The sequence below is a fragment of the Actinomadura sp. NPDC048955 genome, from assembly GCF_040649435.1.
In the GTDB taxonomy this organism is placed as follows: Bacteria; Actinomycetota; Actinomycetes; order Streptosporangiales; family Streptosporangiaceae; genus Spirillospora; species Spirillospora luteofluorescens.
On sequence record NZ_JBEZJI010000024.1, the window covers coordinates 54,869 to 111,079 of the forward strand.

At 73.0% G+C, this 56,211-nt stretch carries 56 protein-coding genes (2 of these 56 only partly in view); 40 read left to right on the plus strand and 16 right to left on the minus strand.

The genetic code is table 11. The features are described 5' to 3' along the window. The 3 genes from AB0C84_RS22915 to AB0C84_RS22925 all read left to right on the plus strand — a co-directional run. A protein-coding gene (locus AB0C84_RS22915) for an amidohydrolase family protein (protein WP_361069685.1) crosses the window boundary here: on the plus strand, positions 1-391 show its 3' end. 656 nt of this gene lie to the left of the window's left edge; only the last 391 of its 1,047 coding nucleotides appear in the window; its start codon lies off the left edge, out of view; the stop codon is at positions 389-391. Beyond that, complete coding sequence (gene kynU / locus AB0C84_RS22920) at positions 388-1,638, plus strand: kynureninase (RefSeq protein WP_361069688.1); 1,251 nt, start codon at positions 388-390, stop codon at positions 1,636-1,638. The genes AB0C84_RS22915 and kynU overlap by 4 nt, the downstream gene beginning before the upstream one ends. Positions 1,639-1,831: 193 nt before the next feature. Beyond that, positions 1,832-2,035, plus strand: a complete 204-nt coding sequence (locus tag AB0C84_RS22925; protein WP_067639228.1) for a cold-shock protein — start codon at positions 1,832-1,834, stop codon at positions 2,033-2,035. Between the two features lie 115 nt (positions 2,036-2,150). On the opposite strand, the gene AB0C84_RS22930 is transcribed toward AB0C84_RS22925, so the two are convergent. Then, positions 2,151-3,338 carry an MFS transporter gene (locus tag AB0C84_RS22930; protein WP_361069691.1) on the minus strand — a complete coding sequence of 396 codons (1,188 nt, stop codon included), beginning with the start codon at positions 3,336-3,338 and terminating at the stop codon, positions 2,151-2,153. A 76-nt stretch (positions 3,339-3,414) separates the two neighbouring features. On the opposite strand from AB0C84_RS22930, the gene AB0C84_RS22935 reads away from it, so the two are divergent. Beyond that, entirely contained in the window at positions 3,415-4,434 is a 1,020-nt protein-coding gene (locus AB0C84_RS22935; RefSeq protein WP_361069694.1) for an ROK family transcriptional regulator, read from the plus strand. Positions 4,435-4,471: 37 nt separating this feature from the next. On the opposite strand, the gene AB0C84_RS22940 is transcribed toward AB0C84_RS22935, so the two are convergent. Together AB0C84_RS22940 and AB0C84_RS22945 are read right to left on the minus strand one after the other, a co-directional pair. Then, positions 4,472-5,137, minus strand: a complete 666-nt coding sequence (locus tag AB0C84_RS22940) for a TetR/AcrR family transcriptional regulator (RefSeq protein ID WP_361069697.1) — start codon at positions 5,135-5,137, stop codon at positions 4,472-4,474. Next, positions 5,134-6,357 (minus strand): acyl-CoA dehydrogenase family protein, encoded by a 1,224-nt coding sequence (locus AB0C84_RS22945; protein WP_361069700.1) that lies wholly within the window; start codon positions 6,355-6,357, stop codon positions 5,134-5,136. Before AB0C84_RS22945 ends, AB0C84_RS22940 begins: the two co-directional genes overlap by 4 nt. 46 nt (positions 6,358-6,403) lie before the next feature. On the opposite strand from AB0C84_RS22945, the gene AB0C84_RS22950 reads away from it, so the two are divergent. Both AB0C84_RS22950 and AB0C84_RS22955 read left to right on the plus strand, forming a co-directional pair. Further along, a complete protein-coding gene (locus tag AB0C84_RS22950; RefSeq protein WP_179848459.1) occupies positions 6,404-7,150 on the plus strand; it encodes an SDR family NAD(P)-dependent oxidoreductase in 747 nt (248 codons plus the stop codon). A gap of 26 nt (positions 7,151-7,176) precedes the next feature. Beyond that, positions 7,177-8,133, plus strand: a complete 957-nt coding sequence (locus AB0C84_RS22955) for an NADPH:quinone oxidoreductase family protein (protein ID WP_179848460.1) — start codon at positions 7,177-7,179, stop codon at positions 8,131-8,133. A 15-nt stretch (positions 8,134-8,148) separates the two neighbouring features. On the opposite strand, the gene AB0C84_RS22960 is transcribed toward AB0C84_RS22955, so the two are convergent. Together AB0C84_RS22960 and AB0C84_RS22965 are read right to left on the minus strand one after the other, a co-directional pair. Further along, positions 8,149-8,823 (minus strand): response regulator transcription factor, encoded by a 675-nt coding sequence (locus tag AB0C84_RS22960; RefSeq protein ID WP_179848461.1) that lies wholly within the window; start codon positions 8,821-8,823, stop codon positions 8,149-8,151. Positions 8,824-8,862: 39 nt separating this feature from the next. After that, complete coding sequence (locus AB0C84_RS22965) at positions 8,863-10,116, minus strand: sensor histidine kinase (RefSeq protein ID WP_361069705.1); 1,254 nt, start codon at positions 10,114-10,116, stop codon at positions 8,863-8,865. A 168-nt stretch (positions 10,117-10,284) separates the two neighbouring features. Here AB0C84_RS22965 and AB0C84_RS22970 point away from each other — a divergent pair, with 168 nt between their 5' ends. The 6 genes from AB0C84_RS22970 to AB0C84_RS22995 all read left to right on the plus strand — a co-directional run bounded on the left by AB0C84_RS22970 (position 10,285) and on the right by AB0C84_RS22995 (position 16,105). Continuing rightward, positions 10,285-10,401: a putative leader peptide gene (locus AB0C84_RS22970; protein ID WP_361069708.1), complete on the plus strand. Its 117-nt coding sequence runs from the start codon at positions 10,285-10,287 to the stop codon at positions 10,399-10,401. A gap of 12 nt (positions 10,402-10,413) precedes the next feature. After that, entirely contained in the window at positions 10,414-10,917 is a 504-nt protein-coding gene (locus AB0C84_RS22975; RefSeq protein ID WP_361069711.1) for a cysteine dioxygenase family protein, read from the plus strand. 61 nt (positions 10,918-10,978) lie between these two features. Continuing rightward, a complete protein-coding gene (locus tag AB0C84_RS22980; RefSeq protein ID WP_361069714.1) occupies positions 10,979-11,611 on the plus strand; it encodes a class I SAM-dependent methyltransferase in 633 nt (210 codons plus the stop codon). 48 nt (positions 11,612-11,659) lie between these two features. Next, entirely contained in the window at positions 11,660-13,123 is a 1,464-nt protein-coding gene (locus AB0C84_RS22985; RefSeq protein ID WP_361069717.1) for a sugar porter family MFS transporter, read from the plus strand. Between the two features lie 284 nt (positions 13,124-13,407). Further along, a complete protein-coding gene (gene thrS, locus AB0C84_RS22990) occupies positions 13,408-15,393 on the plus strand; it encodes a threonine--tRNA ligase (RefSeq protein WP_361069720.1) in 1,986 nt (661 codons plus the stop codon). Positions 15,394-15,499: 106 nt separating this feature from the next. Then, positions 15,500-16,105 carry a hypothetical protein gene (locus tag AB0C84_RS22995; RefSeq protein ID WP_361069723.1) on the plus strand — a complete coding sequence of 202 codons (606 nt, stop codon included), beginning with the start codon at positions 15,500-15,502 and terminating at the stop codon, positions 16,103-16,105. Here the strand turns inward: AB0C84_RS22995 and AB0C84_RS23000 are convergent. Beyond that, positions 16,087-16,770, minus strand: coding sequence for an Asp23/Gls24 family envelope stress response protein (locus AB0C84_RS23000; protein WP_361069726.1), 684 nt, complete (start codon positions 16,768-16,770; stop codon positions 16,087-16,089). The two genes, AB0C84_RS22995 and AB0C84_RS23000, sit on opposite strands and share 19 nt — an antisense overlap. Before the next feature lie 189 nt (positions 16,771-16,959). Here AB0C84_RS23000 and AB0C84_RS23005 point away from each other — a divergent pair, with 189 nt between their 5' ends. After that, positions 16,960-17,589 (plus strand): HIT domain-containing protein, encoded by a 630-nt coding sequence (locus AB0C84_RS23005; protein ID WP_258943313.1) that lies wholly within the window; start codon positions 16,960-16,962, stop codon positions 17,587-17,589. A 48-nt stretch (positions 17,590-17,637) separates the two neighbouring features. Here the strand turns inward: AB0C84_RS23005 and AB0C84_RS23010 are convergent, their stop codons facing one another. Together AB0C84_RS23010 and AB0C84_RS23015 are read right to left on the minus strand one after the other, a co-directional pair. Beyond that, positions 17,638-18,495: a polysaccharide deacetylase family protein gene (locus tag AB0C84_RS23010; RefSeq protein WP_361069730.1), complete on the minus strand. Its 858-nt coding sequence runs from the start codon at positions 18,493-18,495 to the stop codon at positions 17,638-17,640. A 188-nt stretch (positions 18,496-18,683) separates the two neighbouring features. Then, complete coding sequence (locus AB0C84_RS23015; protein ID WP_361069733.1) at positions 18,684-20,849, minus strand: elongation factor G-like protein EF-G2; 2,166 nt, start codon at positions 20,847-20,849, stop codon at positions 18,684-18,686. Positions 20,850-21,201: 352 nt separating this feature from the next. Between AB0C84_RS23015 and pgsA the strand changes: the two genes are divergently transcribed. From pgsA to AB0C84_RS23105, 18 genes are all read left to right on the plus strand, one after another. Beyond that, a complete protein-coding gene (pgsA, locus tag AB0C84_RS23020; protein ID WP_179848471.1) occupies positions 21,202-21,864 on the plus strand; it encodes a phosphatidylinositol phosphate synthase in 663 nt (220 codons plus the stop codon). Further along, complete coding sequence (locus tag AB0C84_RS23025; protein WP_179848472.1) at positions 21,861-22,790, plus strand: phosphatidylinositol mannoside acyltransferase; 930 nt, start codon at positions 21,861-21,863, stop codon at positions 22,788-22,790. Before pgsA ends, AB0C84_RS23025 begins: the two co-directional genes overlap by 4 nt. Positions 22,791-22,800: 10 nt before the next feature. Further along, positions 22,801-23,961 carry a glycosyltransferase family 4 protein gene (locus AB0C84_RS23030; protein WP_361069738.1) on the plus strand — a complete coding sequence of 387 codons (1,161 nt, stop codon included), beginning with the start codon at positions 22,801-22,803 and terminating at the stop codon, positions 23,959-23,961. Between the two features lie 8 nt (positions 23,962-23,969). Further along, a complete protein-coding gene (locus tag AB0C84_RS23035; protein WP_258943317.1) occupies positions 23,970-24,512 on the plus strand; it encodes a hypothetical protein in 543 nt (180 codons plus the stop codon). A gap of 124 nt (positions 24,513-24,636) precedes the next feature. Next, positions 24,637-25,674 carry a DUF3048 domain-containing protein gene (locus AB0C84_RS23040; RefSeq protein WP_361069742.1) on the plus strand — a complete coding sequence of 346 codons (1,038 nt, stop codon included), beginning with the start codon at positions 24,637-24,639 and terminating at the stop codon, positions 25,672-25,674. Between the two features lie 132 nt (positions 25,675-25,806). Continuing rightward, positions 25,807-26,730, plus strand: a complete 924-nt coding sequence (gene pdxS, locus AB0C84_RS23045) for a pyridoxal 5'-phosphate synthase lyase subunit PdxS (protein WP_258943319.1) — start codon at positions 25,807-25,809, stop codon at positions 26,728-26,730. A 140-nt stretch (positions 26,731-26,870) separates the two neighbouring features. Next, entirely contained in the window at positions 26,871-27,485 is a 615-nt protein-coding gene (locus AB0C84_RS23050) for a hypothetical protein (protein ID WP_258943320.1), read from the plus strand. A gap of 104 nt (positions 27,486-27,589) precedes the next feature. Then, positions 27,590-28,207 carry a pyridoxal 5'-phosphate synthase glutaminase subunit PdxT gene (gene pdxT / locus AB0C84_RS23055; protein ID WP_308206527.1) on the plus strand — a complete coding sequence of 206 codons (618 nt, stop codon included), beginning with the start codon at positions 27,590-27,592 and terminating at the stop codon, positions 28,205-28,207. A gap of 3 nt (positions 28,208-28,210) precedes the next feature. Further along, positions 28,211-28,966, plus strand: a complete 756-nt coding sequence (locus tag AB0C84_RS23060) for a YebC/PmpR family DNA-binding transcriptional regulator (protein ID WP_179848477.1) — start codon at positions 28,211-28,213, stop codon at positions 28,964-28,966. An 82-nt stretch (positions 28,967-29,048) separates the two neighbouring features. Beyond that, a complete protein-coding gene (locus AB0C84_RS23065) occupies positions 29,049-30,203 on the plus strand; it encodes a GNAT family N-acetyltransferase (protein ID WP_361069748.1) in 1,155 nt (384 codons plus the stop codon). A 55-nt stretch (positions 30,204-30,258) separates the two neighbouring features. Next, entirely contained in the window at positions 30,259-30,834 is a 576-nt protein-coding gene (gene ruvC / locus AB0C84_RS23070) for a crossover junction endodeoxyribonuclease RuvC (protein ID WP_179848479.1), read from the plus strand. Next, positions 30,831-31,439, plus strand: coding sequence for a Holliday junction branch migration protein RuvA (gene ruvA, locus AB0C84_RS23075; protein ID WP_361069752.1), 609 nt, complete (start codon positions 30,831-30,833; stop codon positions 31,437-31,439). Before ruvC ends, ruvA begins: the two co-directional genes overlap by 4 nt. A 29-nt stretch (positions 31,440-31,468) precedes the next feature. Beyond that, the gene (ruvB, locus tag AB0C84_RS23080; protein WP_361069756.1) at positions 31,469-32,545 is read left to right on the plus strand and encodes a Holliday junction branch migration DNA helicase RuvB; all 1,077 of its coding nucleotides are present in this window, start codon (positions 31,469-31,471) and stop codon (positions 32,543-32,545) included. 175 nt (positions 32,546-32,720) lie between these two features. Then, entirely contained in the window at positions 32,721-33,230 is a 510-nt protein-coding gene (gene yajC / locus AB0C84_RS23085) for a preprotein translocase subunit YajC (RefSeq protein WP_258943325.1), read from the plus strand. Positions 33,231-33,271: 41 nt separating this feature from the next. After that, on the plus strand, positions 33,272-35,080 hold the full coding sequence (gene secD, locus AB0C84_RS23090) for a protein translocase subunit SecD (RefSeq protein WP_361069760.1): 1,809 nt from the start codon (positions 33,272-33,274) through the stop codon (positions 35,078-35,080). A gap of 2 nt (positions 35,081-35,082) precedes the next feature. After that, positions 35,083-36,252, plus strand: a complete 1,170-nt coding sequence (gene secF / locus AB0C84_RS23095; protein ID WP_258943326.1) for a protein translocase subunit SecF — start codon at positions 35,083-35,085, stop codon at positions 36,250-36,252. A 12-nt stretch (positions 36,253-36,264) separates the two neighbouring features. Next, positions 36,265-36,789, plus strand: coding sequence for an adenine phosphoribosyltransferase (locus AB0C84_RS23100; protein WP_089316298.1), 525 nt, complete (start codon positions 36,265-36,267; stop codon positions 36,787-36,789). Positions 36,790-37,201: 412 nt separating this feature from the next. Continuing rightward, on the plus strand, positions 37,202-39,376 hold the full coding sequence (locus tag AB0C84_RS23105; RefSeq protein WP_361069822.1) for a bifunctional (p)ppGpp synthetase/guanosine-3',5'-bis(diphosphate) 3'-pyrophosphohydrolase: 2,175 nt from the start codon (positions 37,202-37,204) through the stop codon (positions 39,374-39,376). 56 nt (positions 39,377-39,432) lie between these two features. Here AB0C84_RS23105 and aspS read toward each other — a convergent pair whose 3' ends face one another. Genes aspS through AB0C84_RS23120 form a run of 3 tightly spaced genes read right to left on the minus strand, consistent with a single transcriptional unit; the run spans position 39,433 to position 43,177 of the window. After that, positions 39,433-41,193, minus strand: a complete 1,761-nt coding sequence (aspS, locus tag AB0C84_RS23110) for an aspartate--tRNA ligase (protein ID WP_361069765.1) — start codon at positions 41,191-41,193, stop codon at positions 39,433-39,435. Then, complete coding sequence (hisS, locus tag AB0C84_RS23115; RefSeq protein WP_258943328.1) at positions 41,190-42,470, minus strand: histidine--tRNA ligase; 1,281 nt, start codon at positions 42,468-42,470, stop codon at positions 41,190-41,192. The genes aspS and hisS overlap by 4 nt, the downstream gene beginning before the upstream one ends. Before the next feature lie 11 nt (positions 42,471-42,481). Then, positions 42,482-43,177 (minus strand): MBL fold metallo-hydrolase, encoded by a 696-nt coding sequence (locus tag AB0C84_RS23120; protein ID WP_361069769.1) that lies wholly within the window; start codon positions 43,175-43,177, stop codon positions 42,482-42,484. Between the two features lie 222 nt (positions 43,178-43,399). On the opposite strand from AB0C84_RS23120, the gene AB0C84_RS23125 reads away from it, so the two are divergent. Then, on the plus strand, positions 43,400-44,149 hold the full coding sequence (locus tag AB0C84_RS23125; RefSeq protein ID WP_179848488.1) for a peptidylprolyl isomerase: 750 nt from the start codon (positions 43,400-43,402) through the stop codon (positions 44,147-44,149). A 73-nt stretch (positions 44,150-44,222) separates the two neighbouring features. After that, positions 44,223-45,458, plus strand: a complete 1,236-nt coding sequence (locus AB0C84_RS23130; protein ID WP_258943329.1) for a DUF349 domain-containing protein — start codon at positions 44,223-44,225, stop codon at positions 45,456-45,458. A 16-nt stretch (positions 45,459-45,474) separates the two neighbouring features. On the opposite strand, the gene AB0C84_RS23135 is transcribed toward AB0C84_RS23130, so the two are convergent. From AB0C84_RS23135 to AB0C84_RS23150, 4 genes are all read right to left on the minus strand, one after another. Beyond that, positions 45,475-46,038: a TIGR03086 family metal-binding protein gene (locus AB0C84_RS23135; protein WP_361069774.1), complete on the minus strand. Its 564-nt coding sequence runs from the start codon at positions 46,036-46,038 to the stop codon at positions 45,475-45,477. A gap of 65 nt (positions 46,039-46,103) precedes the next feature. After that, positions 46,104-46,730, minus strand: a complete 627-nt coding sequence (locus AB0C84_RS23140) for a DUF305 domain-containing protein (RefSeq protein WP_361069777.1) — start codon at positions 46,728-46,730, stop codon at positions 46,104-46,106. Next, positions 46,727-47,362, minus strand: a complete 636-nt coding sequence (locus AB0C84_RS23145) for a DUF3105 domain-containing protein (protein WP_361069780.1) — start codon at positions 47,360-47,362, stop codon at positions 46,727-46,729. Before AB0C84_RS23145 ends, AB0C84_RS23140 begins: the two co-directional genes overlap by 4 nt. Before the next feature lie 102 nt (positions 47,363-47,464). Next, a complete protein-coding gene (locus tag AB0C84_RS23150; protein WP_361069783.1) occupies positions 47,465-47,914 on the minus strand; it encodes a hypothetical protein in 450 nt (149 codons plus the stop codon). A gap of 248 nt (positions 47,915-48,162) precedes the next feature. On the opposite strand from AB0C84_RS23150, the gene AB0C84_RS23155 reads away from it, so the two are divergent. The 7 genes from AB0C84_RS23155 (at position 48,163) to AB0C84_RS23185 (ending at position 55,478) form a co-directional block, all read left to right on the plus strand. Continuing rightward, the gene (locus AB0C84_RS23155; RefSeq protein WP_361069825.1) at positions 48,163-49,470 is read left to right on the plus strand and encodes a replication-associated recombination protein A; all 1,308 of its coding nucleotides are present in this window, start codon (positions 48,163-48,165) and stop codon (positions 49,468-49,470) included. A 105-nt stretch (positions 49,471-49,575) separates the two neighbouring features. Continuing rightward, positions 49,576-49,992, plus strand: coding sequence for a DUF948 domain-containing protein (locus tag AB0C84_RS23160; RefSeq protein WP_179848494.1), 417 nt, complete (start codon positions 49,576-49,578; stop codon positions 49,990-49,992). Beyond that, positions 49,989-50,306 carry a hypothetical protein gene (locus AB0C84_RS23165; protein WP_258943333.1) on the plus strand — a complete coding sequence of 106 codons (318 nt, stop codon included), beginning with the start codon at positions 49,989-49,991 and terminating at the stop codon, positions 50,304-50,306. Before AB0C84_RS23160 ends, AB0C84_RS23165 begins: the two co-directional genes overlap by 4 nt. Position 50,307: 1 nt before the next feature. Beyond that, on the plus strand, positions 50,308-52,977 hold the full coding sequence (alaS, locus tag AB0C84_RS23170; protein ID WP_361069788.1) for an alanine--tRNA ligase: 2,670 nt from the start codon (positions 50,308-50,310) through the stop codon (positions 52,975-52,977). Between the two features lie 55 nt (positions 52,978-53,032). After that, positions 53,033-53,491: a Holliday junction resolvase RuvX gene (gene ruvX / locus AB0C84_RS23175; RefSeq protein ID WP_258943335.1), complete on the plus strand. Its 459-nt coding sequence runs from the start codon at positions 53,033-53,035 to the stop codon at positions 53,489-53,491. After that, positions 53,488-54,648, plus strand: coding sequence for an endolytic transglycosylase MltG (mltG, locus tag AB0C84_RS23180; protein ID WP_179848498.1), 1,161 nt, complete (start codon positions 53,488-53,490; stop codon positions 54,646-54,648). Before ruvX ends, mltG begins: the two co-directional genes overlap by 4 nt. Continuing rightward, positions 54,645-55,478, plus strand: coding sequence for a shikimate dehydrogenase (locus AB0C84_RS23185; protein ID WP_361069792.1), 834 nt, complete (start codon positions 54,645-54,647; stop codon positions 55,476-55,478). The genes mltG and AB0C84_RS23185 overlap by 4 nt, the downstream gene beginning before the upstream one ends. Positions 55,479-55,485: 7 nt before the next feature. Here the strand turns inward: AB0C84_RS23185 and AB0C84_RS23190 are convergent, their stop codons facing one another. Further along, on the minus strand, positions 55,486-56,211 hold the 3' portion of the coding sequence (locus tag AB0C84_RS23190) for a prenyltransferase/squalene oxidase repeat-containing protein (RefSeq protein ID WP_361069795.1). Its footprint extends 663 nt past the window's final position; 726 of the gene's 1,389 nt are visible here — the last part of the coding sequence; its start codon lies beyond the right edge, outside the window — the gene reads right to left on this strand; its stop codon occupies positions 55,486-55,488.

Genomic DNA, 56,211 nt, shown 5'->3' on the forward strand with positions numbered 1-56,211 from the left:
GCGCCTCCCCGAGTCCCTGCGGCTGTGCTTCTGCCACGGCGGAGGCAGCTTCGCCTTCCTGCTCGGGCGGGCCGACAACGCCTGGCACCGCCGCGACATCGTGCGCGCCGACTCGCCGCGCCCCCCGTCGGAGTACGTCGGCCGGTTCCACGTCGACTCGGCCGTGTTCGACCCGCGCGCGCTGCGGCTGCTCGTGGACGTGATGGGTCCCGGACGCGTCATGCTCGGCACCGACTACCCGTTCCCGCTCGGCGAGAAGGACCCGGGGGCGACGATCCGTGCGTGCCCCGGCCTGGACGGCGCCGAGCGCGCCCTGCTGCTCGGCGGCAACGCGGAGGCGTTCTTCGCGCCCGCCCACGACCTGGTGACCACCGAAGGAATGACGCAGTGACCCTGGAGGACGAGGCGCGGCGCCTCGACGAGACCGATCCGCTGCCCACGCTGCGCGGGGAGTTCCTCGTCCCGCCCGCGCCCGGCGGGCCCTACGCGGAGGCCGCGTACTTCGCGGGCAACTCCCTAGGGCTCCAGCCGAGGAGCGTGGCGGGGCGGCTCCGCGAGGAGCTGGACGACTGGGCGCGGCTCGCCGTCGAGGCCCACACGCAGGGGCGCCGCCCCTGGGTGGACTACCACGAGCTGCTGCGCGGGCCCGCCGCCCGCCTCGTGGGCGCGCTGCCGCACGAGGTCGTCGCGATGAACTCGCTGACGGTGAACCTGCACCTGATGATGGCGAGCTTCTACCGGCCCGCCGGTACGCGGACCCGCATCGTCATCGAGGACGCGGCGTTCCCGTCCGACTCCTACGCGGTGGCGAGCCAGGCCGTCCATCACGGCCTCGACCCGGCCGGGACGGTCGTGCGGCTCAGGCCCCGCGACGGCGAGGACGTCCTGCGCACCGAGGACGTCCTCGCGTACCTCGACCGGGAGGGCGGCACGGTCGCGCTGGTCCTGCTCGGCGGGGTCAACTATCTGACCGGGCAGCTCATGGACATGGCGGCGATCACCAAGGCGGGCCGGGCCGCGGGCGCGGTCGTCGGGTGGGACCTCGCCCACGCCGCCGGGAACGTCCCCCTGCGGCTGCACGACTGGGACGTGGACTTCGCCGCCTGGTGCACCTACAAGTACCTCAACGGCGGTCCTGGCGCCGTCGCGGGATGCTTCGTCCACGAGCGGCACGTCCGGGACGCCTCCGTGCCGAAGCTGGCGGGCTGGTGGGGCACCGACCCGGCCGTCCGGTTCCGGATGGACCCCGACATCGCGCCGCCCGCCTCCGCCGACGCCTGGCAGCTGTCCAACCCGCCGATCATGGCGCTCGCCCCGGTGCTGGCCTCCCTGGAGATCTTCGACCGGGTGGGGATGGACGCGCTGCGCGCCAGGAGCGAGCGCCTGACCGGCTACCTGGCGGACCGGCTCGCCGGAACCGGCGTCGAGGTCGTCACGCCGTCCGACCCGGCGGCCCGCGGCGCGCAGCTGTCGGTGCGGGTGCCGGACGCGGTCGGGCTCGTCCGGCGGCTCGCCGAGGCGCACGGTGTCGTCGCCGACGCGCGCGATCCCGATGTCGTCCGTTTCGCGCCCGTCCCGCTGTACTGCACCTTCCACGACTGCCACCGCGCCGCGGCGGCCCTCGCGGATCTTCTTTAGGTGTGTCGGTGCATGGGTCCGCCCGGCATCGGGTAAGTTCGTCTGCGTTGCACGATGGTGTCGGCCCGGCCGGCCGGCGCCAAGCAGTCTCGAAGCGTTTTCTCCGGGTGACCGGCGGGCGTGAGTGAGTCCGCTTGCAGCCCGGCCCCGCCGACCGGCGGGCCGGAGACGTTTTACCCGGAAGGGAAAGACCATGGCCGAAGGCACCGTGAAGTGGTTCAACGCTGAGAAGGGCTTCGGGTTCATCGCGCCCGACGGCGGCGGCCCCGACGTGTTCGTCCACTACTCGGCGATCACGACCAACGGCTACCGCAGCCTCGACGAGAACCAGCGCGTCGGGTTCGAGATCACCCAGGGCCAGAAGGGCCCGCAGGCCGAGGGCGTCTACCCGCTCTAAGGTCCTGCCGGATCTCAGCTGAGGCCGGGGGCGCTCGCGCGTTCCCGGCCTTTCGCATGTCCATCGGCCGGCTCACGCGTTCGCTCGCTCGACCGAGGCCACTTCCATACAGGCCCTAGGGCACGGCCCGCTCGGTGCGGCCGGCGGGCTCGGCCGCCGGCGCCGCGGTCGCGCCGCCGCCGTGCGTGTTCAGCGCCCCGGCCGTCACGGTCATCACCGCGACCACGCACGTGATGAGCGCGAACGCGGCCGGGTAGGACAGCGCTCCGGCCGTCCAGCCGGTGATGGCGGGCGCGGTCAGGCCCGACAGGTAGGTGATCGTCGCGACGCCCGCCACGCCCTCGCCCGGGGTGGCGCCGGCGGCGCCCGCCGCCGCGAACACCAGCGGCACGACCGTCGCCACGCCGACGCCGAGCAGCGCGAACCCGGCGATGGCGGGCCAGGGCGCGCGGGACGCCACGACCAGCGCGCCGCCGAGGACCGCCACCACGCCCCCGCACCGGACCACCCGGGCCGGGCCGAGCCGCCGCACCAGCCGGTCGCCGAGCAGCCGCGTCCCGGCCATGCAGGACATGAAGACCGTGTAGGCGGCGGCCGCCAGGCCGGGGCCCGCGTCCGCGACCTCGGTCAGGTAGACGGCCGTCCAGTCGGCGCTGGCGCCCTCGGCGAACGTGGCGCAGAACCCGACGACGCCGATGGCCAGAACGGCCCGGGTCGGCAGTGCGAAGCGGCGCGGCGCCGGGGCGCCGGGGGACGGCCGGACGTGCAGCAGGCCGCGCCCGGCCGGCGCGCCCACCGCCAGCAGCACGGCGGCGACCAGGCCGAGGTGCAGCCGGGCGTCGATCCCCGCGTGCGCGGCCAGGATGCCGGTGCCGCCCGCGATGAGGCTGCCGACGCACCACAGGCCGTGCAGCCCGGACATGACGGGCTTCCCCAGGTGCCGCTCCACCGACACCGCGTGCGCGTTCATCACCACGTCGGACATGCCGGCGGTGGCCCCGAACAGCAGCATCGCCGCGAACAGGAAGGCGGGGGCGGGGGCCAGCGCGGGCAGCGCCCCGGCGGCGCACCAGGCCGCGATCAGCAGGCGGGTCGCCCGGCGCTCGCCGATCCGGTGCGCGATGCGGCTCGCGGTCGGCATGCCGATGAACGCGCCGATGGACGGGCAGAGCAGCGCCGCGCCGAGCATGGCGGGCGACAGGTCGAGCCGGTCCTGGATCCAGGGGATGCGGGTGGCGAGGGTGCCGGCGACGGCGCCGTGCAGAGCGAACACGACCGCGATGGCGCGGTGGGGGGAGTTCATGGTCCTAGAAACTAACAGGCAGCCTTCCTGATGAAAAGCGCATCATGCAGGTTCCCTGCCTACTACGATGGGCGGCGTGAAGACCGCCGACCCGACGATGGCCCGCGCGATCAACGACCGGCTGGCCCTCGACCTGCTGCTGGAGCGCGGGCCGCTGACCGCGCCGCAGCTGCGGACGCTGACCGGGCTGTCGCGGCCGACGGTGTCCGACCTGATCGAGCGGCTGCGGGCCGGCGGGCTGATCGAGGCGGCGGGGGAGACCGGCGCCGACCGGCGCGGGCCGAACGCGCGCCTCTACGGCCTGGTCGCGGACCGCGCCCACGTCGCCGGGGTGGACCTGCGCCGCGACGCCGTGCACGTCAGCGTCGCCGACATCGCGGGGAACCCGGCGGGATCGGCGTCCCGGCCGCTGCCCCCGGCGCCCGACCTGTGCGCCGTCGTCGCCGACGCGGTGACCGAGGCGGCGGGCGGACGCACCCTGCACACGCTGGTGCTCGGCACCCCCGGGCTGATCGACCCGCGCACCGGGCGCGCGACCGACAGCGGCGTCCCCGGCGGCCGGCCCGACCTCGGCTCGGCCCTGCGCGACCGGCTGGGCGCGCCGGTGCGGGTGGAGAACGAGGTCAACCTCGGCGCCATCGCCGAGCACCGCGAGGGCGCGGCGGAGGGCCGCGACGACTTCGCGCTCCTCTGGCTGGACGACGGCGTCGGCGGGGCGCTCGTCCTGGACGGCCGGCTGCGGCGCGGCGCCTCCGGCGGCGCGGGCGAGGTGGGCCTGCTGAAGGTCGGCGGGACGGACTTCTGCGCCCTCCTCGACGGGACGGCCGTCGCGGGCCTGGGCGACGAGGCGATCGCCGGGCGCATCGCCGAGGCGGTGTTCGTGCTCGTCGCCGTCCTCGACCCCGGGCTCGTCGTGCTCGGCGGGGCGCTCGGCCGCGCGGGCGGCGACCGGCTCGCCGGCCTGGTCGCCGCGAAGCTCGCTCTGCTCAGCCCGGCCGCCACCGAGGTGCGGCCGAGCCTCGTCGAGGGCGACGCCGTGCTGCGCGGCGCGGTGCTGACCGCCCTCGACGTGGTCCGCGACGACGTCTTCGGCTAGAGGCGCCCCGGCCGGCGGCCGCCCGGCCGCGCGTCCCTCACGCCTTCGGCAGGCGCTCGCCCGCCCGGAGCCGGTCCAGGCCGAGCCAGATGAACTCCACGGCCATCTGCTCGGCGCGCTCGCGCGGCGTGTCGGGATGCTCCAGCCACCACGACACCATCGACAGCATCGACCCGTACATCAGCGGGACGAGCAGCCGCGCCCGCCGCTCGTTCACCGCGAGCGCCGCCGGCGACAGCGCCGGGTCGGCCCTGCGGCGGCGCAGCAGCAGGTCGGCGAACGCGGTCCCGAGCCGGTCGCGCAGCTCCCGCAGCTCCAGGCCCACCTCGGGCTTGTCGAGATGCCGGACCACGAGGGCCCACGCGTCGGGCTCCTCGGTGGCGTAGTCGAACAGCACCCGGATCATCGCCCGGATGCCGTCGGCCGAGCCGTGCGCGGCGAGCACGGCCCGGTTCAGCCTGCCGGTGAGCTCGGCGACGATGGCCTCGGTGACCTCGGCGAACAGCTCCTCCTTGGAGGTGAAGTGCTGGTACAGCAGCGCCTTGGACACCTGCGCCCCCGACGCCACGTGCTCCATCTGGGTCAGGTGGTAGCCGCGGCGGCCGAACTCCGCCAGCGCCGTCTGGAGCAGCTGCTCGCGCCGCCGGGCGTGCGGCATGCGCCGCCGCGCGCCCGGCGACGCCTCCCCCGTGCCGCCGGTCATGTGCCGAGGTACCCGCCGAGCTCGGCGCGGGCCACGCTCCGCACGTGGACCTCGTCCGGGCCGTCCGCGAGGCGCAGCGTGCGCAGCCCGGCCCACATCGCGGCGAGCGGGGTGTCGTCGCTGACGCCGGCGCCGCCGTGCACCTGGATCGCCCGGTCGACCACCTCCAGCGCGACCCGCGGGGCGATCACCTTGATCGCCGCGACCTCGGACCGGGCCGCCTGCACGCCCTGCTTGTCGATCAGCCAGGCGGTCTTGAGGGTGAGCAGCCGGGCCTGCTCGATCGCCATCCGCGACTCGGCGATCTGCTGGCGCACCACGCCCTGCCTGGCCAGCGGCCCGCCGAAGGCGACCCGCGACACCGCGCGCTCGCACATCAGCTCCAGCGCCCGCTCGGCCATCCCGATCGCGCGCATGCAGTGGTGGATGCGGCCGGGGCCGAGGCGGGCCTGCGCGATGGCGAAGCCGCCGCCCTCCTCGCCGACCAGGTTCTCCACGGGGACGCGGACGTCGGTGAAGGTGATCTCGCAGTGGCCGTGCTGGTCCTGGTAGCCGAACACGGGCAGCGGCCGGACGACCTCCACCCCCGGGGCGTCGAGCGGCACGAGCACCATCGACTGCTGCCGGTAGGGGTGCCCCTCGGGGTCCGTCTTGCCCATCACGATCATGATCTTGCAGCGCGGGTCGGCGGAGCCGCTGATCCACCACTTGCGGCCGTTGACGACGTAGTGGTCGCCGTCGCGCACGATGCTGGTGGAGATGTTGGTGGCGTCCGAGCTCGCCACGTCCGGCTCGGTCATCGCGAACGCGCTGCGGATCTCGCCGTTCAGCAGCGGCGCGAGCCAGCGCTCCTTCTGCTCGGGCGTGCCGAACAGGTGCAGCACCTCCATGTTGCCGGTGTCGGGCGCCGCGCAGTTGATGGCCTCCGGCGCCAGGGCGGGGGAGCGGCCCGTGACCTCGGCGAGGGAGGCGTAGTCGGTGACCGAGAGGCCGTGTGCGGGGTCCTCGCAGTCGGGAAGGAACAGGTTCCACAGGCCGCGTCCGCGCGCCTCCACCTTGAGGTCCTCCACGACCTGGGGGACGTGGTGCTCACGGCCCGCCGCGCGCAGCTCGGCCCGCTGGGCCGCGTAGACCGGCTCGGCCGGGTAGACGTGGGAGGCCATGAAGTCCTGGAGGCGGCCGAGGTGGTCCCGGGCCCGCTCGCTCAAACCGAAGTCCATTCCGCTAGAGTAACTGACGAGTCAGTTACTTCGGGAGGAGTCCCCCATGGCACCCTTCGACGGCACCGGCAAGGTCGCACTGATCACGGGCGGGTCCAACGGCATCGGGGCCGCGGTGGCGCGCCGCCTGGCCCGCGAGGGCGCGCGCGTGGTGCTCGCCGACGTCGACGCGGAGGCCGGGGACGCGCTCGCGAGGGAGCTGGACGGCGCGTTCGTCCGCTGCGACGTGCGCGAACCGGCCGACAGCGAGGCCGCGGTCGCGGCCGCTGTCGACCGCTTCGGGGGCCTTGACGTGGCGTTCCTCAACGCCGGGGTTGCGGGCGGCGGGGGCGTCGGCGACGACTTCGACCTCGCCGCGTACCGGCGGGCCATGGGGATCAACCTCGACGGCGTCGTGTTCGGCGCGCACGCCGCGCTGCCCGCGCTGCGCGCCCGGGGCGGCGGCGACATCGTCGCCACCGCGAGCATGGCCGCGCTCACCGCGACGCCGTTCGATCCGGTCTACGGCGCCAACAAGGCGGCCGTGGTCGGGCTCGTCCGCGCCCTCGGCCCCACGTTCGCCGGGGAGGGCGTCCGCGTGAACGCTCTGTGCCCCTCTTTCGCCGACACCGACATCCTCACCCCCCTCAAGGGGCACCTCCAGGAGACCGGCTTCCCGATTCTGGAGGTGGGGGACGTGGTCGAGGCGTTCATGCGGATCCTGGACGCCGGCGGCGCGGGCGAGGCCTGGTACGTGGTGCCCGGCCGCACGCCCGAGCCGTTCCGCTTCCGCGGCGTGCCCGGACCCCGCTGAGCATCCGAGAGCTTCCTAGGAGAGTCATGCGCGCCATACAGATCACCGAGTTCGGCGGGCCCGAGGTCCTGACCGTCACCGAACTTCCCGAGCCGGCCGCCGGGCCGGGGCACCTGCTCATCGACGTCTCGCGGGCCGGCATCAACTACGCCGACACCCACCAGGCCGAGAACAGCTACCTCTCGGAGTCCACGCTGCCAATGGTGCCGGGCGGCGAGGTCGTGGGCACCACGCCCGACGGCCGCCGCGTCGTCGCGCTCGTCGGCACCGGCGGCTACGCGGAGAAGGCCGTCGCCCCCGAGGCTCTGGCCTGGGACGTCCCGGAAGGGATCGACGACGTCACCGCCCTCGGCATGATCGTCCAGGGCGCGTCGGCGTGGGTGCTGCTGCGCCGCAGCGTCCACCTGGAGCCCGGCGAGTCGGTCGTCGTGCACGCCGCCGCGGGCGGGGTCGGGACGATCGCCGTGCAGCTCGCCAAGGCCTGGGGCGCCGGGCGGGTCATCGCCACCGCCTCCTCCGAGAGCAAGCGGCGGCTCGCCCTCGACCTCGGGGCCGACGTCGCGATCGACGCGGGCGTGCCCGACCTCACCCAGGCGCTCATCGACGCCAACGGGGGCAGGCGCGTCGACACCGTCCTGGAGATGACCGGCGGCACGGTGACCGACCAGAGCCTGCGCGCCCTGGCCCCGTTCGGCCGCCTCGCCTTCTACGGCATGGCGTCGCGCACGGAGCCCTCGCCGGTCCGGCCCGCCACGCTCATGTCGCACTCCACCACGATCTCCGGCATGTGGCTGGCGCACGTCTTCCAGCTCCCGGGCAACGTGATGCGCCAGGCGCTGGACGAGCTGTTCACCCTCGCGGCGGACGGCGGGATCCGCGTCGTCGCCGGCGGCGAGTACGGGCTCAGCGAGGTGCGAAGCGCCCACGAGGACCTGCGCGCCCGCCGCACCACCGGCAAGCTCGTCCTCGACCCGTCGCGCTGAGCCGCCGCCGGCCGGCTAGCCGACGAGGCCGTTCTCGTAGGCGTAGACGACGGCCTGGGTGCGGTCGCGCAGCCCGAGCTTGGTCAGCACGTGCCCGACGTGCGTCTTGACCGTCTGCTCGGCCAGCACCAGCTCGGCGGCGACCTCGGCGTTGGACAGGCCGCGCGCCATGAGCCGCAGCACGTCCAGCTCGCGCGGCGTCAGGCCCGCGGTCGCCTTCGGGCTCGGCCGCTGGTGCCGGCGGCGGCGCGCGAAGTCGCCGATCAGCCGGCGGGTGATGGACGGGGCGAGCAGCGCGTCGCCCGCCGCCACGACCCGCACGCCGTTCACCAGGTCCGCGGCCGAGGCGTCCTTCAGCAGGAACCCGCTGGCCCCCGAGCCGAGCGCCTCGTAGACGTACTCGTCGAGGTCGAAGGTGGTCAGGACGAGCACCTTGGGCCGGGCGTCGGCCGGGTCCGCGTCCGGGTCGGGGGAGCCGGCCAGCTCGGCGGTGGCGGCCAGGCCGTCCATCTCCGGCATCCGGATGTCCATGACGACCACGTCCGGGTCCAGCCGGCGGGCCATCTCCACGGCCTCGCGGCCGTTGCCCGCCTGCCCGATCACCTCGATCCCCGGGTCGGAGGACAGCAGCGCCGCGAGCCCGTCGCGGATCATCACCTGGTCGTCGGCGATCAGCACCCGAATCGTCACGGCACAACCCTAAGGGCAGGCTGATCGGCTCGCCCCGGACTAGTCCGGATCACCGTAGGGCAGTGCGGCGACGACCGCCCAGCCGGCGCCCTCGCGCGGGCCGGCCTCGAGGCTGCCGTCGAGCATCGCGACCCGCTCGCGCATGCCGACCAGGCCGTGGCCGCCGCCGTGCGACTCCTCCGGCGTGCTGCGGGCGCCGTCGTCGGTGACCGACACCGTCAGCTCCTCGGCGCCGTACCGCACCTCGACGTGCACGCGGGAGCCCGGCGCGTACCGGGCGGCGTTGCTCAGCGACTCCTGCACGATCCGGTACGCCGACAGGTCGACCCCGGCGTGCAGGGGGCGCGGCATCCCGACGACGGCGCTCGCGACCGACAGCCCGGCGCGCCGGGCCGCGCCGACCAGGTCGTCCAGCCGCTCCAGGCCGGGCTGCGGGGCGCGCTCGGCGCCCTCGTCGTCGGCGCGCAGCAGCCCGACGACCCGCCGCGTCTCGGTGAGGGCCTCGCGGGCCGCGTCCCGGACGACCTCGAACGTCTGCCGTGCCGCGTCCGGCAGCTCGGGGATCTTGTAGGGGGCGGCCTCCGCCTGCATCGCGATCACCGACATGTGGTGGGCGACGACGTCGTGCAGTTCGCGGGCGATGCGGGCCCGCTCCTCCAGCACCGCCTGCCGGGCGAGGTCGCGCTGGTGCTGCTCCTCGCGCCACCGCAGCTCCTCCACGGCCGAATGGCGCCCGCCGACCGCGTCGCCGAAGGTCAGCGCGACCGCCGCGAGCCCGGCCAGGATCATGCCGAACCAGCCGGGCATCCCGTACAGCACGGCGGGGACCAGGACCCCGGCGATGGTCACCGCGCCGACGCCGACGGTGGTCTGCCGGGCCGCGCCGACGCCGACGAAGAACAGGATGACGATCAGCGCGAGGATCGCCGTCACGGGCCACGGCATGAAGCCCTCGCCGTGCCGGACGACGACCGTCAGCAGCAGCCCGGCCGCCGCGAACCGCCAGGCGGCCAGGGGCCAGCGGGCGGCGAACAGCAGCGGCATCGCCTGCAGCGCGCCGAGGGGCCAGGCCAGCTGGGCGTTGAGCCGGTACTGCGTGACGGAGATGGCGATGGCCCCGGCCGTGAAGCCGAGGGCCATGACCGTCAGGACGAGCAGGATCGGGATGCGCAGCGCGGGATGGGCGGGCAGCAGGGTGACGGCCGGCTCGTCACGGCCGGGCAGGAGGGCGGCGCGGACCCCCGCGGCCAGCCGGGTGCGGCCCGCGGTCGCGGGGCGGTCTGGATCGTTCATTTGGCTGCGAGCCTAGAACGCCCGGCGCCCCGGCGGCCTGACCCCGGGGAGGGAGATCCGATCCAGCCCCTGGGTATCAGCCCTGGGCAGCGCCCGTCCCGGTGCGGAGGGCCGGTAAACAGCTATTTCCGATTGACTTTATAGGGAATCTGGGCCACGCTGGTCCCCGTGCCGATCTCCGGACTTCGCCACGAGCGCCTCCACGTCGACCTGCGCCGCCAGGCCAGCGCGCTGTGTCGCCGCCCGTCCCGCCGAGCGCGACGAGGAATGGCAGCACACCGCTAGGAGAGCGACCGCATGACCGTCACCACGACCGGCCTCACCGTGCCCGCGCCCGAAGGCGCCCCGTTCACCCCCCGGCGCCTCGCCGAGCGGGCGCGCGGGCTCGCCGCCGACCCGGGGGAGTGGCTGCTCCGGGTCCGGCTCGACCCGCGCGGACGCTGGTACGAGCGCGTCCACCAGGACGCCGACCACGAGATCTGGCTGATCAGCTGGCTGCCCGGCCAGTCCACCGGCTTCCACGACCACGGCGACTCCGCGGGCGCGTTCGCGGTCGCCCTCGGGACCCTGGAGGAGCAGCGCGCCAACGCCGCGCACCGGATCGGGACCGCGCGCGGCGTCGGCGCCGGGCAGGCGCACTGCTTCGGGCCCGGGTACGTCCACGACGTGCGCAACACCTCGGAGGCGCCCGCCGTGAGCGTCCACGTCTACTCGCCGCCGCTCAGCGCGATGCGCCGGTACGACGTGGACGCGGGCGGCGGCCTGGTCCGGCTCGCCGACGAGTCCGCCGCCGACTGGTGAGGACCCGCCGCCCCGGGGCGCCGATCTTGCGGTGATCGCCGGGGCGGCGGACACTGCGGGAATGACCGACCTGAGCCATCCGATCTTCGCCCGCCTCTATCCGCGGCTGGACGCCGGCTGCGCCAAGGTGGGCGGCGACGCGTACCGCGCGGAACTGCTGGCCGGGGCGTCCGGCCGCGTGGTGGAGGTGGGCGCCGGCTACGGGGCCAACTTCCCGCACTACCCGCCCGAGGTCACCGAGGTCGTCGCCGTCGAACCCGAGCCGCGGCTGCGCGCCAAGGCCGCCCACGCCGCGAGCCGCGCGCCGGTCCCGATCACGGTGCGCCCCGGCCTCGCCGAGGACCTCGACCTCGACGACGCGTCGTTCGACGTGGCGGTGGCCTCGCTCGTGCTCTGCTCGGTCCGCGACCCCATCCGGGCGCTGGCCGAGCTGCGGCGCGTCCTCAAGCCGGGCGGCGAGCTGCGCTACTACGAGCACGTGCGGGGCAGCACCCCCGGGAAGGTGCGGTTCCAGCGCTACGCCGACCTGCTGTGGCCGTTCTTCGCCGCGGGCTGCCACCTCACCCGCCCGACGAGCGAGTACATCGCCGGCAGCGGCTTCACCGTGCGCGGCGAGCGGCGGTTCGAGTTCCCCGAACCGAGCCGGACCAACCCGGCCTCGCCGCACGTGCTCGGAACCGCCGTCCGCGACTGACCGGACGGCGCCCGCATAAGGTCCGGCTCGCGGGGAAGATCGGGCTCCATGACGGCAGCGGGCAGCGGACCGAGGCAGGCGGACGAGCGCCGCGAGGACGGGGCGCCGCACTCGGCGGTGGTGGCGGCGCTGCTGGCGGGGGCCGCGGCCCTCGGCGGCTTCCTGTTCGGCTACGACTCCTCGGTGATCAACGGGACGGTCGACGCGCTCAAGCAGGAGTTCGGCCTCGGCGGCTTCGCGGTCGGCTTCGTGGTCTCCGCCGCGCTGCTCGGCTGCGCCGCCGGCGCCTGGTTCGCGGGTCCGCTCGGCGACCGGATCGGCCGGGTGCGGGTGATGCTCATCGCCGCCGGGCTGTTCGTGGTCAGCTCGCTCGGCTCCGCGCTCGCCTTCAACGCGGTCGACCTCACCGTCTGGCGGCTGGTCGGCGGCCTCGCCATCGGCGCCGCGTCGGTGATCGCGCCCGCCTACATCGCCGAGATCGCCCCGGCCGAGCTGCGCGGCAGGCTGGGCTCGCTGCAGCAGATGGCGATCGTGCTCGGCATCTTCGCCGCCCTCGTGGTCGACTACGTCATCGCGCGGGTGTCCGACGGCGGCGCGACCGGGACGTTCCCCTGGGGCGGCGGCGCGTGGCGCTGGATGTTCGCCAGCGCCGTCGTCCCGGCCGTGCTGTACGGCGTGATCGCCACCATGATCCCCGAGTCGCCCCGCTACCTGGTCAAGAAGCACGAGACGGCCCGCGCGCGGCAGGTGCTGCGGCGCGTGATGGGCGGCGGCGACGTGGACGTGAAGATCGACGAGATCACCCGGTCCATCGCCGCGGACCGGCCCGTCCGGCTCGGGGACCTGCGCGGCGACCGGTTCGGCCTGATGCCGATCGTGTGGGCCGGGATCCTGCTGTCGGTGTTCCAGCAGTTCGTCGGCATCAACGTGATCTTCTACTACTCCTCCTCGCTGTGGCAGGCCGTCGGGTTCTCCGAGAACGACGCGATGCTCACCTCGGTGATCAACTCGGTCGTCAACGTCGCGTTCACGCTGGTCGCGATCGCGCTCGTCGACAGGATCGGCCGCCGCCCGCTGCTGCTGGCCGGAGCCGCCGGCATGGCGGTCTCCCTCGGCACCCTCACGATCTGCTTCGCGACCGCCCCCGTGGTCGACGGCGCGCCCGACCTCGGCGGCGTCGCCGGTCCCGTGGCGCTCGTCGCGGCCAACGTGTTCGTCGCCTCCTTCGCCGCGACGTGGGGGCCGGTCGTGTGGGTGATGCTCGGCGAGATGTTCAACAACTTCATCCGGGCGTCCGCGCTGGCCGTCGCCGCCGCGGCGCAGTGGCTCGCCAACTGGGTGATCACCACCACGTTCCCCGGCATCTCCGGCTTCTCCCTCGGCCTGGCCTACGGCCTCTACACGCTGTTCTCGATCCTGGCGTTCCTGTTCGTGCTGCGCGCCGTCCCCGAGACCAAGGGACGCGAACTGGAGGACATGGACGACCTCGCCGCCCCGCGGGCCCGCGCGTGAAAGGCCGGGCCGCGCGCCCGCCCATCGGTTACAGTGGAGCCATGCCGCACGCGTTCGCAGAGACGACGACGCCGGGTCACTCCCGGCGCGACGGCGGCATGTCCTGACATTGCACGCGGAAGGGCCCCGGGAGCGATCCCCGGGGCCCTTCCGCCGTCCGGGGACGCCGCGGGCCCTCCGCCGACCGAGAGGAGCGGCCGATGGAACCGGACGCGTCCGGGGGCCACCCCGAGTCGATAGCATCGATCCCCGTTGACCCCGACCCATCATCGCGAGGAGTACCCGTGTCCACCGTGTCCGAGCTGCGCATCACCCTCGACGGGAGCGAGCGGGCGGTGCCGGCGGGCACCACCGCGGGCCAGGCGCTGGAGGCCGACGGCCGCACCGTGGTCGCCGCCCGCGTCAACGGCGAGCTGCGCGACCTCGCCGGCGAACTGAGCGACGGCGACGCCGTCGAGCCGGTCGAGATCGGCTCGGACGACGGCCGGGCGATCATGCGGCACTCCACCGCGCACGTGATGGCGCAGGCCGTCCAGGAGCTGTTCCCCGAGGCCAGGCTCGGCATCGGCCCGCCGGTGGAGAACGGCTTCTACTACGACTTCGACGTCCCCGAGCCGTTCACCCCCGACGACCTCAAGCGCATCGAGAAGCGGATGCGCGAGATCGTCAAGCAGGGGCAGCGGTTCTCCCGGCGCCCCGTCTCCGAGGAGGACGCGCGCGCCGAGCTGTCCGCCGAGCCCTACAAGCTGGAGCTGATCGGCCTCAAGGGGACCGGCCCGGTCGCGGACGCGGCCGACGGCGCCGAGGTCGAGGTGGGCGGCGGCGAGCTGACCATCTACGACAACCTGGACGCCAAGTCCGGCGACCTGCGCTGGAAGGACCTGTGCCGCGGCCCGCACCTGCCGTCCACCCGGGTCATCCCCGCCTTCAAGCTGATGCGCTCGGGCGGCGCCTACTGGCGCGGCAGCGAGAAGAACCCGCAGCTCCAGCGGATCTACGGCACCGCCTGGGAGTCCCGCGAGAAGCAGGACGAGTACCTGAGGTTCCTGGAGGAGGCCGAGAAGCGCGACCACCGCCGCCTCGGCGCCGAGCTCGACCTGTTCTCCTTCCCGAACGAGATCGGCAGCGGCCTCGCCGTCTTCCACCCGAAGGGCGGCGCCGTCCGCAAGGTGATGGAGGACTACTCGCGCCGCCGGCACGAGGAGGAGGGGTACGAGTTCGTCAACACCCCGCACATCACCAAGGGCCACCTGTTCGAGACCTCCGGGCACCTCGGCTGGTACAAGGACGACATGTTCCCCGCCATGGAGGTCGACGGCGGCGACTACTACCTCAAGCCGATGAACTGCCCGATGCACAACCTGATCTTCCGGGCGCGCGGCCGGTCCTACCGGGAGCTGCCGCTGCGCCTGTTCGAGTTCGGGTCGGTGTACCGGTACGAGAAGTCGGGCGTCGTGCACGGCCTCACCCGCGTGCGGGGCATGACCCAGGACGACGCGCACATCTACTGCACCGAGGACCAGATGGGCGAGGAGATCAAGCGCCTCCTCGACTTCGTCCTCGGCCTGCTGCGCGACTACGGCCTGAACGAGTTCTACCTGGAGCTGTCCACCCGCGACGAGTCCGACAAGTTCATCGGCTCGGACGAGATGTGGGAGAAGGCCACCGCCGCCCTCCGCGGCGCCGCCGAGTCCACCGGGCTCGACCTCGTCCCCGACCCGGGCGGCGCGGCGTTCTACGGCCCCAAGATCTCCGTGCAGGCCAAGGACGCGATCGGTCGCACCTGGCAGCTGTCGACCATCCAGGTCGACCCCAACCAGCCCGAGCGCTTCGGCCTGGAGTACCAGGCGGCCGACGGCACCCGGCAGCGGCCCATGATGCTGCACCGGGCCCTGTTCGGGTCGATCGAGCGGTTCTTCGGCGTGCTGCTTGAGCACTACGCGGGCGCGATGCCGCCGTGGCTGGCGCCGGTGCAGGCGGTCGGCATCCCGATCGGCGACGGCCACGTCCCGCACCTGGAGAAGGTCGCCGCGCGGCTGCGCGAGCACGGCCTGCGCGTCGAGGTGGACGCCTCCTCCGACCGGATGCAGAAGAAGATCCGCAACGCGCAGAAGCAGAAGGTCCCGTACATGCTGCTCGCGGGCGACGACGACGTCGCCAAGGACGCGGTGTCGTTCCGGTACCGCAGCGGCGAGCAGAAGAACGGCGTCCCGATCGACGAGGCGGTCGAGGAGATCGTCGAGGCCGTGCTGACCCGCGTGCAGGTCTGAGCCCGGCCGGGTCGCGCCCGCCCCGGGCGAGCGCGGCCCGCCGGAGGCGCCCGCCCGGAGTTGGTAGCCTCATCGATCACGTGCGAGGACCGGGGAGACAGCGGAGATGAAGTCCAGGAGGCCGGGGCGGCGCAAGCGGTCGCTCTGGCTCCGGATCGCCGGCTACACCGGCACCCTGGGGCTCGTCGCGGCCGCCGTCATCGTGCTGCTCATGCCCCTGATGGACGACGGCACGAAGGGCGCCGCCGGCGCCCGGGGGCCGGCGAGCCCGTCCGCGCCGGACGGTCGGACGGACCTCCCCGGAGGGGGCGGCCTGCCCGTGACCCCGACCAATCCCGCCCCGCAGCAGAACGGGAGCGGCCAGCCCTACCCGGGCGGCGGGGGCGACGGGGCCGGCGGCCAGGGCGGCGGACCGCAGATCCCTCCCCAGAACGGCTCGAGCGGCGTCGGCGCCTGCCCGAAGGGGACGGCCTACTACCGGGCCACCCCCACGGGAGTGGACGTCGTCATCGCGGTCTCCGTCAGCGGCGCGATCCGGGCGGAGCTCTCACTGCGGGGGCGGGAGCCCACCGCCCAGCAGCGGACCGTGCGCAGCGGCGGGCCGCAGACGTTCCACTTCACCGGCGTCGCGCCGCAGCTGGTCGAGCGCGTCAAGGTCACCACCATCTCGGTGGGGGGCGGCATGCAGAACTGCTACGCCCGCGCCGCCTGACGGACGTCCTCGACCGACACGTTGACGGCGGCGACCCGCGTCCCCAGCATCAGGGCCGCCACCCGCGCCACGTTCGCCTTCACCTTCACCGCCACATCCTTGATCACCATGCCGTACTCGACGGCGATGGCGACGTCCAGCGTGACCTCGTCGTCGTTCCGCACGACGCGCACGCCCGTCGCGGCGGGCTCGTCCCGGACGGTGAGGCCGGCGACGCCCTCGACCTCCAGCGCGGCGAACGCCGCGATCTTCCCGATCACCGCGTCGCCGATCGTGATGCGGCCGTCCACCGGCGCGCTCAGGTCGCCCGACGAGCCGTGCATCGTCATCGGCACCGCGTTCGGCCCCGACGACAGCACGCCCCGCGGGGGAGGGACCGGCTGCTGCGCCGCGGGTGCGAGCGGCGCCGACAGCGGAGCCCCTTGCGGGGTTCCCTGCGGCATTCCCGGGAGCGGCGCACCCTGGGACGGCATGCTCGGGGACGGCATGCTCGGGGACGGGACGCTCGGGGACGGCATGCCAGGGGAGATCGGGCCCTGCGACGGGGCGGCGGGGGGAGGATCCGTCTCCGGGAGGCCGGCGGGCGCCCCGGGGAACCGCGGCCCGGGCCCGGCCCCCGGCCCCTGCTCGGCGTTCCCGGTCTGGCGCTTGTCGAGCCCGGTCATGATCGCTCCCTGCGGTTCGGTCGGGTGACCATGGTGTCGGAGCGACGCGCGGAACGTCACGCAGGCACCGGATCGCGGGCGCGTCCGAAGACGGCGCCGACGGGCCATGCTAGGGGATCCCGGCTACAGCCCCGAGGGCACCGCTCTCTATGCTGCTGGTCAGGCCGTGAACAAAAGGAGACCGCCGTCTTGACCGCAGAGCCGGAGGAGTCCGTGGTGCAGCAGGGGCGCGAGGACGCGCCCGGGGCCGGCGCCGGGAACGAGCGCACGCCCCGCTTCGAGGAGGAGAGGGGCGGCGCCGGCACGCCCGACAACTTCCAGCGGCTCTGGACTCCGCACCGGATGGCCTACATCAAGGGCGAGAACAAGCCCACGGGCGCGGGGTCGGGCGACGGCTGCCCGTTCTGCGAGATCCCGAAGATGACCGACGAGGAGGGGCTCATCGTGGCCCGCGGGTCGTCGGTGTTCGCGGTGCTGAACCTCTACCCCTACAACTCCGGGCACCTGATGGTCGTCCCGTACCGGCACGTCGCCGACTACGCCGACCTCGAAGAGCCGGAGTACGCGGAGCTGGCGACGTTCACGCAGCGGTCCCTGACGGCGTTGCGCAAGGCGAGCGGCGCGCAGGGCTTCAACGTCGGCATGAACCTCGGTCTCGTCGCCGGCGCGGGCATCGCGGCCCACCTGCACCAGCACGTCGTCCCGCGCTGGGGCGGCGACACGAACTTCATGCCGGTCGTCGGGCAGACCAAGGTGCTGCCGCAGCTGCTGCGCGACACCCGCCGGATGCTCGCCGACGCCTGGCCGCACGACGCCTGACTCTCCGGCGCCTGACCGTCCGCCGCCCGGCCGGGCGGGCCGCCGGCCCTAGGCGGGAGGCACGGCGCGCCGCAGGCCCCCGTCGCCCGGCGCGCGGGGCGGGGCCTGCGAGACGCTCATCAGCTCCGAGACCGTGACGAACTCGTAGCCCTTGGCGCGCAGGCCGCGGATCATCGGGACGAGGTTGCGCAGCGCGACCAGGCGGTCGTGGTGGCCGGTGTCATGGGCGAGCAGGATCGTGCCGGGCCCGGTGTTGCCGACGATGTAGTCCACCAGCGCCGGCGGGTCGTCCTCGTAGGTCTTCTCCAGCATCTTGATCGACCACAGCGCGATGTCGTACTCGAACCGGCACGCGGCGCTCAGCGTAGTCCCGCCCAGATGGCCGAACGGGGGCCGCAGGAACCGGGGCTCCTTGCCGACGATCCGCCCGATGGCGTTGTGGGCGCGCCGCAGCTGCTCCAGGGCCCGCTCGTCGGAGAGGCGCGACAGGTCCTGGTGCTGCCAGGTGTGGTTGCCGGCCTCGTGCCGGTCCATCCGCCCGTGCACGAGCCGGGCGTGCCGGACGAGCCGCTCCCCGACGAGGAAGAACGTGGCCTTGACCCGCTCGGCGTCCAGGATGTCGTGCACCATGGGCGTCCAGTTGGGCATCGGCCCGTCGTCGAAGGTGAGGGCGACGAGCTTCTGGGCGGTGTCGACGCCCCAGACCACGTCCACATGCGCGTTCCCGGGCCGCCACGGACCGGCGATGGGGACCGCCATCGCCGACGAGGGCGCGTTCCCCGAACCGACCACGGCGCCGACCGTCTCCGCCCCCGCGCCCAGCGTGACCGCTCCGGCGGCCGCCAGACCGAACCCCTTGATGAACGCCCGGCGTCCGGGGGCGGCCGGACGCCGGGGGTCGTCCACGTTTTCCATTGTGCGACCACGATGCCACCGCGGACCCGGCCTGATCATCGGCCCTGCGGCCGAATCGCGGGTCACCCTGCGGGATGAGCCCGGCTCCCCCCGAGGTCGCGTCCGCGGGCGCTCGGCGTCACCGCGGCGGAGGGGGCGGGGCCCGGCACGCGCCGGGCCCCGTCCGCGGGCGTGCGCGGTCAGCCGTCCCTGGAGTCGGCGGCGACCTTGTCGGCGAGATGCGAGGGGAGCGGCTCGTAGCGCAGGAAACCGCGGGTGAACGTGCCGGTGCCCTGCGACATCGACCTCAGGTCGATCGCGTACCGGACGATCTCCAACTGCGGCACCTCGGCCTTGATCATCGTGCGTCCGCCGGGCACCGCCTGGGAGCCGAGCACCCGGCCGCGCCGCGAGGTGAGGTCGGACATGATCTGGCCCACGTACTCGTCGGCGATCAGGACCTCCACCTCGTCGACGGGCTCCAGCAGCAGGATCGGCACCTGGCCCGCCGCGTCCTTCAGCGCGAGCGCGCCGGCGGTCTGGAACGCCATGTCGGAGGAGTCGACCGAGTGCGCCTTGCCGTCGTGCAGCGTGACCTTGACGTCGACCATCGGGTACCCGGCGGACACGCCCCGCTCCATCTGCTGCCGGACGCCCTTCTCGACCGACGGGATGAACTGGCGCGGGACGACCCCGCCGACGATCTTGTCGACGAACTCGAAGCCCTCGCCGGAGGGCAGCGGCTCGACGTCGATGTGGCAGATGCCGTACTGGCCGTGCCCGCCGCTCTGCTTGACGTGCCGGCCGAGGCCCTTCGCCGTCCCGCCGAACGTCTCCCGCAGCGGGACGCGCAGGTCCACCCGCTCCACCTCGACGCCGTACCGGGCGCGCAGCCGGTCGATCAGCACGTCGGCGTGGGCCTCGCCCATGCACCACAGGACCAGCTGGCGGGTCTCGGCGTTGTTCTCCAGCCGCAGCGTCGGGTCCTCGGCGACGAGCCGGCCGAGCGCCTGGCTCAGCTTGTCCTCGTCGGCCTTGGACTTCGCGCGGATCGCGACCGGCAGCAGCGGGTCCGGCATGGACCAGGGGGCCATCACCATGGGGGCGCCCGGATCCGACAGCGTGTCGCCGGTCTCGGCGCGGCCGAGCTTCGCGACCGCGCAGATGTCGCCCGCCCCGCACGACGACACGGTGCGCTGCGTCTTGCCCAGCGGGGAGGTGAGCGCGCCGACGCGCTCGTCGACGTCGTGGTCCTCATGGCCGCGGTCCTCCATGCCGTGCCCGGAGACGTGCACGGTCGTGTCGGGGCGCAGCGTCCCGGAGAAGACGCGGACCAGCGAGATCCGCCCGACGTAGGGATCGGACGTGGTCTTGACGACCTCGGCGACCAGCGGCCCCTCCGGATCGCAGGAGATCTCCTTCGGGGGCCCGCCCGCCACCGGGGTCACGGGCGGGATGCCGTGTTCGAGGGGGGACGGGAACGCCTGGGTGATGACCTCCAGCAGCTCCGGCATGCCGACCACCGGGCCGGGGTGGTCGCCGTGCGGGACCGACGTCGCGAGGACGGGGTAGAAGCTGCCGCGCGCGACCGCGGTCTCCAGGTCCTCGATGAGCGCCTTGACGTCGATCTCCTCACCGGACAGGTAGCGGTCCATGAGGGTCTCGTCCTCGCTCTCCTGGATGATCCCCTCGATGAGCGAGGCGCGCTGCTCGGAGATCTGGTCCAGGTACCGGGGATCGGGGTCGCACTCGGTGCGCCGCCCGGTCGAGTAGTCGAGGCAGCGCTGCGACAGCAGCCCGATCAGGCCCTTCAGGCCGTCGTCGCCCTGGGCCGGGAAGTACAGCGGCGCGACGCCCTCGCCGAAGACGTCCTGGCAGGTCATGACCACGTCGTCGTAGTCGCCGCGCTGCTGGTCGACCTTGGTGATGACGACCGCGCGGGGCATCCGCACCGCCGCGCACTCCTCCCAGATCATCCGGGTGAGCCCGTCGATGCCGTCCACCGCCGAGATCACGAACAGGGCCGCGTCGGCGGCGCGCAGCCCGGCCCGCAGGTCGCCGACGAAGTCGGCGTAGCCGGGGGTGTCGATGAGATTGACCTTGACGTCGCCGTGCGCCAGCGGCGCGAGCGCGAGGTTGACCGAGCGCTGCTGGCGCACCTCCACGTCGTCGAAGTCGCTGACGGTGGTGCCGTCCTCGACCTTCCCCGCCCGCTGCAGCGTGCCCGTGGCGGCGAGCAGCGCCTCGACGAGCGTGGTCTTTCCGGCCCCCGAATGGCCGACCAACGCGACATTGCGCACCTTGTCGCACCCGCCGGCCTCCGGTGCCCTGCCGGGGGCTCCCGGGTGGCCTCCCTTGTCCGCCATGACTACCTCCTCGGACGGGCCTCTCGCGGAGGCCCGCGTGCGGCTGGGGCCCGGCCCGGCGGGCCCGGCCCTGACGTCCGAGTGCGGCGTCCGACCTCGTCCAACGCGCGTGACCGACGTCACACCCGTGTCAACAGCCTTTCCCGTGCGGGCCGGGATCACAAGGGGTGAACGGCAAACAACCGCGATCCGTCCGGGCCGGCGGGCCGCGGGCCCCGCGACCGGCCGCGCGCCCGCGGCGTGCGCACTACGATGGGCGCGCCGCGTGGGCGCCGGTTCGCCCGCGGCGGGGCCGCCCCCGGTGAGCACGACTCCCGGCCGCGACTCCCGATGATCACGAGAACGGACGTCGATGCTCAACAAGATCAGGCCCGCGCTGGGGCGAGTCCTCACCCCCGTCGGACAGGCGGTCGCGCGGACCGGGGTCTCGCCCAACGCCATCACCGTCATCGGGACGGTCGGCGTCGCCGCCGGCGCGCTCGTGCTGTTCCCCCGCGGGGAGTTCTTCTGGGGGACGATGGTCATCACCGCGTTCGTCCTGTTCGACATGCTCGACGGCGCGGTCGCCCGGGTCACCGGGAAGATCTCCGCGTTCGGCGCGTTCCTGGACTCCACCATGGACCGCGTCGCCGACGCCGCGATCTTCGCCGGGCTGATGATCGGGCTGTACCGGGCGGGCCAGGAGCCCCTCGCCGGGGTCGCCCTGTACTGCCTGGTCTCCGGGGTCGTGGTGTCCTACGCCAAGGCCCGCGCCGAGGGCCTCGGCTACACCTGCAACGTCGGCATCGCCGAGCGCGCCGAGCGCCTCATCGTCGCCCTGGTCGCGGCCGGGTTCGACGGGCTGGGCGTCCCCTACATCCTCGCCGTCGCCTTGTGGGGCCTCGCCGTGCTCAGCACCGTCACGGTCGGGCAGCGGTTCGCCGCGGTGTACGCCCAGGCGAGGCCCGGCGCGGGCGCCGGAGCCGGGAACGGCGCGCCGAACGGGGCCGAGAAGACGCCGGAGCCGCGTCCATGACCACGCCCCGCCGCGAAGAGGCGGCGCCGTCGCTTCGCGACGAGGTGACCGACGCCGTCTACGCCCTGGGCTGGACGGTCGTCCGCAAGATGCCGGAGAGCGCGGCGCGCCTGGTGTTCGCCGCGCTCGCCGACCGCACCTGGCACCGCTACGGCGGCGGCGTGCGGCAGCTGGAGAAGAACCTGTGCCGCGTCCTCGGCAAGGACGCCGTCGACGACGAGGTCCGCGTCCTCAGCAAGAAGGTGCTGCGCTCCTACTTCCGCTACTGGCTGGAGGTCTTCCGGCTGCCCGAGTACGACCGGGCGCGGATCCTCGGCCGGATGCGGGTCACCGGCGAGAAGAAGATCTTCACCAACCTCGACTCCGGGCGGGGCGTCATTCTCGCGCTGCCCCACATGGGCAACTACGAGCACGCCGGCGCGTGGCTGGTGCACTGCGGGTACCCCTTCACCACCGTCGCCGAGCGGCTCGAACCCGCGTCGCTGTTCGACCGGTTCGTCGAGTTCCGCGAGGGCCTCGGAATGGAGGTCCTCGCGCACAAGGGCGCCTCCGCCTACGGGCGCATGGCGCAGCGGTTGCGGGCCGGCCGCCCGGTCTGCCTGGTCGTCGACCGCGACCTGACCGAGAGCGGCATCGACGTGCGGTTCTTCGGCGCCACCGCCCGGATGCCCGCCGTGTCGGCCGCGCTGGCCGTCCAGACGGGCGCCGCCCTCATTCCCGTGACACTCTGGTACGAGGGCGAGTATTGGGCTGCGCGGGTCCACGAGGAGATCCCCGTGCCGGACGGGGGCGGCAGACAGGAGAAGATCCAGGCCATGACCCAGGACCTCGCGCGCGCCTTCGAGGAGGGCATCGCCGCCCACCCCGAGGACTGGCACATGCTGCAGAAGGTCTGGGTGGACGACCTCCCGGACGGCCGAAGATGAGGGCCGGCCGATGAAGGTGGGACTCGTCTGCCCCTACACCTGGGACGTGCCGGGCGGCGTCCAGCAGCACATCGGCGACCTCGCCGAGGCGCTCGTCGCGCTCGGCCACGCGGTGTCGGTCATCACGCCCGCCGACGACGACGCCGATCTGCCGCCCTACGTCGTGTCGGCCGGGCGCGCCGTCCCCGTCCCCTACAACGGCTCGGTCGCGCGGCTGGCGTTCGGGTTCCTGTCGGCCGGCCGGGTCCGGCGCTGGATCCGCGAGGGCGGGTTCGACGTCCTGCACGTCCACGAGCCCGCCGCGCCCTCGCTCGGGCTGCTCGCCTGCTGGGCGGCCGACGGGCCCATCGTGGGCACGTTCCACGCCTCCTACGAGAGGTCGCGGGCGCTGTCGGTCACCGCGCCGATCCTGCAGAGCGCCCTGGAGAAGATCACTGGCCGGATCGCGGTGTCGGAGGCCGCGCGCACCACGCTGGTCGAGAACCTCGGCGGCGACGCCGTCCTGATCCCGAACGGCGTCGCGACCGAGCGCTACGCGCCGGCGGAGCCGCTCCCCGGCTGGCGCGGCCGCACGGACACGCCCAGGGACGGCGACGGGGGAGCGCTGGGGTTCCTCGGCCGGATGGACGAGCCGCGCAAGGGGCTGCAGGTGCTGCTGCGCGCCTTCGAGATCCTCGGCCGCTCGCGCCCGGGGCTGCGGCTGCTGATCGCCGGTCCCGGCGACGCCGGCGACGTGCTGGCACGGGTCCCGGCCGGCCTGCGCGACCGCGTCGTCGTGCTCGGCATGGTGAGCGAGCAGGACAAGGTCCGCGCCTACCACTCGGTGGACGTCTTCGTCGCTCCCAACCTCGGCGGCGAGAGCTTCGGCATCGTCCTCGCCGAGGCCATGGCGGCGGGCGCGCCCATCCTCGCCAGCGACATCGAGGCGTTCGACCGCGTCCTGCGCGGAGGCAGGGCCGGGGCCCTGTTCCCGGCCGGCGACCACGAGGCGCTCGCCGCGGCGGCCGGGGAGCTGCTCGACGACCCGGCCCGCCGCAAGCAGCTGTCCGCCGAGGCCCGCGCCGCCGTCCGGACCTACGACTGGTCGTCGGTGGCCCGCGACGTGCTGCGTGTGTACGAGACCGTCACCGGCGGCCGCGCGGGCGTGGTCGAGTCCGGGCTCGGGGCGTAGGGGGCGGCGTGTCCTACGACTGGGTCATCGACGTCCTGTTCTGGATCGCCGTCGTCTTCCTGATCGTGGTGTACGTGTCGTGGCGCGCCACCCGGCTCGACCGGCTGCACGTGCGGGTCGAGACGGCCCGCGCCGCGCTCGACGCCGCGCTCGTCAGGCGGGCCGCCGCCACGCTGGAGTTGGCCGCGTCCCGGCTTCTGGACCCGGCCACCAGCCTGGTGCTGGCCACCGCCGCCCACGAGGCCCGCACCGCCGACGCCGAGGGCCGCGAGTTCGCCGAGAGCGACCTGTCGCGGGCGCTGCGCGCCGCCGTCGACCAGCCCGGCTTCGTCGACGCCCTCGACGCCCGCGGCGGCGGCGACGGCAGGGCGGTCCTGGACGAGCTGGAGTCCGCCGCCGCGAAGGTCGCCTACGCCCGCCGCTTCTACAACGACGCCGTCTCCCAGGCCCGGATCGCGCGCCGCAAGCTGCTCATCCGCGTCCTGCCGCTCGCCGGGAGGGCCCCGCTCCCGGACTTCTTCGAGATCGACGACGACCCGCCCGGGATCTGAGGGCCCGCGATCCGCCGGGGCCGCGTTGATCGGGGGAGCCCCGCGCGGCCGTACCACCGGGCGGGCGAGCGCATCAGATCACGTTCGCTACCCTCTGGCAGATCGTCCAAAGGAGGGGTAGATCGTGCGATCTGTCTGGGACACCACCGTCCGGGGGCGCGCGGCCGCGGGGATGGGCGTCCTCGTCATCGGCGCCGCGCTGTCGGCCTGCTCGGGCTCGGACGGCGCCGCGAAGCCGGCGCCGCCGCCGAGCGGCACGGGCACGCCCCAGGCCGCCGGAACGCCGACGCCCGCGACGCATCCGTTCACCGGCGGCGCCAGGGGCCTGGCCAATCCCGTCCTCGCGGTCAAGATCGAGAACACGCGGCCCGCGCTCCCGCAGAGCGGCGTGTCGGCCGCCGACATCGTCTACGTCGAGCAGGTCGAGGGCGGCGAGACCCGCCTGATGGCGGTCTACTCCTCCAAACTGCCGAAGAAGGTCGGGCCCGTCCGCAGCGCCCGCATCTCCGATCTGCACATCCTGCCGCAGTTCGGCCGTCCCGCCTTCGCGTTCTCGGGCGTCCAGAGCAAGATGAAGAAGTACATCCGCAAGGCGCCGGTGTACGACATCTCTCAGGAGAGCGCGGGTAGCGCGTACTTCCGCTCCGGCGACAGGCGCATCCCCTACAACCTCTACGCCGACCCCAAGGACCTGCTGAAGCAGGCGCCGAAGGCCGCGAAGCCGCGCGACATCGGCTTCCGCTTCGGAGACGCTCCTGACGGCGGCAAGCCCACCAAATCGTTCACCGCCCGGTGGCCCGCCGCCACCATGGGCTTCACGTGGTCGGCCAAGCAGAAGCGGTGGCTCGCCAGCTGGGGCGGCACCCCCGACCGCGCCGCCGAGGGCGGGCTCCTCGGGGGCAGGACCGTCGTCGTGCAGTACGCCAAGACGACCCGCTCGAAGTTCCACGACTTCCTCGGCAGCTACACGCCGCTGATCCACACCACCGGCACCGGCCGCGCGGTCGTCCTGCGCGACGGCAAGGCCTACGGCGCCAAGTGGTCGCGCTCGTCCGAGGGCGAGGGCACCACCTACACCACCGCCGACGGCAAGCCCATGAACTTCGCTCGCGGCCAGGTCTGGGTCGTGCTCGTCAACGACGGCAAGCCCTACACGCCCTAGCCGGAGGCGTTGTGGCCCGTAACCCGTCACTCCGTAAGCGGCCGGCGCCCCCCGCTGACACTCTGCCGGGTCGAGATGTCGTGCGAGCAGGCAATATCATGGGAAAAGACATGTCGTCCGTCCACGTGAGGAATGCCCGTGACCACTTCCACTCCCGCCCCTGACAACGCCGCGCCCGAGACCGGGACCGCCCGCGTCAAGCGCGGCATGGCGGAGATGCTCAAGGGCGGCGTGATCATGGACGTCGTCACGCCCGAGCAGGCGAAGATCGCCGAAGACGCGGGCGCGGTCGCCGTCATGGCCCTGGAGCGGGTCCCCGCCGACATCCGCGTCGAGGGCGGCATCTCCCGGATGAGCGACCCCGACATGATCGACGGGATCATCGCCGCGGTCTCCATCCCCGTCATGGCCAAGGCCCGGATCGGCCACTTCGTCGAGGCGCAGGTGCTGCAGGCGCTCGGCGTCGACTACATCGACGAGTCCGAGGTGCTCACGCCCGCCGACTACGACAACCACATCGACAAGTGGGCGTTCACCGTCCCGTTCGTGTGCGGGGCCACCAGCCTCGGCGAGGCGCTGCGCCGCATCACCGAGGGCGCGGCGATGATCCGCTCCAAGGGCGAGGCGGGCACCGGCGACGTCTCCAACGCCACCACCCACATGCGCAAGATCCGGCAGGAGATCCGCCGCCTGCAGAACCTGCCCGAGGACGAGCTGTTCGTCGCGGCCAAGGAGCTCCAGGCCCCCTACGAGCTGGTCAAGGAGGTCGCCCGGGCGGGCAAGCTGCCCGTCGTGCTGTTCACCGCGGGCGGCATCGCCACCCCCGCCGACGCCGCGATGATGATGCAGCTCGGTGCCGAGGGCGTCTTCGTCGGGTCCGGGATCTTCAAGTCCGGCAACCCGGCCCAGCGCGCCGAGGCGATCGTGAAGGCCACCACCTTCCACGACGACCCCGACGTGATCGCCAAGGTGTCGCGCGGCCTCGGCGAGGCCATGGTCGGCATCAACGCCGCCTCCCTCGGCGAGGACCAGAAGTTCGCCGGCCGCGGCTGGTAGCCCAGGTGCGTCCGCCCGGCCCGGGTGGCCGGGCGGATCGGTGGGTACCCCCCTCCACACGGGCCGCCAAGAGGGTTTACGCTGACGGCGCGGCCGGAGGGGCGAGCCCTGGCTGGTGCCCGGCCGCGGGAGGGAAGAGCATGGCTTGGTCGGTCGCGCTGGCGTGCGCGAGCGCGGGTGAACCCACCGAGGTGTTCCGGCCTGGCCTGGCGCCCGACCCCGACGCCGCCGCGACGATCGCGCGCCGCCTCTACCCGGCGGCCACCCTCACCGAGACCGGCGACACGGTCCTGGACTTCGCGCTCTGGCCGTACGAGGACGAGCTGTTCGTCGGTGCCTTCGACCGGGCGCTGCTGCTGTGCGACCGGCGGCTGTTCTGCCTCGACGACGACGCCCGCCGCATCGCCGACACGGCCGCGGCGGCGCTCCCCGGCTCCCACTGCGGCGTCCTCGTCCTGCACAACGTGATCCGCAGCTGCTGGTTCCGCTGGTACGAGTCGGGCGTGCTGCTCCGCGACGTGTACGTCACCGCCGAGGACGGCGTGGTCGTCGACCAGGGCGAGCGGCTGCCCGCCGAGCGCCCGTTCTGGCGCGCCGTCGACGAGGGCGCGCCGGACGTGCCGCTCCCGTTCGACCCCGAGGAGTTCGGCCTCGCGCTCGCCGAGCAGTACATGTTCGGCCGCGGCATCGCCGACCGCGGCAAGGACGGCTTCCTGCCCCTGGAACTCCCGGTCCGCCGCTTCCGGCACGCCTGACCCCGCCCGGGCCGGATCGGCCCGGGGAAGATCAGCAAGGTCGTCGGGCGTTGTAAGGAGCGTCTAGGGTTGAGACGTCTCCTTGTGTCCCGGAAGGTTTCCACGTGACTGCTGTGCCCACGATCGGTGTCCTCGCCCTGCAGGGCGACGTGCGCGAGCATGCGCGCGCGTTGGAGGAGGCCGGGGCGCGCACCGTGAAGGTGCGCCGCCCCGACGAGCTGGAGCAGGTCGACGGGCTGGTCCTGCCCGGTGGGGAGTCCACCACCATGTGGCGGCTGGCGCGCTCGTTCGAACTGCTCGAACCGCTGCGCAAGCGGATCGAGGCGGGCATGCCCGCCTACGGCTCCTGCGCCGGCATGATCATGCTGGCGGACCGGATCCGGGGCGGCGTGGCGGGCCAGGAGACCGTCGGCGGGATCGACATGACCGTGCGGCGCAACGCGTTCGGCCGGCAGGTCGACTCCTTCGAGGCCGCCGTCCCGCTGACCGGTATGGGTGACACGCCGTACCACGCCGTTTTCATCCGCGCACCCTGGGTGGAGTCCGTCGGCGACGCCGTCGAGATCCTCGGACGCGCGGAGAGCGGGCAGAACGCCGGTAGGATCGTCGCCGTCCGCCAGGGGCGCCTCATGGCGACCGCGTTCCATCCGGAGCTGACGGGCGATTTCCGCGTGCACCACTACTTCGCCGATCTGGTGCGCCGGACGACAGAGGAGGATTGACAGATGTCCGGCCATTCCAAGTGGGCGACGACCAAGCACAAGAAGGCGGCCCTCGACGCCAAGCGGGGCAAGCTCTTCGCCAAGCTGATCAAGAACATCGAGGTGGCGGCCCGCACGGGCGGCGGCGACCCGGAGGCCAACCCCACCCTCTACGACGCCATCTACAAGGCGAAGAAGAACTCGGTCCCGAACGACAACATCGAGCGCGCCCGCAAGCGGGGCGCCGGTGAGGAGGCCGGGGGCGCCGACTGGCAGAACATCACCTACGAGGGCTACGCCCCGGGCGGTGTCGCCGTGCTCATCGAGTGCCTGACCGACAACCGCAACCGGGCCGCCTCGGAGGTCCGCGTCGCGCTCACCCGCAACGGCGGCTCCCTCGCCGACCCGGGCTCGGTCTCCTACATGTTCAACCGCAAGGGCGTCGTGATCGTCCCCAAGGCGGGCACCAGCGAGGACGACGTGATGATGGCCGTCCTGGACGCCGGCGCCGAGGAGGTCAACGACCTCGACGGGGAGAACTTCGAGGTCGTGAGCGAGGCCGGCGACCTGGTCGCGGTCCGCTCGGCGCTGGTGGAGGCCGGGATCGACTACGAGTCGGCGGAGAGCAAGTTCCTGCCGAGCGTGACCGTCCCGCTCGACGAGGACAACGCCAAGAAGGTGTTCCGGCTCCTGGACGCCCTGGAGGACTCCGACGACGTCCAGGAGATCTACGCCAACTTCGACGTGAGCGACGAGGTCATGGCCTCCATCGACGCCTGACGCCCCGTCGCCGGCAGCGCCGCCGCCGCCCGCCCGGGCGCGGCGGCGTTTCTCGTCGGCGCCGTCGCATACGGTCTGGATCATGGAGATTCGCGCTCTCGCACTCGACGAGGCGGACGCCGTCCGCGACATCCGGGCCCGCGCCTTCGGGCCGCTGCCCGACGACGTGTGGGCCCGCCGGTCCCGTCTCGTCCGGCAGGCGGCGGAGGCGGGGCGGCAGTTCGCCGGCTTCGACGGCGGCGCGGTCGTCGCCACGGGGGCCCTGCTCGACATGACGCAGTGGTGGCACGGGCGGGCGGTGTCCACGGCCGGGGTCAGCGCGGTCACGGTCGCCCCCGAGGAGCGCGGGCGGGGCCTCGGCCGCCGTCTGATGGGCGACCTGCTGGAGCGGTGCGCCGGTCTCGGTCACCCGCTCGCCATGCTCTTCCCGGCCACGACGCGGCTCTACCGGTCGCTCGGCTGGGAGCACGCGGGGGCCTGGCACCACGTCGACCTGTCCACCGAGGCCCTGCGCACGATCGCGGCCGAGCGGGTCCCCGTCCTCAGGGCCGGCCCCGGCGACGCCGCCGAGGTGGCCGCCGTGATCGCCCGCGCGCACCGGACGGCGCGCGACTGCGGTCCGGTCGGCTGGCCGGAGGCGAGATGGCGCGAGCACCTGGGCGCCCCGGACGGGTACCACTACCTGGCCGAGGACGGGTTCCTGTCCTACCGGTGGGCGGAGGGCAACGCAGGGCTGGAGGTCGCGCGGCTCGTCGCCTCCTCCGAGAGGACGCTGAGGGCGCTGTGGGCCATCGTCGGGTCCGGTTCGTCCACGGCCGAGTCGGTGCGGGCCTGCGTGTCGCCGATGGACCCGGTGCTGTGGCTGCCGCGCGAGCGCGAGCACGAGACCGTCCACCGCTCCCAGTGGATGCTCCGGGTCGTCGACGCGCCTGCGGCGATCGCGGCGCGCGGCTTTCCTGCCGGGGTCGCGGCCGGGGTCCCGCTGGAGATCGACGATCCGCAGCGTCCGGCGAACTCGGGCCGGTGGCACCTGGAGATCAAGGACGGGGAGGGGCGGCTGGAGCGTTCCACCGCTACGGGCGCCGACGCCGTCCGCCTCGGCCCGCGCGGCCTGGCGGCGCTCTACTCCGGGATTCCGGAGCCGACGCTCCGCCGAGCCGGCCTGCTCCAGGGCGGGAACGCGGAGGCGCTCGCCGCGGCGTTCGCGGCCACGCCGTTCTCGCTGGATTACTTCTGACCGGCCACGCGGATTGATAGCGTTGGCGGCCGAACAAGTGATCGAAGGAGCGGCCGTGCGGGTGATGGGGGTGGACCCCGGGCTCACCCGGTGCGGGGTCGGGGTCGTCGAGGGCGCCCCGGGCAAGCGGCTGCACCTGGTGCACGTGTCGGTCGTGCGGACCGCCCCCGACGAGGACCACGCCCTGCGGCTGCTGGGCGTCGAGACCGGCATCGCGGCCGTCATGGACGAGCTGCGCCCCGACGCCGTCGCCGTCGAGCGCGTGTTCTCCCAGCACAACGTCCGGACCGTGATGGGCACGGCCCAGGCCGCCGGGATCGCCATGCTGCTGGCCGCCCGGCGCGGCCTGCCCGTCGCGCTGCACACCCCCAGCGAGGCCAAGGCCGCCGTCACCGGGAACGGCCGCGCCGACAAGGCGCAGGTGACCCGGATGGTGACCCGGCTGCTGTCCCTGGAGACCGCGCCGAAACCGGCCGACGCCGCCGACGCGCTCGCCCTGGCCATCTGCCACGTGTGGCGCGGGGGAGCGCAGCAGCGGCTCGCGCACGCGCAGCGGTCGCGCATCGAGGAGGCGGCCAGGGCCGAACGGGAGCGGCTCGCCGCCCGGAGCAGAGGAGGAAGCGTCCAGTGATCGCCTTCGTCAGCGGCCGGGTGGCCGCCGCGGGACCCGACGGGGCGGTGATCGACGTGCACGGCGTCGGCCTCTCGGTGCAGTGCACCCCCGCCACGCTGGCCGGCCTGCGGGTCGGGGAGCAGGCGCGGGTGCCGACCTCCCTCGTCGTCCGCGAGGACTCCCTCACCCTGTTCGGGTTCGCCGACGACGACGAGCGCACCGTCTTCGAGCTGCTCCAGACAGCGAGCGGCGTCGGGCCCCGCCTCGCCCTGGCGATGCTGGCGGTCCACTCGCCGAACGCGCTGCGCCGCGCCGTGTCCACCGAGGACGTGACCGCGCTCACCAAGGTGCCCGGCATCGGCAAGAAGGGCGCGCAGCGCATCGTCCTGGAACTGCGGGACCGCCTCGGCGGCCCGGTCGGCGACGACGGCGGCGACCTGCGCGCGCCCGCCCGCGCCGAGCCGTGGCGCGACCAGGTGCAGATGGGCCTGGTCAACCTCGGCTGGTCGGCCAGGGACGCCGACGCCGCCGTGGACGCCGTCGCGGCCGATCTCGACGGCGGCGAGGCGCCCCCGGTCGCGGCGCTGCTGAGGTCGGCCCTGAAGAAGCTCAGCAAGCCATGACTGAGCCTGGGGAGGCGCGGGGAGCCGGGATGAGCGAGACCGACGAGACGGAGCGGCTGGTGTCCGCGGACGCCGGCGGGACCGAGGAGCAGCAGATCGAGGCCGCGCTGCGGCCGAAGAAGCTGGACGACTTCGTCGGGCAGGAGCGGGTCCGCGAGCAGCTCTCGCTGGTGCTGCACGGCGCGCTCGGACGCGGCCGGACCCCCGACCACGTCCTGCTGTCGGGCGGGCCCGGGCTCGGCAAGACCACCCTCGCCATGATCATCGCGGCGGAGTTGGGGCAGCCGCTGCGGATCTCCTCGGGGCCGGCGATCGAGCGGGCCGGCGATCTCGCGGCCGTGCTGTCGACCCTCGCCGAAGGCGAGGTGCTGTTCCTGGACGAGATCCACCGGCTGGCGCGGCCCGCCGAGGAGATGCTCTACATGGCGATGGAGGACTTCCGCGTCGACGTCGTCGTGGGCAAGGGCCCCGGGGCGACGGCGATCCCGCTGGACATCGCCCCGTTCACGCTGGTGGGCGCCACCACGCGGGCGGGCATGCTGCCCGGTCCGCTGCGCGACCGCTTCGGCTTCGTCGCGCACATGGACTTCTACGAGCCCGCCGAACTGGAGATCATCGTCCGCCGGTCCGCCCGGCTGCTGGACGTGGAGATCTCCGACGACGCCGCCGCCGAGGTCGCCGGGCGCTCGCGCGGCACGCCCCGGATCGCCAACCGGCTGCTGCGCCGCGTCCGCGACTACGCCGAGGTGCGCGCCGACGGTGTGATCACGCGGGAATCGGCCCGCGCCGCCCTGGCGTTGTACGAGGTGGACGAACGGGGCCTTGACCGGCTCGACCGTTCCGTCCTGGAGTCGCTGATGCGCAAGTTCGGCGGCGGGCCGGTGGGCCTGTCGACGCTGGCCGTGTCGGTGGGGGAGGAGCCCGAGACCGTCGAGGTCGTCGCGGAGCCGTTCCTCGTCCGGCAGGGCCTGCTCGCCAGGACGCCGCGCGGAAGGGTCGCCACGGCCGCCGCGTGGGCGCACCTGGGGCTTGCCCAGCCGCCGACGGCGCCGATGGCGGGCACCCTGTTCGACCTGGACCGGGACGCCGGCCGGACGGAAGAGTGATCATCTGATAACGGGTTGGGAACTTCCCGGCGTCGTCGATCGTCGCCTCGTTGCCGGGGTCTCGCGTACTCTCTAGACTCCGGGACTTGGTTCACCGTCTCCAGCCGGCGGTCCCGTTGCACGTGACCGGTCTGGTCACAGGCTGGGCAATCGACATCGGAAGGATGCCCCAGTAATGGGCAGCGACATTATTCTCGCGGCGGGCTCGGGTGGTAGCGGGTCCTTCAATCTGCTCCTGCTTCTCGCCGTGCCACTGGTCTTCTACTTCCTGCTCATCCGGCCGCAGAGCAAGCGCCGCAAAGAGCAGATGCAGATGCAGAACGCCATGGAGCCGGGCGCCCGCGTCCTGACGACCAGCGGTATCCGCGCGACCGTCGTGTCGGTCGACGACGACGGAATCGTGCTGGAGATCGCCGACGGCGTAGAGGTTCGGTTCGTCAAGCAGGCCGTCATGCAGGTCCTCAAGGACGACGACCCCGAGGAGCTCGACGACGAGCACGACGAGGACGCCGAGGACGAGGACGGCGACCGCGTCGACCTGTCCAAGGACGGCTCCGAGGTCGACCTGTCCAAGGACGGCGACGACGAGGCCGCGCCCGCCGCGGACGCCGCGGGCGAGGACGGCGAGCCCGAGTCCAAGCCGAAGGGGAAGGCGAAGGTCGAGGCGGGCGACAAGCCCGCCTGACCCCTCTCACGGCGACGATACGACGGGAAGTACGACGACAAGTGGCTCCGCCCAAGAATGCTCCCAAGCCCGGGCGCACGCTCCTCGCGCTCTTCGCGATCATGGTGGTCATGGCCGGTCTGGCGGTCTGGCAGGGGCAGACGAAGCCCAAGCTGGGCCTGGACCTCGCCGGCGGGACTACCGTGACGCTCACGGCCAAGACCGCGAACGGCAAGAATCCCCCGGCCGACCAGATGAACCAGGCCGTCAAGATCATGACGAAGCGCGTCAACGGTCTGGGGGTCTCCGACGCCGAGGTCGCCAAGCAGGGCAGCAACAACATCGTGGTGAACGTCCCCGGTGAGGGGCAGGGCCGCGTCGTCAACCTGATCGGGACGACGGCCAAGCTGCAGTTCCGCCAGGTGTTCGCGGTCGCCGACGGGAAGCCGTCGAGCGGGGCGGCGCCCGTCCCGTCCTCCAGCCCGACGAAGGGCACGGGGGAGAAGAAGGACGGGGGCAAGAGCCCGTCGCCGTCCGCGTCGGCCTCTCCCTCGGGGGGCGCGTCGCCGTCGGCGTCGTCCACCCCGCGCGGCCGGGCCGTGTCGGGGGCGCTGGCGGCCCCGACGCCCAAGCCGTCCGGTTCCGCCGCCGCGTCGCCCGCACCGTCGGCGTCGTCGCCGCTGGGCCAGCCGTCCGGGCAGCCCACGGCCCCCGCGCAGGACTACCCGGGCGTCACCGACAAAGCCGTGATCAGCCAGTTCGAGGCGCTGAACTGCTACAGCGGCGACCGGCGGGCCCCGGGCTCCAACGACCCGAACCGCAAGTTCGTCGCCGCCTGCGACCAGGACGAGGAGAGCGGCCAGGCCGCCAAGTACATCCTCGGCCCGGTCCGGGTGCTGGGCGAGAACGTCTCCTCGGCGAGCGCGATGCCGCCGAACGCCCAGCAGGGCCAGGCCAGCTGGTCGGTCTCGCTGAAGTTCGACGGCACGGGCGCCCGCCAGTTCGGCGAGGTCACCACCGCCGCGTCCCAGGCCTACCAGCAGAACCCGTCCTCCCCGCAGGCGCAGGTCGCGATCGTCCTCGACGGGCAGGTCGTCTCCGCGCCGAGCATCCGCGAGGGCGCCATCACGGGCGGCACGGCCAGCATCGACGGCCCGCCCGACAGCTTCAACCAGCAGTACGCCACCGACCTCGCCAACGTGCTCAAGTACGGGGCGCTGCCGCTGGAGTTCAAGCAGAGCTCCATCGACGAGGTGTCGTCCACGCTGGGCTCCGACCAGCTGACCGGCGGGCTGATCGCCGGCGCGATCGGGCTCGGCCTGGTGGTGCTCTACTGCCTGTTCTACTACCGGGGCCTCGGCCTGGTGGCGGTGTCCAGCCTGGTCGTGGCGTCGGTCATCACCTACGAGGCGGTGGTGATCCTCGGTGAGGGGATGGGCTTCCGGCTCTCCCTGCCGCACATCATCGGCCTGATCGTGTCCATCGGCATCACGGCCGACTCGTTCATCGTCTACTTCGAGCGGCTGAGGGACGAGCTGCGGGCCGGGCGCAAGCTGCGCTCGTCGGTGGAGAACGCCTGGAAGCGGGCGCGGCGCACCATCCTCGTCGCCGACGCCGTCACCTTCCTCGCGGCGCTGGTGCTGTACTTCCTCGCGGTCGGCGGCGTCGCCGGGTTCGCGTTCGCGATGGGCCTCACGACGCTCATCGACGTCATCGTGGTGTTCTTCTTCACCAAGCCGTTGGTCGCGCTGCTGGCGCGCACGAACTTCTTCGGGCGCGGGCATCCGATGTCCGGCCTCGATCCGAGGCGCCTGCACAAGGCGCAGGACACCTCCGCCCCAGCCGCCCGCACGACGAGCCAGGAGGCCTGAGCATGGGAACGCGTGCGGCCATCTCCCGGATCTACCGGGGCGAGATCAGCGCGGACATCGTCGGCCGGCCGAAGATCTGGTACACGATCTCCGGGCTGCTGCTGGCGCTGTCGATCGCGGGCCTGCTGGTGCAGGGCCTCAACTTCGGCGTGGAGTTCAAGGGCGGCTCCGTCTTCACCTTCAAGGCGCCGAGCGCGTCGATCGAGCAGGTGCGCAGCGCCGTCGGCGACGGCGGCGCCCACCAGGTGATCGTGCAGAAGGCGGGCGGCGACTGGCGGGTCACGACCGAGAGCCTGTCCTCCGACCGGGTCACCGAGGTCAAGACGAGCGTCTCCAAGGAGCTGACCGTCCCGGCCGACAAGGTCAGCACCCAGGTCGTCGGCGCCTCGTGGGGCGGTGAGATCCAGAAGAAGGCGTGGCAGGCGCTGCTCGTCTTCATGATCTTGATCATCGTCTACCTGTCGGTGGCGTTCGAGTGGCGGATGGCCGTGGCCGCGGTGGTCGCGCTCGTCCACGACCTGGTGATCACGGCGGGCATCTACGCCTGGTCGGGCTTCGAGGTGACCCCGGCCACGCTGCTCGGCTTCCTGACGATCCTCGGCTACTCGCTGTACGACGCGGTCGTCGTCTTCGACATGATCAAGGAGGTCACCAAGCCGCTCGGCCCGACCTCCAGGACGACCTACAGCGAGGCCGCCAACCAGGCGCTCAGCAGCACCCTGGTCCGCTCGCTCAACACCTCCCTGGTGGCGATCCTGCCGGTCGGCGCGATCCTGTTCATCGGGACGACGCTGTTCGGCGCCGGCACGCTGAAGGACCTGTCGCTCGCCCTGTTCGTCGGCATGATCGTCGGCACGTACTCCTCGATCTGCGTGGCGACGCCGCTGCTCGTCCAGTTCAAGGAGCGCGAGCCGAAGTACAAGCAGATCCGGGAGAACATCGCCCGGCGCGAGCAGAGCACCAAGCGCGCGGCCAAGACCAAGGTCAAGGCCGGAGCCGGTGCCTCCGCCGCCTCGGCGGAGGACGCCCCGTCCGACGACGACGCGGGCGAGCGCGCCGACCAGGACGTTTCCGACGTCCGCAGCACGGTCACCGTGCGGAAGGTCGTGCAGAGCGGGTCGCGGCAGCAGCCGAAGCGCGGGTCGCGGCAGCAGCGCCGCGGCGGCAAGTAGGGCGGGGACGGAGTGGACCTCGGCAAGCTGATCCAGGAGCGGATCCGCGACATCCCCGACTATCCCAAGCAGGGGGTGATGTTCAAGGACATCACCCCTCTGCTGGCCGACCATGTGGCGTTCGCCGGGGTGGTCGACGCGGTGGTCAACCACCACGGCCGCGGCACCATCGACAAGATCGTCGGTATCGAGGCCCGCGGGTTCATCCTCGCCGCGCCCGTCGCCTACCACTTCGGGGCGGGCTTCGTCCCGGTGCGCAAGAAGGGGAAACTGCCCTCGGCGACGGACGCGGAGACCTATGATCTCGAGTACGGGAGCGAGACGATCGAGATCCATCTCGACGCCTTCGAACCCGGCGACCGGGTACTGATCGTCGACGACGTCCTGGCCACCGGAGGCACGGCCAGGGCCACCGCCGAACTCGTCCGGCGGGGCGGCGGCGAGGTCGTCGGACTGTCGGTCCTCCTTGAGCTGTCGTTCCTGCACGGACGCGACAAGCTGGGGAATCTGGACGTTCATTCCCTGGTTACGGTCTAGTACGAAATAGGGCCGGATACACTGACGCCATCAGGGTCCGGTGGGAACGGGCGCGGCCCGCGCGACGGCGGGTGCGGCGCCCGGGGTGGACTAGGGAGGCTGGGTGCCAGGTGAGGTGGTATCGACAGACGCGGTGAACACCGCCGCCGAGCAACGGCGCGCGCCACCACCGCCCGACGTCCGGCCGCCCGAGCCCGACGAGCCCGCCGCGCGGACGCCCGCGTCCGCCCCGCCCGTCCAGCCCTCGTCGAGATCCGATGCCCCCCCAGCTCCAGGCCCTGGCGCCACCCCGGACGGCGATGACGCGTCCGGGCCCGCCGTCCCGTCCAGGCCCACGCCGGCCACGATCCCGCCGTCCGCCGCCCGGGTGCGCCGTAGGCTCGCCAGGTTGGGCGCCCAGCGCGGCCCCGCTATGAACCCGGTACTCGAACCACTGATCAAGACGGTCCGCAACACGCATCCGAAGGCGGACCTCCGGCTCATCGAGCGCGCCTACGACGTGGCCGCGCACTACCACCGGCACCAGAAGCGCAAGAGCGGCGACCCGTACATCACCCATCCGCTCGCGGTCGCCACCATCCTCGCCGAGCTCGGCATGAACACCGAGACGCTCTGCGCGGCGCTGCTGCACGACACCGTCGAGGACACCCCCTACACCCTCGACCAGCTCAGCGCCGAGTTCGGCGACGAGATCGCCGCCCTGGTCGACGGGGTCACCAAGCTCGACAAGGTCAAGTACGGGGAGGCCGCGGAGGCCGAGACCGTCCGCAAGATGGTCGTGGCGATGTCCCGCGACATCCGCGTCCTGGTGATCAAGCTCGGCGACCGGCTGCACAACATGCGCACGCTGCGCTACATGCCGCGGCACAAGCAGGAGAAGAAGGCCCGCGAGACCCTGGAGGTGTTCGCGCCGCTCGCGCACCGCCTCGGGATGAACACGCTCAAGTGGGAGCTGGAGGACCTCGCGTTCGCCACGCTGTACCCCAAGCGGTTCGACGAGATCGCCCGCCTGGTGTCCGAGCGCGCCCCGCGCCGCGACGTCTACCTGCAGGAAGTGATCGAGAACGTCTCCACCGACCTGCGCGAGGCCCGGATCAAGGCCACCGTGACGGGCCGGCCGAAGCACTACTACTCGATCTACCAGAAGATGATCGCGCGGGACGTCAGCTTCGACGACATCTACGACCTGGTCGGCATCCGGGTCCTCGTCGACAGCGTCCGCGACTGCTACGCCGCCCTCGGCTCGATCCACGCGCGATGGAACCCGGTCCCCGGCCGGTTCAAGGACTACATCGCGATGCCGAAGTTCAACATGTACCAGTCGCTGCACACGACGGTGATCGGCCCGGAGGGCAAGCCCGTCGAGCTGCAGATCCGCACCTGGGGCATGCACCGCCGCGCCGAGTACGGCGTCGCCGCGCACTGGAAGTACAAGGAGGAGACGGTCGGCGGCCGCAAGGCCGGTGACATGCAGTGGCTGCGCCAGCTCCTCGACTGGCAGAAGGAGACCGCCGACCCGGCCGAGTTCCTGGAGTCGCTGCGCTTCGACCTGTCGGTCTCCGAGGTCTTCGTGTTCACGCCCAAGGGCGACGTGATCGCGCTGCCGCAGGGCGCCACCCCCGTCGACTTCGCGTACGCGATCCACACCGAGGTCGGGCACCGATGTATCGGCGCCCGTGTCAACGGCCGTCTCGTCCCCCTCGAATCGACCCTCGACAACGGCGACACCGTCGAGGTCTTCACCTCCAAGTCGCAGGACGCGGGCCCGAGCCGCGACTGGCTCGGCTTCGTCAAGAGCGCCCGCGCCCGCAACAAGATCAAGCACTGGTTCTCCAAGGAGCGCCGCGACACCGCGATCGAGTCCGGCAAGGACGCCATCGCCCGCGCGATGCGCAAGCAGAACATGCCGCTGCAGCGGATGATGTCCGGCGAGGCCCTCCTCGCCCTCGCCCGCGACATGCGCTACCCGGACGTGTCGTCCCTGTACGCGGCCGTGGGCGAGAGCCAGGTCTCCGCGCAGCACGTCGTGCAGCGCCTGGTCGACGCCCTCGGCGGCGTGGAGAGCGCCGAAGAGGACCTCGCCGAGATCGCGCTGCCGACGCGCCGCAAGCGCAGCCGCCCCGCCGGCGATCCGGGCGTCGTCGTCGCCGACGACCCGGACGTGTGGGTCAGGCTGTCGCGCTGCTGCACCCCGGTGCCCGGCGACGACATCGTCGGCTTCGTGACCCGCGGCCACGGCGTCTCCGTCCACCGCTCCGACTGCGCGAACGTCGAGAGCCTGCGGGCGCAGCCCGACCGCCTGATCGACGTCAAGTGGTCCCCGGGCGAGGACTCGGTGTTCCTCGTCGCGATCCAGGTGGAGGCGCTCGACCGGCCCCGCCTGCTGTCGGACGTGACCCGCGTCCTGTCCGACCAGCACGTCAACATCCTGTCGGCGTCGGTCACCACGACCCGCGACCGCGTCGCCGTCAGCCGTTTCACCTTCGAGATGGGCGACCCGAAGCATCTCGGCCACGTGTTGAAGGCCGTCCGCTCCATCGACGGCGTCTACGACGTCTACCGGGTGACCAGCGGCGCCACCAAGTAAGAGGCCCGTACACGCGAAGGGGCGGCCGCGCCTGCGGCCGCCCCTTCGCGTACGGGTCAGTTCTCGGCGGGCTCGTCCTCGGGGACGAAGTCGACCCCGGCCTCCGCGCGCTGCTCCGGGGTGATGGGGGTCGGCGCGGCGGTCAGGGGGTCGTGGCCGGAGGCGGCCTTCGGGAAGGCGATCACGTCGCGGATCGACTCCTGGCGGGCGAGGAGCATGACCACCCGGTCCCAGCCGAACGCGATGCCGCCGTGCGGGGGCGGGCCGAACTTGAACGCCTCCAGCAGGAAGCCGAACTTCGACTCCGCCTCCTGCTTGGACAGGCCCAGCACGTCGAAGACGCGCTGCTGCATCTCGGCGCGGTGGATACGGATGGAGCCGCCGCCGATCTCGTTCCCGTTCAGGACGAGGTCGTAGGCGTCGGCGAGGGCGGTGCCCGGGTCGTCGTGGAAGGTGTCGGCGTACTCGGGCTTGGGCGCGGTGAACGGGTGGTGCACCGACGTCCAGCCGATCTGCTCGCCCTTGTCGTCCTCGACGGGCTCGAAGATCGGCGCGTCCACGACCCAGACGAACTTCCAGGCGGACTCGTCGATCAGGCCGCGGCGGCGGCCGATCTCCAGGCGGGCCGCGCCGAGGAGCTCCTGCGTGGAGTGCCGCTTGCCGGCGCCGAAGAAGACCGCGTCGCCGGGGGAGGCGCCGGTCTTGGCGGCGAGACCCGCCTTCTCGGTGTCGGAGAGGTTCTTGGCGACCGGGCCGCCGAGGGTGCCGTCTTCCTGGACGAGCACGTAGGCGAGGCCGCGGGCGCCGCGTGCCTTCGCCCAGTCCTGCCAGCCGTCCAGTTCCTTGCGGGTCTGGGACGCGCCGCCGGGCATGACGACCGCGCCGACGTAGGGGGCCTGGAACACGCGGAAGGACGTGTCGGCGAAGTACTCGGTCATGTCGGTCAGCTCGTTGCCGAACCGCAGGTCGGGCTTGTCGGAGCCGTAGCGGGCCAGCGCGTCGGCGTAGGTGATGTGGGGGATCGGGCGGGGGATCTCGTACCCGGCGATCTCCTTCCACAGGCGCGCCACGAGGTCCTCGCCGACCGTCAGGACGTCGTCCTGGTCGACGAAGGACATCTCGATGTCGATCTGGGTGAACTCGGGCTGCCGGTCGGCGCGGAAGTCCTCGTCGCGGTAGCAGCGGGCGATCTGGTAGTAGCGTTCGAGGCCGCCGACCATGAGGAGCTGCTTGAACAGCTGCGGCGACTGGGGGAGCGCGTACCAGTGGCCCGGCTGGAGCCGGACGGGGACGAGGAAGTCGCGGGCGCCCTCGGGGGTGGACCGGGTGAGGGTGGGCGTCTCCACGTTCACGAACCCGTGCTCGCGCATCACCTCGTGCGTCAGGAACGAGGCCTCCGAGCGGACCTTCATCGCCCGCGCGACGCTCTCGCGGCGCAGGTCGAGGTAGCGGTACTTGAGGCGGATCTCCTCGTTGACGTTGACGTCGCCCTCGATGGGGAACGGCAGCGGCGCCGCGTCGGAGAGCACCTCGATGCGGGCGGCGGCGACCTCGACGCCGCCGGTGGGGAGCTCGGGGTTCTCGTTGCCCTCCGGCCGGACGCGGACCTCGCCGACGACCTTGACGCAGTACTCGGCGCGCAGGTCGTGCGCGGTGTCCTCCTCGCGGAAGACGACCTGCGCGGTGCCGGACGCGTCGCGCAGGTCGATGAACGTGACGCCGCCGTGGTCGCGGCGGCGGCCGACCCAGCCGGCCAGCGTTACCTGCTGCCCGGCGTGCTCCTTGCGGAGCGTGCCCGCCTCATGGGTGCGGATCATTTCGAGAGCCTTTCCTTCAACGTCGTGGTGAGGTCGGTGAGCGGGACGGCGGTCTGCTCGCCCTCGGCCAGGTCCTTGACCTGGGCGACGCCGTCCGCGATATCTCGCTCCCCGAGGATCACGGCGTACCGGGCGCCCGAGCGGTCCGCGTCCTTCATGGCGCCCTTCAGCCTCTTGCCGCCGAACGCCATGTCGGCCGCGATCCCGGCGCGGCGCAGCTCGTCGACGAGCGCGAACATGCGCCGCTCGGCGGTGTCGCCGAGCGCCACGCCGAACGCCTCGCAGCGCGGCTCGGCGGCGAAGGCGGGGCCCTGCCCGTCCGACGACTCGGCCTCCAGCGCGAGGACCGTCCGGTCCAGGCCGAGCCCGAACCCGATTCCCGGCAGCGGGGGGCCGCCGATGTCCTCCGACAGCCCGTCGTAGCGGCCGCCGCCGCCGATGCCGGACTGGGCGCCGAGCAGCGGGTGGTCGAACTCGTAGGTCGTGCGGGTGTAGTAGTCCAGGCCCCGGACGAGGGTGGGGGTGTCCTCCCACGCGATGCCGAGGTCGGCGAGCAGTTCCCGGACGCGGTCGTGGTGCGCCTTGCACGCCGGGCACAGGTGGTCGGCCATCAGCGGGGCGCCCGCGAGCTGCTCGCGGACCTTCGGGCGCTTGTCGTCCAGCACCCGCAGCGGGTTGATCTCGACGCGGGCGCGGGTGTCGTCGTCCAGGTCCAGGCCGCGCAGGAAGTCCTGCAGCAGGGCCCGGTAGGCGGGGCGGCACTCCTTGCAGCCGAGCGAGTTCAGCAGCAGCCGCACCCGGGTCAGGCCGAGGGACCGGTACCAGTTCCACGCGATCGCGATCGTCTCGGCGTCGACCTGCGGGTCCTCGCTGCCGATCGCCTCCAGGTCGAGCTGGTAGAACTGCCGGTAGCGGCCCTGCTGCGGGCGCTCGGCCCGGAACGCGGGCCCGGTGGTCCACACCTTCACCGGCAGCGAGCCCTTGTGCAGGTTGTTCTCCAGGACGGAGCGCAGCACCGACGCGGTGAACTCGGGGCGCAGCGTCAGGGACCTGCCGCCCCTGTCCTCGAAGGTGTACATCTCCTTGGACACCACGTCGGTGGACTCGCCGACGCCGCGCCGGAACAGGTTGGTGTCCTCGAACACCGCCAGTTCCAGGTAGCCGTAACCGGCCAGCCTCGCCTGCTCGGCGAAGGCCTCCCGGATGGCGTAGAAGAGGTCCGCGCGCGGCGGGACGTATTCGCTGACCCCCTTCGGGGCCCGGAAACTCGAACTCATGGTCTTTTAGATCAGAATCCCTTGTCAGGTCCGTCCGCGGGTACCAACTCCGAAAGGAACGGATTGGTCACACGCTCGCGGCCGATTGTGGTCTGGTCGCCGTGGCCGGGCAGGACGGCCGTCTCGTCGGGCATCGTGAGGCACACCCGGGACAGGCTGGCGAGGATCTGCTCGTACGATCCGCCCGGCAGGTCGGTGCGCCCGATGGAGCCGGCGAACAGCAGGTCGCCGGTGAACATCACGTCCGGGATCTGCTGGGCCTTCGGCGTCCGGAACGTCACCGACCCGGGCGTATGGCCCGGGGCGTGGTCGACGGTGAAGCTCAGCCCGGCCAGCTCCAGCACCGCCCCGTCGGGCAGTTCGCGCACGTCGTCGGGCTCGGACAGCTCCAGGCCCCCGAACAGCTGCTGCCCGACGCCCAGGGATAGGCCCTTGGCCGGATCGGTCAGCAGGTCGCGGTCGTCGGGATGGACGTAGGCCGGGACGTCCTTGGCGCCGCAGACCGGGGCCACCGACCAGACGTGGTCGAGATGGCCGTGCGTCAGCAGCACCGCGACCGGCTTCAGCCGGTGCTCGCGCAGGAGTTCCTCGATCCCGGCCTCGGCGTCCTGCCCGGGATCGATGATCACGCACTCCTCACCGGCGGCGGGCGCCACGACATAGCAGTTCGCGGCGAACGATCCAGCGGGGAACCCGGCGACGAGCACGGTCGTCCTTCCTTAGAACCATCTCGGGTGGGCGTGTTCGAGGGTACCGGCGCGGCCACGGCCACCGCGAACGAGTTGGCGCGGCCGACGTGTCGCGGGGCGCGGCCCGCCGGGGCCGCGGCCGGGCGGGACGGCGCTCCCTGAACGCGGAGACGCTTTTACTCCCGGGTACCGCTACTATGCGCTGCACGTTCACCTGATCACACCGGAGAGGCGAGGCACGTGGCGGCGAAGGACCGCAAGAAGCAGCTCGCGCGGCAGCGCTACGAGCGCCAGCAGCAGCGGCAGGCGCAGGAGGCGGCGCGGGCGCGCCGACTCAAGATCATCTCCGCCGCGGCGGTGGTGGCGGTCATCGTCGTCGGCGGCGCCGCGTTCATGGTGCTCACCAAGGACGACGAGTCCACCGCGGCCGGGCCGCGGTGCACCTACAAGGCGGCCCAGCAGGACGGTGCGCCCAAGGGTGTCGGCACCCCTCCGGGCAAGCCCGCCTACACGGACGTCGTCCAGACGACGATGAAGACCAACCAGGGCGACGTGGAGGTGCAGCTGTACGGCGGCAAGGCCCCGTGCACGGTCAACTCCTTCACGTACCTGGCGCAGAAGAACTTCTTCGACAAGACCTCGTGCCACCGGCTGACGAGCGGCGGGCTCAACGTCCTGCAGTGCGGCGACCCGACCGCGAAGGGCACCGGCGGCCCGGGCTACCAGTTCGCCAACGAGAACACCAACGGCGCCATGTACACCGAGGGCACGCTCGCCATGGCGCACAGCAGCCTCCCGGACTCCAACGGCAGCCAGTTCTTCATGGTCTACAAGGACTCGCAGCTCCCGCCGGACTACACGGTGTTCGGGAAGATCACCAAGGGGCTGGACGTGCTGAAGAAGATCGCCGACGCGGGTTCGGACCCCAAGGGCGACGGCAAGCCCAAGAAGAAGGTAGAGATCCAGGACGTCACGATCGCCGGGAAATAGGCGAACGGGATACTAAGGTGTGGAGGGTCCGGTCGCCGTGAGCGCGTCCGGACCCGCGATTCAGGAGGCAAGGGTGTCCAGCGCGACCGATCCCTGGGGCCGGGTGGACGAGGACGGCACCGTCTATGTCAGGACGGCCGACGGCGAGCGGGTCGTCGGCTCCTGGCAGGCCGGCGCGCCCGAAGAGGCCCTGTCCTACTTCAAGCGCAAGTACGACGCGCTCGCCACCGAGATCGGCCTGCTCGAACAGCGGGTCCGCACCACCGACTTGCAGCCGGCCCAGGCCCAGCAGGGCATCGACCGGCTGCGCGAGGCCGTCTCCGAGGCGCACGCCGTCGGCGACCTCGACGCCCTCCTGCGCCGCCTGGAGGGCCTGTCGCAGCAGGTCGGGAGGCGCCGCGAGGAGGTCAAGGCCCAGCGCGAGCAGCACCGGCACGAGGCCCGCGAGGTCAAGGAGCGGATCGTCGCCGAGGCCGAGCGCATCGCGGTCGAGGAGACGCACTGGAAGAACGGCGGCGAGCGCCTGCGCCTGCTGGTCGAGGAGTGGAAGGCCGCCGACCGCATCGACCGCCCCACCGAGACCGCGCTGTGGAAGCGGCTGTCGGCCGCCCGCAACGCCTTCACCAAGCGCCGCAAGGCCTACTTCGCCACCCTCGACGACCAGCGCGAGGAGGCCCGGCGGGAGAAGGAGCGCCTCGTCGCCGAGGCCGAGGCGATGTCGGGCTCCACCGACTGGGGCGACACGGCCGCCGCCTACCGCGACCTGATGCGCCGCTGGAAGCTTGCCGGGCGCGCCTCCCGGGACGCCGAGGAGGACCTGTGGGCCCGCTTCAAGGGCGCCCAGGACACCTTCTTCCAGGCCCGCGGCGCGGCGTTCGCCGAGCGCGACGCCGAGTTCCGCGGCAACGCCGAGGAGAAGGAGAAGATCCTCGCCGAGGCCGAGCGGCTGCTGCCGGTGCGGGACGTCCGGCAGGCCCGCCAGTCCCTGCGCGCGGTCCAGGAGCGCTGGGAGGCCGCCGGGATGGTGCCGCGCGACCAGCGCGACCGGCTGGAGGGGCGGCTCCGCAAGATCGAGGAGGCCGTCCGCTCCGCCGAGGAGAACGAGTGGCGCCGCACCAACCCCGAGGCCCGCGCCCGCGCCGAGGCCACGGTGGGCCAGCTGCGCAGCTCCATCGAGCAGCTGGAGAAGCGGCTCGGCAAGGCCCGCGAGGCCGGCCGCCAGAAGGACGTCAAGGAGGCCGAGGAGGCCCTCAGCGCCCGCCGCGCCTGGCTCGAAGAGGCCGAGCGCACCCTCGCCGAGTTCTCCTGAGCCCCTCGCCGCCTTCCTAGGCCGTGCGGCCCAGGAAGGCGAGCATGCGCGTCTGCTCGTCCGCCCCGCGCGGGGCGGGCAGGGGCGGTGCCAGGTGTCCTTCGCTCCGCAGCGAGGCGGCGACCACCTGGGCCGTGGCGAACGCGTGGTGGACGAGGTCCGGGTCGAGGCGCGACGGCTGGCCCGTCGCCCGGGCCAGGTCCCAGGCGTGCACCAGCGGCTCCAGGATGTAGCCCTCCAGGAAGTCGCCCAGCGGCAGCTCGCCCAGCCCGTCGAACGGGATGGGGCGGCCGAGCGCGTCGGGGGTGAGGGCCGCCGCGCACTCCTTGCGGGCCGCCCGCCAGCTCATCAGGACGTCGCCCGCGACGAACCGCGCGGGGTCGGTGTTGACGTCGGGCTCGGGCTCTCCCGAGGCCAGCGCCCGGACCAGGAACTGGCCGCCGGTCACGTGGCCGGCGACGTCCCGGGCGGTCCACCCCGCGCAGGGCGAGGGCACGTCCCACCCGTCGCGGGCGACGCCGGCCACCAGGCCCTCGAAGAGGTCGAGGGCCCGGTGGTAGCCGCTGAGGTTGTGAGCCATGGTGGTCAGTGACGCGCGATCCGGCGGCCCTGTCAAGCGCTATCGCGAAGGTCGCGGGTCCCGGCTCACGCGGCGGGGGAGCCGCGCTGCCGGAGCATCGCGTTCATCTGCGTGATCTCCGCCTGCTGCCCTTCCGCCATCGTGCGGGCCAGCCGCCGCACCCGGTCGTGCCCGGTGCGCTCCAGCACCGCCCGCGCCATGCCCGCGCCGCCGCGGTGGTGCGCGACCATCAGCTTCAGGAACAGCACTTCGGCGGCGCGGCCGGACGCCTTCTCCAGGTCGGCGAGCTGTCCGCGGGTCGCCATGCCCGGCATGGCGGCCGCGCCGCCCCGGTGGCCGCCGTGCCCGGACATCCAGCGCATGCGGCCGGACGGGTCGGCCTTGGGCACGCCCCACTCGTCCAGCCAGGCCGTCATCATGCCGATCTGGGCGGACTGGGGGTTGATGATGTCGTAGGCCAGCAGCCGGGTCTCGGGATCGTCCGTGCGGTCCCTGACGATGAACGACATCCGCACCGCCTGCGCGTGGTGCACGCTCATGTCGCGGGCGAACCCGGCTTCGGGGCCGTCCGTGCCGGGCCGCTCCGAACGGAAGACGGCGAGCGCGACCAGGACGGCGCCCGTGAGCAGCACCAGGGCCGCGAGAACGACGGTGACACGCCGCCCCCGCGGCGCCGCGGGGGCCTCGCTCACGGGGCGTCCTTGCCGCCGGAGCAGGCCGCGCCCGGCTCGGGGGTCTGCGGGCCCTTCACGAAGGCCCGCAGGAACTGGTCCACCCGGGTGTCGGTGGCCTGCTGGAGCTTCACCTGCCTGCCCCACGCGGTGAGCGTGACCGGCGAGTCCTGGTCCGGGTAGGGGCTGAGCAGCGTGTAGTCGGTCGCGGAGACCTTCCCCTTGAGCGCGTCGAGCTGGTCCGCGGGGAGGCCGGGCCGGTAGGTGATCCAGACGGCGCCGTGCTCCAGCGAGTGGACGGCGTGCTCGTTCAGCAGCGGCGTCTCGTAGACGCGGCCGTCGCAGTTCTGCCAGACGGGGTTGTGGTCGCCGCCCATGGGCGGAGCGGTGTCGTACTTGACGCTGCCGCCGACGTGGCCCCGGCCGAGCCCGCCCTTGGTCACCAGGCCGCGGATGGAGGAGGAGCCGTCGGCGGACGACGACCTGGTCTGCATGAACGTGAAACCGATGGCGACGACCGCCACCAGGCCGATCACCGCGAAGAACACGATGCCTCCCCACGGGACCTCGCGCTGCGTCAGTGCGTTCTTCGTGGCGGTCTTGCCGCGCGCGTTCTGGTGACGCGCGTTCTTGTTACGGGCGCTCTTGGACATGCGGGCGTCCTCTCAGGGGTGCTGTAGGTCAGAACGGACAGGGCCGCGCCGCATCGGCGAAGGCACGATGCGGGCGGGCGAACGGCCGAAGGGCCGGTCCGTCTACAGCCGGAGGACCTGGAGGGAGGGCTGCGACGCGGGGACGAGCCGGGCGCAGGGCAGCGGGGCGAATGCCCAGCCGATGCGCGCGGGCAGGCGGGAGACAGGCCGGCGCAGCACGGCGGCCAGGCCCAGCAGGACCAGGGTGAACAGGACGGCCAGGCACAGGCACACGTCCATGGGGGCGCGCGCGGGCAGCCTCAGCGGGGAGACGGCCGACACGCCCTCTGCGGGGCCGTGAGGGCCGTGGAGCGTCCCGGCCCCGGCGCCCGGCTGCTCGTGGCCGGTGGACGCCGAGAGGGCGCCGACGGGAACGCTCACGGCGTGCTGGGTGCACACGCGCGGCGGGGGAGCGTGGCCCAGCCCGTAGCTGAACACCAGCCCGCCCACGGCGAAGAGCGCCACGAGCAGCCCTGCCAGCCCGTGGCGTCGACGGGGGGCCGTACCGGACACCGTCACGCTCCTGATCGCGTCTTCCGGGCTGTTCCAACGCCGCAGCCGCCCTCCGGGTTCCCGCCCGCCGCATGTCGGGGAACCACGCGGCCGCCCGCCGTGGACCTGCGGGACAGTCCGGGACTGTCCGCGCCGCGAGATAGTGTCGGAGCGTGACCAGCAGGGCGGAATCGGGCGAGCCGGAGGGCCTTTTCGACGCTCCGGAGCGGGACGGGGCGGTCTCGGCGGACGTGCGGGCCTCGCCGCCGATGGCGCCGGCCCGGGGCGGCGCGGAGCAGCCCCTCGCCGTCCGGATGCGGCCCCGCGCCCTTGACGAGGTCGTCGGGCAGGGCCACCTGCTCGGCCCGGGCACGCCGATCCGGCAGCTCGTCGACCGTGACGTGCCCATGTCGCTCGTGCTGTGGGGCCCGCCCGGCACGGGCAAGACCACCCTCGCCACCGTCGTCAGCCACGTCACCTCCCGCCGCTTCGTGGAGGTCTCCGCGGTCAGCGACGGCGTCAAGCGCGTCCGCGCCGAGATCGACCTGGCGCGCCGCGAGCTCGGCATGACGGGTCGGCAGACGGTCCTGTTCGTCGACGAGGTGCACCGCTTCAACAAGGCCCAGCAGGACGCCCTCCTGCCCGCCGTGGAGAACCGCTGGGTGTCCTTCATCGGCGCCACCACCGAGAACCCGTTCTTCTCCGTCATCAGCCCGCTGCTGTCGCGCTCCCTGCTGCTCACCCTGGAGCCGCTCGGCGAGGACGACCTGCGCGAGGTGATCCGCCGCGCCCTCGCCGAGGAGCGCGGGCTGAACGGGGCGGTCACCCTCGACCCGGCCGCGGAGGACCACCTCGTCCGGCTGGCCGGGGGCGACGCCCGCCGCACCCTCACCTACCTGGAGGCCGCCGCGCTCGTCGTCGACGACGGCGGCGCGATCGACGCGGACGTGCTGGAGAAGGCCGTCGACCGGGCCGCCGTCCGCTACGACCGCGAGGGCGACCAGCACTACGACGTCATCAGCGCGTTCATCAAGAGCATCCGCGGCAGCGACGTCGACGCGGCGCTGCACTACCTCGCCCGCATGATCGAGGCCGGCGAGGACGCCCGGTTCATCGCCCGGCGGCTGATCGTGCACGCCAGCGAGGACGTCGGCATGGCCGACCCGACCGCCCTGCAGACCGCGGTCGCCGCCGCGCAGGCGGTGGAGTTCGTCGGCCTGCCCGAGGCCCGCATCAACCTGGCCCAGGCGGTGATCCACCTCTCCCTCGCGCCGAAGTCCAACGCGGTGATCACGGCGGTGGACGGCGCGCTCGGCGACGTCCGCAAGGGGCTCGCCGGGCCCGTCCCGGGGCACCTGCGCGACGCCCACTACAAGGGCGCCGCGAAGATCGGGCACGGGCAGGGCTACAAGTACGCGCACGACCACCCCGGCGGCGTGGTCCGCCAGCAGTACGCGCCCGACGCGGTCGACGGACGGGAGTACTATCGCCCGACCAGGCACGGCGCGGAAGCCCGGTTCACCGAGGTGCTCGCGCGGATCCGCTCCGTCCTGCGCGGCGCCGCGGACCGGCGATGATCGTTCTTCGCCGCCCGGTGCTCCCGCCAAGCGGCGCGGTGGACCGGTAAGGTCTGTCAGGCCATGCCCGGCCCCGTGCCGGCCTCACGCGAACGGAAAGCCCTGATGCTTACTGGTGGACAGCTAGCAGGCCTCATCGTGGCCGTGTTCTGGGCGGTGCTCGTCTCGTTCATCGCGCTCACCCTGCTGAAGCTCTCCAAGCTCCTCGGCGAGGCCAGCGATCTCGTCCACGACATCGGCGAGCAGGCCGGCCCGCTGATGGACGACATGACCCGGACGGTGAAGCGCGCCAACGAGCAGCTCGGCCGGACCGACGTCATCACCAAGCAGGTCGCCGGCGTCACCCAGAACGTCTCGGCCGTCACCACCGTGATGACCTCGGTGGTCGGCGGGCCGCTGGTGAAGGCCGCCGCCTTCTCCTACGGCGTCCGCAAGGCCCTCGGCAACCGCGACGGGGAGGAGCGCGCCGCGTCCGGACGTCCGGAGCTGCCGGCCCGCTCCCCGGGCAGGGGGCGCAGATGAGGCGGCTGTTCTGGCTCTCGGTCGGCGCCGGCGCAGGCGTCTACGCCACGCACCGCGTCAAGCGGCGCGTGGAGCGCTTCGCGCGCGCCCTGTCGCCCGAGAGCGTCGCGGCGCGGGCGGTGTCGACCGGGCAGGGCGCCGGCGAGCGGTTGAGGCTTTTCGCCTCCGACGTCCGTACCGAGATGCGGGCCCGTGAGGAGGAGCTGCGCGAGGCCGTCCGCATGGACCAGGCCCCGCCGGACGGGGGGCCGCCGGCCCGCCGCGTGCTCAAGGCGAGATACACGATCATCGAGAACGACAAGGATGGCCACTGATATGGAGTCGGCAGAGGTCGCACGCCGCTTCCTCGGGTTCTTCGAGGAGCGCGGGCACACGGTGGTGCCCTCGGCCAGCCTGGTCGCCGAGGACCCGACCCTGCTTCTGGTCAACGCCGGCATGGTCCCCTTCAAGCCGTACTTCCTCGGCCAGCGCACCCCGCCGTCCCAGCGGATGACGAGCGCGCAGAAATGCGTGCGCACGCCCGACATCGAGGAGGTCGGCAAGACCACGCGGCACGCCACCTTCTTCCAGATGCTGGGCAACTTCTCCATCGGCGACTACTTCAAGGAGCAGGCGATCCCGTTCGCCTGGGAGCTGCTGACCCGGTCGCGGGACGAGGGCGGCTTCGGGTTCCCCGAGGACCGGTTGTGGGTCACCGTCTTCAAGGACGACGACGAGGCCCAGAACATCTGGCACGACAAGGTCGGCGTCCCCCTCGACCGCATCCAGCGGCGCGGAATGGAGGACAACTTCTGGTCGATGGGCGTGCCCGGCCCGTGCGGCCCCTGCTCGGAGATCTACTACGACCGCGGCCCCGAGTACGGCCGCGAGGGCGGTCCCGTCGCCGACGAGGACCGCTACCTGGAGGTCTGGAACCTCGTCTTCATGCAGTTCGAGCGGGGCCCCGGGGAGAGCAAGACCGACTTCCCGATCCTCGGCGACCTGCCGGCCAAGAACATCGACACCGGCATGGGCCTGGAGCGCATGGCGGCGATCCTGCAGGGCGTCGACAACATCTACGAGACCGACACCCTCTGGCGGGTCCTCGACCGCGCCGCCGGGCTGACCGGCACCGCCTACGGCCGCGACCACCGCGCGGACGTGTCGCTGCGCGTCGTCGCCGACCACGTCCGCAGCGGCACGATGATGGTCGCCGACGGCATCCGCCCCGGCAACGAGGGCCGCGGCTACGTGCTGCGCCGCATCCTGCGCCGCTCCATCCGCAACCTGCGCCTGCTCGGCGGGCAGGACGCCGGGCTCATGCACGAGCTGTCGGCCGTCGCGATCCAGGCGATGGGCGAGCAGTACCCGGAGCTGGTGCGCACCGCCGCGAACATCCACACCGTCATCGACGCGGAGGAGGACTCCTTCCTCCAGACGCTGCGCACCGGCACCACGATCTTCGACACCGCCGTCGCGGACACCAAGCGCTCCGGCGGCGCGACCCTGGCGGGCGACCAGGCGTTCAAGCTGCACGACACCTACGGCTTCCCGATCGACCTCACCCTGGAGATGGCGTCCGAGCAGGGCCTCCAGGTCGACGAGGAGGGCTTCCGCCGGCTCATGAAGGAGCAGCGGGACCGCGCGAAGAAGGACGCCCGCGACAAGAAGACCGGCAACCTCGACGTGTCCGTCCTGGACGAGCTGCTCACCGGCGCCGGCGGCAGGGTCGACTTCACCGGCTACGGCAGCCTCGCCGGCGACGCCCGCCTCGTGGGGCTGCTGGTGAACGGCGCCAACGCGCCCGCCGCCGGGGAGGGCGCCGAGGTCGAGGTCGTCCTCGACCGCACCCCGTTCTACGCCGAGGGCGGCGGCCAGCTCGCCGACCACGGCCTGATCAGGTTCGGCAACGGCGCCGTGGTCGAGGTGACCGACGTGCAGGCGCCCCTCGCCGGGCTCGTCGTGCACCGCGGGCGCGTCCGCAGCGGCGAGGCGCAGGCCGGCGACACCGCCTACGCCGAGGTCGACGTGGAGCGGCGCCGGGCGATCTCCCGCTCGCACACCGCGACGCACATGGTGCACGCCGGGTTCCGCCGCGCGCTCGGCGAGTCCGCCGCGCAGGCCGGGTCGGAGAACTCGCCCGGCCGGTTCCGGTTCGACTTCACCGCGTCCGGCGCCGTGCCCGCCAGCGTGCTGCGCGACGTCGAGGACGAGGTCAACGAGGTCCTGGTCGGCGACCTGGACGTGCGCGCCTTCCACACCTCGATCGACGAGGCCCGCGCGATGGGCGCGCTCGCGCTGTTCGGCGAGAAGTACGGCGACGAGGTCCGGGTCGTCGAGGTCGGCGACTACTCCCGCGAGCTGTGCGGCGGCACCCACGTCGCCCGCAGCGGGCAGCTCGGCCTGGTCAAGGTGCTGGGCGAGTCGTCCATCGGCGCCGGCGTCCGGCGCGTCGAGGCGCTCGTCGGCATCGACGCCTTCCGCTTCCTGGCCCGCGAGAGCGTCCTCGTGGCGCAGCTCGCCGAGCAGATGAAGACCCGCAAGGAGGAGCTGCCCGAGCGCGTGTCCGGCGTCGTCGCCCGGCTGCGGGACGCCGAGAGGGAGCTGGAGAAGCTGCGCTCCCAGCAGGTCCTCGCGATCGCCGGGTCCCTCGCCGAGGGCGCCAAGGACGTGGGCGGCACCGCGTTCGTGGGGCACCGCGCCCCCGACGGCACCGGCGCCGACGACCTGCGCAAGCTCGCCGTCGACATCCGCGGCCGCCTCACCTCGCGCCCCGCGGTCGTGATGGTCGCCGGCATGCCGAAGGACCGCCCCGTCGTGGTCATCGCCGTCACCCAGGGCGCGCGCGACCGCGGCCTCAAGGCGGGCGCGCTCGTCGGCCTGGCCGCCAAGGCGCTCGGCGGAGGCGGCGGCGGCAAGGACGACCTGGCCCAGGGGGGCGGCGCCAACCCCGCCGCGATCGGCGATGCCCTCGCCGCCGTCGAGCAGGCGGTAGGGGCCGCGTGAGTCCGGCACGACGGGGCAGGAGAAGCGAGCCTCGCCTCCGAGCGGAGGCGAGCCCATGAGGACGGGCGTCAGGCTCGGGGTCGATGTGGGGAGCGTGCGGGTCGGGGTCGCGCGATGCGATCCCGGCGGGATCCTGGCGTCCCCCCTGGAGACGGTGAAGAGCGGCAAAGGCGACGTCGACCGGCTCGTGGACCTCGTCGCCGAGCACGAGGCGATCGAGGTCGTCGTCGGCCTCCCCACCTCGCTGTCGGGCCGGGAGGGGCCGGCGGCGCAGTCGGCCCGCAGGTTCGCGGCGAGGCTCGCCGACCGCCTTCCCCCGGAGACGGTGCGGCTGCACGACGAGCGCCTCACCACCGTCACCGCCGAGAGCGGCCTGCGGGCCGGCGGCGTGCACGGCCAGGCGCGGCGCAAGGTGGTCGACCAGGCCGCCGCGGCGGTGCTGCTCCAGGCGGCCCTCGACGCCGAACGGTCGACCGGACGCCCCCCGGGTGAGATCGTCCAGGGGAGCTCATGAACGACTTGGACCTCTTCTCCGACCCGTACGGCGACGGGCCTCCGTCCGAGGAGACCTACGGCCGGCGTGACCAGCGGCGCCGGCGCAAGCGCCAGAAGCGCCGCCGGCGCAGCGGGCGCGCCGCCGCGCTGTTCGCGATGGCGTTCCTCGTGGCGGTGTTCGGCACCGGAGGCGTCCTCGGGTACGCGTGGCTCGACAACAAGTGGCACCCGCCGGACTACGAGGGCGCGGGCTCCGGCAAGGTCACCGTCCAGATCAAGGACGGCGCGACCGGGTCGGTGATCGGCACGACGCTGAAGCAGCACCGGGTCGTCAAGAGCTCCGAGGCCTTCGTGAAGACCTACAACAAGGAGACCCGCGCCTCCAGCATCCAGCCGGGGTTCTACCAGATGCGGTTGGAGATGTCCTCGGCCGCGGCGGTGGCGCTGCTGCTCGACCCGAAGTCGCGGGCCGGCAACCAGGTCGTGATCCCCGAGGGGCGGCGTGCCGTCGAGGTCTTCGAGCTGCTGGCGAAGAAGACCGGCATCTCCGTCAAGGAGTTCCAGGCGGTGGCGAAGCGCCCGAAGAACCTCGGGCTGCCCTCCTACGCGCGGGGCAAGGTCGAGGGGTACCTGTACCCGGGGCGCTACGACCTCGACCCGAACGGCTCGGCGGAGCAGATCCTCAAGGAGATGGTGGGGCGGTACACCAAGGAGGCCGCCAGCGTCGACCTGGTCGCCGAGGCGCGCAAGGCGCACATGAACCCGGCGACGGTCATCACGCTCGCCAGCCTGGTCCAGGCCGAGGGCGGCAAGCCCAGCGACCTGCCGAAGATCTCCCGGGTCATCTACAACCGGGTGGACAAGGGCATGAAGCTGCAGTTCGACACCACGGTCCTGTACGCGCTGAACGAGCGGCGGCTCACCGTCACCGAGAAGGACCTGCAGACCCCCTCGCCCTACAACACCTACCTGCACGCGGGCCTGCCGCCCGGCCCGATCTCCAACCCCGGGCCGGACGCGATCGAGGCGGCCCTGTCCCCGGAGGACGGGACGTGGCTGTACTTCATCGCCACCGACCCGACGAACAAGGTCACCAAGTTCGCCACGACGGAGCAGGAGCGGCTGGCGATCGAGAAGGAGTTCCGGGCCTGGCAGAAGGCGCACCCGGGCCAATGAGCGGGAGGACGGGCCGCCGCGCGGCGGTGCTGGGTTCGCCCATCGCGCATTCGCTGTCGCCGGTGCTGCACCGGGCGGCGTACGCGGCGATGGGGCTGGACGACTGGTCCTACGACGCGGTCGAGTGCGGCGAGGACGGCCTGGCCGCACTGCTGGACGGGCTCGGGCCCGAATGGGCGGGGCTGTCGCTGACCATGCCGCTCAAACGCGTCGCGCTCGGCCTCGTCGACACGGTGTCGGACCTCGCGGCGAAGGTCGGCGGCGCGAACACGATCGTCCTGCGGGACGGGCGGCGGCACGGTGACAACACCGACGTGTACGGCATCGAGACGGCGCTCGGCGAGGCGGGGCTGAAGGCCCCGTCCGAGGCGCTGGTGCTGGGCGGCGGAGCGACGGCCGCGTCCGCGCTGGCCGCCCTCGCCGGGCTCGGCACGCGCGAGGCCGTCCTCGCGGTGCGGACGCCGGAGCGCGCCGCCGGCGCGGCCGAGGTGGGGGAGCGGTTCGGGCTCGCGGTCCGGGTCGTGCCGCTCGGCGAGGCCCCCGCGCACCTGCCCGCGGAACTCGTCGTGTCGACCCTCCCCGGCGGGGCCGCCGACGTGTTCGCGGCGCCGGTCGCCGAGTCCGGCGCGGCCCTGTTCGACGTCGTGTACGCGCCGTGGCCCACGGCGCTCGCGGCGGCCGTCGAGCGCGCGGGCGGCACGGTCGTCAGCGGTTTCGCGATGCTCCTGCACCAGGCCGTCCGGCAGGTGGCCCTGATGACCGGCCGCGACGACGTGCCGGTGGAGGCGATGCGCGCCGCGGGCGAGGCGGAGCTCGCCCGCCGCGCCTGACCCTCGGTCAGGGCGGGGCGCGCTGGGCGCGGCGCCGCTTCACCGACTCGTCGATGCTGGTGAGGACGATGGGCAGGATCACGCTGAGCCAGAAGTCCTTCCAGCCCCACGTTCCCGCGGCGACGCCGAGCGCGCTGCCGGCGCACACGAGGCTCAGCAGGAACACCGCCCAGTGCCGCTGGGCCAGGGCGACCGGGTCGACGAGGCGGCGGTGCGGGAGCATCTCGGCCAGCGGACGCTCCCGGGCGTGGGCGCGCTGCACGACCAGCGCGTCCGGCAGCCAGTGCAGGACGTCGGCGTTCCCGGCGAGCGGGATCCGGGAGAGGGCGACCAGCGTCTCCAGCCGCCACCACAGCGTCCACAGCGACGTGCGCGCGCTGCCCGGGTAGCCGTTCCAGCGCGGGTCGGCGACCTCCCCGCGCACCAGCGTCCGGAACGCTCGGGCGACGGTCGCCCCCTGCGGTCCGCGCGGGTCCCGCAGCAGCGCGGTGAGCGCGATCGGCAGCCCGTAGTGCCACAGGGCGAGCCGCCACACCGGTTCCGGGCCGGCGCCGCGCTCCGACACGGTGTGCGGCGAGACGCCGTAGGTCTCGATCCACGTGTGGTCGTCGTCGGGGTCGAGGTGCTCCAGCAGCCAGTCGTAGGCGTCCAGCAGCCGCTCGGTCCGCAGGCCGGGGCGCGCCTCGGCCAGCGTCACCAGCGCGAACGCGGTGTGCGTGACGGTGGGCCGGGA

Coding starts and splice junctions, on each gene's coding strand:
- AB0C84_RS22925 (WP_067639228.1), top strand. CDS start 1,832: ATGGCCGAAGGCACCGTGAAGTGGTTCAACGCTGAGAAGGGCTTCGGG.
- AB0C84_RS22930 (WP_361069691.1), bottom strand. CDS start 3,338: ATGAACTCCCCCCACCGCGCCATCGCGGTCGTGTTCGCTCTGCACGGC.
- AB0C84_RS22940 (WP_361069697.1), bottom strand. CDS start 5,137: ATGACCGGCGGCACGGGGGAGGCGTCGCCGGGCGCGCGGCGGCGCATG.
- AB0C84_RS22945 (WP_361069700.1), bottom strand. CDS start 6,357: ATGGACTTCGGTTTGAGCGAGCGGGCCCGGGACCACCTCGGCCGCCTC.
- AB0C84_RS22950 (WP_179848459.1), top strand. CDS start 6,404: ATGGCACCCTTCGACGGCACCGGCAAGGTCGCACTGATCACGGGCGGG.
- AB0C84_RS22955 (WP_179848460.1), top strand. CDS start 7,177: ATGCGCGCCATACAGATCACCGAGTTCGGCGGGCCCGAGGTCCTGACC.
- AB0C84_RS22965 (WP_361069705.1), bottom strand. CDS start 10,116: ATGAACGATCCAGACCGCCCCGCGACCGCGGGCCGCACCCGGCTGGCC.
- AB0C84_RS22975 (WP_361069711.1), top strand. CDS start 10,414: ATGACCGTCACCACGACCGGCCTCACCGTGCCCGCGCCCGAAGGCGCC.
- AB0C84_RS22980 (WP_361069714.1), top strand. CDS start 10,979: ATGACCGACCTGAGCCATCCGATCTTCGCCCGCCTCTATCCGCGGCTG.
- AB0C84_RS22985 (WP_361069717.1), top strand. CDS start 11,660: ATGACGGCAGCGGGCAGCGGACCGAGGCAGGCGGACGAGCGCCGCGAG.
- AB0C84_RS22995 (WP_361069723.1), top strand. CDS start 15,500: ATGAAGTCCAGGAGGCCGGGGCGGCGCAAGCGGTCGCTCTGGCTCCGG.
- AB0C84_RS23000 (WP_361069726.1), bottom strand. CDS start 16,770: ATGACCGGGCTCGACAAGCGCCAGACCGGGAACGCCGAGCAGGGGCCG.
- AB0C84_RS23015 (WP_361069733.1), bottom strand. CDS start 20,849: ATGGCGGACAAGGGAGGCCACCCGGGAGCCCCCGGCAGGGCACCGGAG.
- pgsA (WP_179848471.1), top strand. CDS start 21,202: ATGCTCAACAAGATCAGGCCCGCGCTGGGGCGAGTCCTCACCCCCGTC.
- AB0C84_RS23025 (WP_179848472.1), top strand. CDS start 21,861: ATGACCACGCCCCGCCGCGAAGAGGCGGCGCCGTCGCTTCGCGACGAG.
- AB0C84_RS23030 (WP_361069738.1), top strand. CDS start 22,801: ATGAAGGTGGGACTCGTCTGCCCCTACACCTGGGACGTGCCGGGCGGC.
- pdxS (WP_258943319.1), top strand. CDS start 25,807: ATGCCCGTGACCACTTCCACTCCCGCCCCTGACAACGCCGCGCCCGAG.
- AB0C84_RS23050 (WP_258943320.1), top strand. CDS start 26,871: ATGGCTTGGTCGGTCGCGCTGGCGTGCGCGAGCGCGGGTGAACCCACC.
- AB0C84_RS23060 (WP_179848477.1), top strand. CDS start 28,211: ATGTCCGGCCATTCCAAGTGGGCGACGACCAAGCACAAGAAGGCGGCC.
- AB0C84_RS23065 (WP_361069748.1), top strand. CDS start 29,049: ATGGAGATTCGCGCTCTCGCACTCGACGAGGCGGACGCCGTCCGCGAC.
- ruvB (WP_361069756.1), top strand. CDS start 31,469: ATGAGCGAGACCGACGAGACGGAGCGGCTGGTGTCCGCGGACGCCGGC.
- yajC (WP_258943325.1), top strand. CDS start 32,721: ATGGGCAGCGACATTATTCTCGCGGCGGGCTCGGGTGGTAGCGGGTCC.
- secF (WP_258943326.1), top strand. CDS start 35,083: ATGGGAACGCGTGCGGCCATCTCCCGGATCTACCGGGGCGAGATCAGC.
- AB0C84_RS23105 (WP_361069822.1), top strand. CDS start 37,202: ATGAACCCGGTACTCGAACCACTGATCAAGACGGTCCGCAACACGCAT.
- aspS (WP_361069765.1), bottom strand. CDS start 41,193: ATGATCCGCACCCATGAGGCGGGCACGCTCCGCAAGGAGCACGCCGGG.
- hisS (WP_258943328.1), bottom strand. CDS start 42,470: ATGAGTTCGAGTTTCCGGGCCCCGAAGGGGGTCAGCGAATACGTCCCG.
- AB0C84_RS23135 (WP_361069774.1), bottom strand. CDS start 46,038: ATGGCTCACAACCTCAGCGGCTACCACCGGGCCCTCGACCTCTTCGAG.
- AB0C84_RS23145 (WP_361069780.1), bottom strand. CDS start 47,362: ATGTCCAAGAGCGCCCGTAACAAGAACGCGCGTCACCAGAACGCGCGC.
- AB0C84_RS23155 (WP_361069825.1), top strand. CDS start 48,163: ATGGCGCCGGCCCGGGGCGGCGCGGAGCAGCCCCTCGCCGTCCGGATG.
- AB0C84_RS23160 (WP_179848494.1), top strand. CDS start 49,576: ATGCTTACTGGTGGACAGCTAGCAGGCCTCATCGTGGCCGTGTTCTGG.
- AB0C84_RS23165 (WP_258943333.1), top strand. CDS start 49,989: ATGAGGCGGCTGTTCTGGCTCTCGGTCGGCGCCGGCGCAGGCGTCTAC.
- alaS (WP_361069788.1), top strand. CDS start 50,308: ATGGAGTCGGCAGAGGTCGCACGCCGCTTCCTCGGGTTCTTCGAGGAG.
- ruvX (WP_258943335.1), top strand. CDS start 53,033: ATGAGGACGGGCGTCAGGCTCGGGGTCGATGTGGGGAGCGTGCGGGTC.
- mltG (WP_179848498.1), top strand. CDS start 53,488: ATGAACGACTTGGACCTCTTCTCCGACCCGTACGGCGACGGGCCTCCG.
- AB0C84_RS23185 (WP_361069792.1), top strand. CDS start 54,645: ATGAGCGGGAGGACGGGCCGCCGCGCGGCGGTGCTGGGTTCGCCCATC.